The organism is Chromobacterium paludis, assembly GCF_008275125.1.
In the GTDB taxonomy this organism is placed as follows: Bacteria; Pseudomonadota; Gammaproteobacteria; order Burkholderiales; family Chromobacteriaceae; genus Chromobacterium; species Chromobacterium paludis.
Genome location: NZ_CP043473.1, coordinates 746,593 through 802,222, shown reverse-complemented (window position 1 = coordinate 802,222; position 55,630 = coordinate 746,593). Strand labels below are relative to the sequence as shown.

Sequence of the window (55,630 nt, the reverse complement as noted above, 5' to 3'; positions counted from 1 at the left end):
GCTGGCGGCCAGGATCTCGCGCGCCTGCGCCAGCGCTTCCACTTCGCCGTCCTGCAGATAGCGGTTGCGCAGCTGCTCGAACAGCTTGCCGCTCTTGCCGATTTTCTTCACCGCCGCCCGTGCCAACTCTTCGAAATTAGGCTCGCGGCCAAACATATGGTTGAAGCGGCGCGCCACCTCGCGCGTCAGTTCGATGTGCGGCACCTGGTCCTCGCCCACCGGCACCATGCCCGCCTTGTACACCAGGATGTCCGCCGCCTGCAGCAGCGGGTAGCCCAGGAAGCCGTAGGTGGTCAGGTCCTTGTGGCTCAGCTTCTCCATCTGGTCCTTGTAGGTCGGCACGCGCTCCAGCCAGCCCAGCGGCGTCACCATGGACAGCGCCAGGTGCAGCTCGGCGTGCTGCGGCACCTTGGACTGCACGAAGATGGTGGCCTTTTCCGGGTCCACGCCGGAGGCCAGCCAGTCGATCACCATTTCGTCTATGGACTTGCCGATGATGGAAACGTCGTCGAAATTGGTGGTCAGCGCATGCCAGTCGGCCACCATGAAGAAGCATTCATGATGGTGCTGCAGCTCCACCCAGTTCTTGATCACGCCGTGGTAGTGGCCAAGGTGCAGGCTGCCGGTGGGGCGCATGCCGGAAAGGATGCGGTTGGCGGACATAGGGTTGTGCTCTCGATAGGCCGCGGGAAATGAAAAACCGCCGGTCTGTCCGGCGGCCTGGCCCCGCGCAGGGTTCTAGAAAAACAATTGCAGCAGATGATACATCAACTGGTAGAACGGTTGCAGAATCCTGCCCAGCATGCCGGTGGCGATCAGCAACAGCAGTATCCACATGCCGTAGCGCTCGGTCTGGGCGTACTTCCAGGCCGTGCCCGGCGGCAGCAGGCTCTCCACGATGCGGCCGCCGTCCAGCGGCAGGATGGGCAGCAGGTTCAGCAGCATCAGCGAGATATTGATGGCGATGCCGGCCTGGCTCATCAGGGCCAGCGGCTCGCTATAGGCGTTGTCGGTATGGATCGCCAGCTTCAGCAACAACGCCCAACCGGCCATCATGGCGAAATTGGCGGCCGGCCCGGCGGCGGCCACCCAGCGGCCGTGCTCGCGCGGCTTGCGCAGCGCGCCGAAATTGACCGGCACCGGCTTGGCCCAGCCGAAGAGAAAGCCGCCCATCCACAAAGTCAGCAAGGGCAGCAGCACCGTGCCCAGCGGGTCGATGTGCTTGAGCGGGTTCAGCGTCATCCGCCCCATCATGTAGGCGGTGTTGTCGCCGAAGCGGCGCGCGGCGTAGGCGTGCGCCGCCTCATGCAGCGTGATCGCAAACAAAACCGGCAAGGCGTAAATGGCGACGCGTTGCACCATCTGGTCGAAACCCATGCTTATCCCCTCTCCAGCCGCCAGCCGCGGCTTGTTTCATCTTCGCATGCTTACATCACCGCGCCGACGATGGCCAGCACGATGGCCTGCACCAAGGGCAGCAACACCTTGCCCAGAATGCCGCTGAACATCAGCAGCAACAGAATCCAGAAGCTGTAGCGCTCCACCTTGGAAAATTCCCACGCGGCGCGCGCCGGCAACAGCGCCTGCACGATGACGCCGCCGGGCAAGGGCGGCAGCGGGATCAAGGTGAAAATCATCAGCGCCACATTGATTTTGATGCCGATCAGCGCCATCAGTTGCAAGGGTTCGCCAAAGTAAACGGTCAGGTAGCCGGAAGCCAGCACCACGCCCGCCCACAGCAGGGCCATGATCAGATTGGCCAGCGGCGTCACCACCGCCACTTTGGCCAAGGCGCTGCGCGGCTTGCGCATCGCGCCGGGATTCAATTGCAGCGACTTGGGCCAGCCGATGATGAAGCCGCCCAAGGCGACGCCGATCAACGGCATCGCGATGGAGCCTATGGGGTCGATGTGGGCCAGCGGGCTGAAAGTGCGGCGGCCGGTCATATAGGCGGTGCGGTCGCCCAGATAGTCGGCCATGAAGGCCTGGGCGCCGGCCGGGATGGTGATGGCGAACAGAATCGGCAGAATGGACACCGCCAATTGTTGAATCAAGGACAAAGACTGCATGATTTCCTAAGGATGTTGTGGATTCAAAGACCGAACGGCGCCAGCGGCCCCTTGCCTTGGCGCAGCAGCTCCACGCCATCGGTCATGTCGATGACGGTGGTAGGCTCGGTGCCGCACCAGCCGCCGTCTATCACCGCGTCCACGGCATGTTCCAGCCGCTCGCGGATTTCATAGGGATCGGACAGCGGCTCGGCGTCGCCCGGCAGCGTCAGGGTACAGGACAATATGGGTTCGCCCAGCTCTTCCAACAAGGCCAGCGCCACTTTATGGTCCGGCACGCGCAAGCCTATGGTGGCGCGCTTGGGATGCAGGGTGCGGCGCGGCACTTCGCGCGACGCCTGCAGGATGAAGGTGTAGCTGCCCGGCGTGGTGGACTTCAGCATCCGATACTGGCTGTTGTCCACCTTGGCGTAATTGGCCAGTTCGGACAGATCATGGCACACCAGCGTCATCATGCGCTGCTTCAAATCCAGGCCGCGGATGGCCAGGATGCGCTCCAGCGCCGCCTTGTCGCCCAGCATGCAGCCCAGCGCGTAGCAGGAGTCGGTGGGATAGACGATCACGCCGCCCTCGCGCAGCATCTTCACCGCCTCGCGGATCAGTCTGGCCTGCGGGTTGTCGGGATGAATCACGAAGAATTGCGCCATGTTCTTGTCCTTATTGGTTTAGGCAGGCCGGATGATGCGGGCCTCCAGTTCGCGCCAGATCGGCCGGCAGATCGGCGGCAAATCCTCGGTGTGGCCGACGTCGCGGCCACCCTCGCCCGGCGCGTGGAAATCGCTGCCGCTGCTGGCGTAAAGCCCATGCCTGTCCGCATGCAGCGCGAACTTGTGCATATCGTCCAGACTGTGGCTGCCGCTGGCCACTTCGATGCCCTGGCCGCCGGCCGCCTTGAAGTCCAGAATCAGCCGTTCTATCAGGGTGCGGCCCATGTCGTAACGGCCGGGATGCGCGATCACCGCCATGCCGCCGGCGCCGACGATCCAGCCCACCGCGTCCTCCAGGCTAGCCCACTCATGCTCGACGAAACCAGGCTTGCCCGGCGTCAGATACTTGCGGAACACCGTGCGCACGTCCTTGACCGCGCCGCTATCCACCAGGTGGCGGGCAAAATGGGTGCGACTGATCATCTCTGGATTGTCGCACCAGCGCATGGCGCCTTCGAAACAGCCCTCGATGCCGGCCGCCGCCAGCGAGTCACCCATCTGGCGCGCCCGCTCCAGCCGGCCGTCGCGTATGCGCTTCAGCCCGGCGGCCAGGGCCGCGTCGTCCGGATCGATGCCCAGGCCGACGATGTGCACGGTATGGCGGCCCCAGCTGACGGAGACCTCCACGCCATGCAAAAAATCTATGCCGTGCCGCGCAGCCGCCGCTGCCGCTTCGGCCAAGCCGGCGGTGCAGTCGTGATCGGTCAGCGCCAGCAGGCTGGGCTCGCGCAGCGCGGCGCGGTCTATCACCTCGGTCGGCGTCAACGCGCCATCGGACGTGCGGGAATGGAAGTGCAGATCAATGCCCGCCATCGCGCGCTCCTTCGATCTGCCTCGCCTGCCACAGGGCCAGCCGCGCGCGGTAGGCGCGCAGCTCTTGCTGGTAGATGTCTAAAATGCAAGGCTCGCAGCCGCTGCCGCAGCACATGTCGTCGTCCACCTCGAACGGCGGCTCCGGCATGATGTCGGCAAAATCATCCATCTCAGTCCGCCTCGACAACGATCAGAAAGCCGTCGCCGCTGACTTGCTGGCCGGCGCGGATCTTGCACGTCTTGCGCAGCTCGACCTGGCCATCGACCGACACATTGCCCTCGGCGATGAAATGCTTGGCCGCGCCGCCGGAATGGCAGACGTTGCAGGCTTTGAGCAGGTCGCACAGCGGGATGTATTCGCTGTTCAGCTTGAAGGTTTCTTTCATTTTTGCACACTCGTTCTGGACAGGCTTGTGAGCGGCCTGTGGACAAGGCCGCCAAGCCCTTATTCTGTCTGATGTTTTTTACGCCGCCCATTTTTTAGGCAGCCCTGCCGGACTATCCACCCGTCCGGCTGACAAGATTGTGGAAGCGCTGTGGACAAAGGCGGCAAGCCGCTGATTTGCCTGGCCGTTTCCGGACCGCTTATTTTTTAGGCAGGCAACAGCGGCAACAGCGCCTGCCGCGCGCGCGCCAGTCGCGCAGCGTGCGGGCCGCGCAGTTCCAGCGCGGCAACGCCCTGCCGGGCCAATTCCTGCCGATGCAAGTCCAGCAGCCAGTCCCGCTGCGTGGGATGGCTGCGCAAGGGGTCCGGCTGCCACGGGATATCGGGACAGGCCAGCAGCGTCAGGTCATAGTCCTGCGGCCGGTACAGCGCCAGCAAGCGCGCGGACGCCTGGCCATGCGCCACTTCCGCCCAAATCTTGCAGGTCAGCACCGTGGTGTCGCAGAGCAGGATGTCCGCGCCGGCCGCCGCTTCCGCCGCCAGCTGGCCGGCGGCGATGGCTTCGATATCGGCCGCGTCGGCGGTATAGGGGCGATCGGCGTAATAGGCGCGCGCATACTCTTGCACCCATGCCGCGCGCCAGCCGTCGGCGCGCAGGCTCAGCGCCAGCGCTTCCGCCAGCGTGCTCTTGCCGCTGGATTCCGGGCCGACTATCGCCACCCGGACAGGCCCGCGCCCCCTTCCTTCCCGCATCGATCATCCATCCTTGTCGGCGCTCCGGCCAAGCCCGCCATTATACCGCGTCGCCACTCGCTTACCGCGTTTTTCACAGCCGGAGGGGATAGCGCTGTGGGCCGGCTGTGGAAAATCGACACAAGTCCTTGATGCGGCGTCGCTTCCCGCCACCCGCTCATTTTTTGCGCAGGCGTGAACTTTTTCCCCACCGCCAGTGCAACGCCATGTGGACCCGTTGTGGATAATGCCGCCAAACCCATGAAGACAAAGCAAAAATGATCGACGCCTATTTTTTAGGCAAAGCCCAGGCCAGACTCGACCAAGCCCATCCCCATGTCCGGTACACAATCCTGTGCGCGGCTTGTGGACAAGCGCGGCAAGCCGCTGATTCCTCAGGCCCCGCTCAGCCGTGCTTATTTTTTAAGCAGCGCCAGGTCCTCACAGCCCTCGCCGCAGGCCGACTCGCGCTTCAGGGTTGCCCACATCGTCCGTGCAGAGCCGTGTGGACCGGCTGTGGAAAACACAGGCAAGCCCTTGAAGGGCAAGCATGAAAAAAGGCCGCTTATTTTTTAAGCGGCCTCGATACGGCAGCGAACGGATCAAACCGTCATCTCACCCCGCCACGAGCGGCCCAAAGCCTCGCGCAGCGCCTCCGGCGCCAGACCGGCAGACAACAGCACGTGCAGCTTGGCCAACGCCGCCTCCGGCGTCAGATCGCCGCCCGGCTGCGCGCCGGCGCGCGCCAGCGGCTGGCTGGCGGCATAAGCGCCCACCGCCACCGCGCCTTTCACCACCTGGGTCAGCGTCAACACCGGGCAGCCGCGCGCGCGCATCGCGGCCACGCCGTCCAGCAGCGCCGGATCGGCCGGTGCGTTGCCGCTGCCATAGCTGAGCAGGATGGCGCCGTCCAGGCCGCCGTCGCGCAGCGCCTGCCCGGCCAGCGTGCTGCCATGGCCCGGTGTCAGCATCAGCGCCGCCAGCTTCAAGTTCTCCTCCAGCCGCAGCGGCCGCCACTCGCCGTCCGGGCGCAGCCAGCGCTGTCGATGCCAATGCGCGGAGATGGCGAACTCGGCCAACGGCGCGGCATTGGGACTGTTGAAGCCGTCGAAACGCTCGGCGTCCAGCTTGCGCGCGCGGCAGCCGCGCAGCAGCAGGCGGTCAAAGGCAATGACGACCTCGGTCAAATCCGCTTGGCAGGCAGCCTCGAAAGCGTCGGCCAGATTGGCCCAGCCATCGGAACGCGGGTGCACCAGCGGCAGCTGGGCGCCGGTCAGCACCACAGGCTTGGCCAGGCCGCGCAGGGCGAAGGCCAGCACGCTGGCGGTGTAGGCCAGCGTGTCGGTGCCGTGGATCACCACGAAGCCATCGTACCGCGCATATGACGCGCTCAGCGCGTCAATGATCTGGTTCCATTGCCGCGGGGTGATGGCGGAGGAATCTATCAGTTGTTCAAACTCGACGACATCAAACTGCATACCGGGGCGTTCGAAACGCTGCAGCAGGCGCGGCAGAAGGCCGGGCACAGGGGCCAGGCCTTCCGGGGTGTGGTCCATTCCTATGGTACCGCCGGTGTAGAGCACCAGGATTCGGCTCATTGCATACTCCATCTGGCTTGATTCTGCCCGATGGTAGCGCAAGCCCCGCCCGGCGTCACAGCGACGGCAAAACGGACTCAGCGCAGCGCGTCGCTGACCGCGTGGTCTAGATTGCGCTCGGCTTCATTAATGTGATGCACGATGTCGCGCTGCAGCGAGCGCAGATAAGGATCATCCTCGCGATGGCTCGCGTCCTGGCGGGCCTTGTCCAACAGCGCCCGGGCCTGATGGAAGCGGTCTTCCGGACGCCAGTTCGCGTCGGGCGGCATGCGCGCGTCGATGTCCTTGCCGTCGTCGATGGCGGCGTCGCGCATCTTGTGCAGCGCCTTGTCGATCTGATCCACGGCATGGCGCTCGTCGTCCGCCACGCGCGGGTAGTCCGGCCGCGCCAGCAGATCGCGCGCCCGGCGCAAGTCGCTCATCGCATGCAGGTAATAAGGATGCTGCTCAGGGTGCCATGGATGCTGCTGCCAGGACCATGGATCGCCCTCGCGCCAGTTGTCGGCCAGGGCGGGCGCGCTGAACAGCGCGTTGCCGGCGGCAGCCAGCGCCAGCACGGTCAGAATGCCGCGTGTTTTCATGATGCTATCGTCTCCCAAGGCTTACATGCCGCCTTGCGCTCAGCGCAGGGCATCGTTGATGGCCTGCTGCACCGCCTGGTGGGCGGCGTCGACGTGGCGCAGTATGCGGTGCTGCAGGTCGCGCCCCCAGGGATCGTCTTCCTGATGGCTGGCGTCGTGGCGAGCGGCGGCCAGCAGATCCAGCGCCTTGTGGAAGCGGTCGGTCGGGCTCATGCGCGCGTCGGCTTGCTCGTAAGCCCAGGGATTCTTGCCGTCCTCGATGGCGGCGCGCCGCATCTCGCCCAGCGCGGCGTCGATCTCGGCCACGGCGCGGCGCTCGTCCCCGGCGATCGGCGCATAGTCGGGACGGGCCAGATACGCGCGGGCCTGGCGCAGATCACTCATCGCATGCAGGTAATAGGGATGATCGGCCGGCCGCCATTCACGCGGCACTTCCACGCGCACCGTCGCCGGCTGATAAGATGCCTGGACGCGCGGCGGCGCCACCACGCAGGCGCTGAGGCCGGACACCGCCAGCAACAGGGCCATCGCTCTCATTCCATTTTTCTTCCAATCCACGTCATGTCTCCTTGCATGCGCATAGTCTTGCGCCCTATCGGCGCCTGACTGCAAGAATCGCACCCCCGTCGCCCATTTTCAGCAGGATTTAGGTTTCCGCCTGTAAGCGTTTGTAGCCAAACCGCCGCGTCTGCATAGTATTTTTAATTAAAGATTTCTCCGCGCACTGCATATGCAAATTTTCTTGTTTCAAGCCGGCATGAGTGGAATGCTGCCCTCCACCCGCAAACCAGGCGGCCATTGCGCGGAAAAACCGCGCCGCCAGACCAATTCATTGCGCCAAGCCGCGGACGGAAACATGGCAACGCTCAGGCACATCCGCCACTGAAACCTTTTTGTCATATTAATGACGTCGATTTGTCATGATTCCCTCATACCATCGCATCAGTTTTTCGATAGATAAGGCCACTGGCCGGAAGGGGAGCAATGATGAAGAATACGCTGAGCTACATCGCCGTAGCGGGCGCGCTGGCCGTAATCGGCAACGCCGCCACCGCCGCCAATCTGAACGCGCTGGTCCAGGCCGCCAAGAAGGAAGGCGAGCTGACCGTGATCGCCCTGCCGCACGACTGGTGCGGCTACGGCAACGTGATTGCCGGCTTCAAGGCCAAATACGGCATCAAGGTGAACGAACTAAACCCGGACGCCGGCTCCGCCGACGAACTGGAGGCCATCAAGGCCAACAAGAACAACAAGGGCCCGCAGGCGCCGGACGTGATCGACGTCGGCCTGTCCTTCGGTCCGCAAGCCAAGGCCCAGGGCCTGCTGCAGCCGTACAAGGTCTCCACCTGGAAGACCATTCCTGACAACGTCAAGGACAAGGACGGCTTCTGGTACGGCGACTACTACGGCGTGCTGACCTTCCAGGTCAACCGCGACCTGATCAGCAAGGCCCCGGCCGACTGGGCAGATCTCTTGAAGCCGGAATACAAGAACGCCGTGGCCCTGGCAGGCGACCCGCGCGCCGCCAACCAGGCCATCCAGGGCGTGTTCGCCGCCGGCCTGTCCCAAGCCAAGGGCGATGTGGGCAAGTCCGCCGACGCCGGCCTGAAGTTCTTCTCGCAGCTGAACAAGAACGGCAACTTCGTGCCGGTGATCGGCAAGGCCGCCTCGCTGGCCCAGGGCACCACCCCCATCATCGTGCGCTGGGACTACAACGCGCTGGCTGACCGCGACACGCTGAAGGGCAACCCCAAGGTCGACGTGATCGTGCCGAAGTCCGGCGTGGTGGCCGGCGTCTACGCTCAGGGCATCAGCGCCTACGCGCCGCACCCGAACGCCGCCAAGCTGTGGATGGAATACCTGTTCTCCGACGAAGGCCAAGTGGCCTGGCTGAAGGGCTACTGCCACCCGATCCGCTTCAACGACCTGACCGCCAAGAAGAAGGTGCCGGCCGAGCTGTTGAGCAAGCTGCCGGATGCGTCCGCCTACAAGAAGGCCGTATTCCCGAGCATCGAGCAACAGGAAGCCTACAAGGCCGGCATCACCAAGCAATGGGATGCCGTAGTGGGCAGCAGCGTCAAGTAACACCGCTTCATTCGTCTCACGTCAGGGCCGCCGCAGGCGGCCCTTTTACCTCGCACGAGAAACCCGATGTCCGCCTCTTCCGAGTCCATGCCGACACCTTCTTCCCATGCAGCCAGCCCCAGCAGCGGCAAACACGCCGAACTGCTGTCCTGGCTGGGCGTCGCGCCGTTTTTGCTGTTTGCCCTGCTGTTCCTGCTGCTGCCCACCCTCATGCTGATGCTGGGCGCCTTCCAGGACGCGCAAGGCCATTTCACGCTGGCCAACATCATTCGCCTGTTCGACGACAATATCCTCAGCGCTTACAAGATCAGCCTTGAGATCAGCGCCGCCTCGGCCGTGCTGGGCACCGCGCTGGGCCTGCTGTTGGCGCTGGCGGCCATCCGCGGCGGCCTGCCCGCCTGGATCCGGCCGACCCTGACCACCTTCTCCGGCGTCGCGTCCAACTTCGCCGGCATCCCGCTGGCCTTCGCCTTCCTGTCCACCCTGGGTCGCATGGGCCTGGTGACCATGCTGCTGCGCAAGTATCTGGATGTCGACCTGTACGCCAGCGGCTTCTCCATCCTCAGCTTCTCCGGCCTGACCCTGACCTATCTGTACTTCCAGGTGCCGCTGATGGTGCTGATCATCGCCCCGGCCGTGGAGGGTCTGAAGGACGAATGGCGAGAAGCCTGCGAGAGCCTGGGCGGCTCCGGCTTCGCCTACTGGCGCCACATCGCGCTGCCGGTGCTGTGGCCCAGCCTGGCCGGCGCGGCGCTCTTGCTGTTCGCCAACGCCTTCGGCGCCGTGGCCACCGCCTACGCGCTGACCGGCAGCTCGCTCAATATCGTGACCATCCTCTTGTACGCGCAAATCCACGGCGACGTGCTGCATGACCAGAACCTGGGCTACGCGCTGGCGCTGGGCATGGTGCTGATCACCGGCAGCGCCAACGCCGGTTATATCTGGCTGCGCAAGCGCAGCCACCAGGAGGCCGCATGAAAACCAAAACCACATCGCGCCTGGGCGCCTGGCTCGCCATCCTGCTGGGCAGCGGCTACTTCCTGCTGCCGCTGATCGCCACTTTCGAGTTCAGCCTGAAAATGAAGCGCGAGGGCTACAGCTTCGAGGCCTACAAGGTGGTGCTGGCCGATCCCGGCTTCCAGTCCAGCTTCGGCTACTCCGCCCTGCTGGCGCTGCTGACCATCCTGGTCGGCATCGTGCTGGTCGTCCCCACCGCCTTCTGGGTGCAGCTGAAACTGCCCAGGCTGCGGCCGCTGATCGAGTTCATCACCCTGCTGCCGCTGGTGATCCCGGCCATCGTGCTGGTGTTCGGCTACCTGCGCCTGTACGGCAGCGCGGGCTGGCTGCCCTTCACCGGCAGCGAGCGCGGCACGGATCTGCTGCTGGTGTTCGGCTACGTCACCCTGGCCCTGCCCTATCTGTACCGCTCGGTGGATACCGGCCTGTCCGCCATCGACGTGCGCTCCTTGACCGAGGCGGCGCAAAGCCTGGGCAGCGGCTGGTTCGACATCCTGCGTCTGGTGATTTTCCCGAATCTGAAAACCGCCATCCTGTCCGGCGCCTTCCTGACCTTCGCCATCGTGATCGGCGAGTTCACGCTGGCCAGCCTGCTGGCCCGCCCGGCTTTCGGCCCCTATCTGCAGCTGATCGGCGCCAATCGGGCCTATGAGCCGGCCGCGCTGGCCATCATCGCCTTCCTGGTCACCTGGGCCGCGATGGGCCTGATGCAAGTAGTCAGCCGCAACCGCGCCGCCCTCGGCGCCGACGAACATTGAAACGGAATTCAACATGGCATTTCTGCAAATCGACCATCTGAACAAGCGCTTCGGCCAGCAGGCCGTGGTCCATGATTTCAATATGCAAGTGGAGGCCGGCGAATTCGTCACCTTCCTCGGCCCGTCCGGCTGCGGCAAGACCACCGTGCTGCGCATGATCGCCGGCTTCGAAACGCCCAGCGGCGGCGCCATCCGCCTGGCCGGCGACGACATCACCCACCAGTCGCCGCAAAAACGCGGCATCGGCATGGTGTTCCAGAGCTACGCGCTGTTCCCGAACATGAACGTGGTCGACAACATCGCCTTCGGCCTGAAAATGCAGAAGCGCAGCGCCGACGACATCCGCCGCAAGGTGGGAGAGGTCATCGCGCTGGTGGAGCTGAACGGCCGCGAGAAGCACTTCCCGCACCAGTTGTCCGGCGGCCAGCGCCAGCGCGTGGCCCTGGCCCGCGCCCTGGTGGTGGAGCCGTGCCTCTTGCTGCTGGACGAGCCCTTGTCCGCGCTGGACGCGCGCATCCGCAAGAACCTGCGCGAGCAGATCCGCGACATCCAGCGCCGCCTGGGCCTGACCACGGTCTTCGTCACCCACGACCAGGAAGAGGCGCTGACCCTGTCAGACCGCATCTTCGTGATGAACCAGGGCAAGGTGGAGCAGGAGGGCGCGGCCGAGATCATCTACACCCAGCCGGCCACCGAGTTCGTCGCCCGCTTCATGGGCAACTACAATCTGCTGACGGCGCAGCAAAGCCACGCGCTGCTGGGCATGGAGATCCAGGGCCATCTGGCCATCCGGCCGGAATCGGTGCAGCTGCTGAACCATGACGACCATGCCGACGGCTCCCTGCCGGCGGTGATCCGCCAGCACCAGCTGCTGGGCAATGTGGTCCGCTACCAGGTGGAGGCGCACGGCGCCACGCTGCAAGTGGACAGGCTGAACCGCAACGCGGCCGACCTGCTGAGCAGCGGCACGCAAGTGCGCCTGAAGATCGCGCGCGACGATCTGCGCGAAGTGCGCTGATCCGCGCTCACTCGAAACGGTCGAACGGCTCCGCCTCCGGCGGGGCCGTTTCGTTTTCGTCGGCCGACGGCCCCTGCTGAAAGTACTGCATCTGCCGGCGCAGGCTGTCGGCGCGCATCGCCACCTCCTGCGCCGCCGCCGACAGCTCCTCGCTGGCCGCGGCATTGCCTTGCGATAGCTGATTGAGCCGCTGCATGGCCTGGTTGATATTGCCCACGCGCTGCGCCTGCAGCGTCGCCTCGCTGGAAATTCCGCGCACCAGCTCCAGGGTCTTGCGGCTGGAGTCGACGATGTCGCTGAGCTGCTGGCCCGCGCTCTCGGCCAGCTGCACGCTGCTGATGGCCACCTGGCCTATTTCCTGCGCCGCGGCCTGGCTGCGCCGCGCCAGCTTGCGCACCTCGTCCGCCACCACGGCGAAGCCTTTGCCGTGCTCGCCCGCCCGTGCCGCCTCGATGGCCGCGTTGAGCGCCAAAAGATTGGTCTGGTAGGCGATGTCGTCGATGATGTCGGTGCGCTTGGCGATCTGGTGCATGGCCGCTATCGTCTGCTGCACCACGCGGTTGCCCTCGGCCGCCTGTCCGCTGGCGGTGTCGGCCATCACGCCGGCATGGTTGGCGTCGCCCGCCATGCTCACCATGCAGCCGGCGATATCGTCCACCGCGCTGGTGGTGTCCTCCACGTCGGCCGAGGCGCGCGCCGCGCCCTGCGACAGGCCTTGCGAAGCCGAATTCAATTCCGTCGACGCATTGGCCACCGCGTCGGCGTCCTCCTTCACCTGCATGATCACGCCGGAGAGCTTGTCTCCCATCTGGCGGATATGGGAAGCCAGGCTGTGCGTATCGCCCGCGCGCAGCGGCAGGTAAAAGTCCAGCCTGCCCGCCGACAGCTCGCGCATGCCCTGCGCCACCTCGTCCGGCTCGGCCCCCAGCGTGCGGATCAGGTCGCGTCCCGCCATCAGCGCCAGCGACACCGGCAGCAGCAGCAACAGCAAGCCCAGCAGCACCAGATAGCCGTTCAGCCGCGCGGAAGCCGCCTGCTCCGCCACCAGGCGGCGTATCTCGCCCAGAATGGTCTGTTGCACCTCCAGCAAGGCGTCCACCCGCATGCTTGACACCTGGAACCATTCGTCCGGCCGCTCGCTCTGCATGGCGCCGGCGCCGCGCGCCAGCACCGCGTCGCGCGCCAGCTCAAAAGCGCGCGAGCGCGCCATCGCGCCGTTGAGCAGCGCCTCGTCGCCGCCGTACTGCCGGTACTGCGACCGGCACAGCGCCTCCTGCGACACCGCGCCGCTGACCTGACGGAAATTGGTGATGGTGAAGCTGCCCACGGTCAATACCCCGGCAATCAGGCCGCGCGCGCGGCCGGTATATTCCTTCTGGCAATTCACCGCCGACCATTGCAGCACCAGCGCCTGCACGCGCTGCGTGTGCGCATGGAACAGCGCGACGATGCTGGACAGGCTTTCTATCATGGCGGAATAGCGGCGGAACGAGGGGTCGGGCGAGACATGGCGGGCATCAATGTCGCGCCGCAACTCGACCAGCGCGGCCTTCTGCGGCAGATTTCCGTCCAGATAGGCGCGCAGATCGTCGGACATGTCGGTCCGGGATTGAGCGGCCAGCCGCGCCAGCGCGTCATCGGCCGCCGACCGCGCCTGATTCAGCTGCGGCGGCAAGGCTTGCTGGTGCAGGCTCAGATAGCCATAGCTGAGGCCGCGCTCGATTTGCAGTTGATGGATCAGCTCGCCCGCCAGCGCGATATTGTCCGTCAGGGTCTGATCCCCCTCCAGCTCGCGCAGCAACTGCCGCTGATGCCAGACATAGCCGACCGCCACCACCAGCAGCGCCAGCACCAGGGGCGCGATCAACAGCACCAGCTTGTGGGCGATCCGCAACCTAGCCCGCATAGCCATCCCCTCACGCATCAGAACAATTCACTATAGAAGGGCGGCAGACCAAGCGTAGGCAATTGTACTTACCACCTGATCCCGCCTTGCGCGTCCTTGCCTTGCCGCTGCGACTGTCCGTGTCTACGCGGCGGGGCGTGAGACGCGGCTCATCGCCAGCCCCGGCCTTACCGGTCTGCCGCCGCCTGCCAGCTTGCCAAGACCTGCAAATCCTCTGCCCGGTCGATATCCAGCAACACGCCGGGATCATCCAGCGCCAGCCGCACCGCCTGGCCCCAGTCCACTGCGTCTCGCGCGCCGGCGTCGCCGCTCAGGTCCAGCAGGCCGGCCAGACAGGATGACGGAAGGCCGCGCGGATGCCCGGCCCGGCCGTCATGGCAGGGCAGCACCGGCTTGTTTTGCCACAGGGCGGCCGCTACCTGGCTGACCGTGTGCGGCCGCACCGCCGGCATGTCGCCCAGGCCCAGCACGATGCCGCGGCAATCCGCCAGCGTCAGCGCCCAGGCCGCGCCGCAGGCCAGAGAATGGCCCATGCCGGCGCGGTTCAGCGCGCAGGGCAGCGGCTGCAAGCCGTATCGGACGCACAGCGCCAGGCCGAAGGCGTCGTCCGGCGGCAATACCAGCGCCACGGCGTCCAGCTGGCCGACGAAGGCCGACAGGCTGGCCTCCAGCAGGCTGCGGCCGTCAGGCAGCCGCGCCTGGCGCTTGTCCGAGCCGAAGCGGCTGCCGCCGCCGGCCGCCAGCACCACGCCGGCTATCATGTCGGGCAGGCCGCCTGCGCGGCCTCCGCGCGCAGCAAGGCGCTGCGGCAGGCCACCAGTTCGGCAGCGATGGAAACGGCGATCTCCGCCGGCGTGCGCGAGCCTATCGCCAGCCCCACCGGGCCATGCAGCCGCGCCAGCTGCGCCGGCGTCAGGCCAAAGTGTTGGCCCAGCCTCGCCTTGCGCTTCAGCGTGGTGGCGGCGGAGCCCAGCGCGCCCACATACAGGCAAGGCAGCTTCAGCGCCTCCATCAGCGCCAGGTCGTCCAGCTTGGGGTCGTGCGTCACCGCCACCACTGCGGCCCGCGCGTCGCAGCCGAAGGCCAGCACCAGATCGTCCGGCATCTCCGCCGACAACGTCGCGCCTGGCAGGTCCCAACCCTGGCGGTATTCCTCGCGCGGCTCGCACACCGTCACCGCGTAATCCAGCGTCAGCGCGATCTGCGCCAGGTAGCGGCCGAGCTCCGAGCCGCCGATGATCAGCAACCGCCAGCGCGGCCCAAGCAAGACGCTGAAGCCGTCCGCGTCCTCGGCGAACTCGCCGGCCGGGCCATCTTCGGACAAGCGGGACCCGCCGTCGCGGTAGCGCACATGCCGCCACAGCGCGCGCCGCTCGCGCAGCGCTTGCAACAGGATGGCCAGTTGGACGGGGTCGGGCCGCGCCTCCACCGCCACGCGCAGGCTGTTGCCGCAGGGCAGCCGGTAGCGCTGCCGCTCCTCCACGCTCAGGCCGAAGCTGCGCAGCCGCGCCGCGCCGTCATCGTCGAAAAAACCGCCGCCGGCGATCTCGCGCCGCAAGTCATCCTCCACGCAGCCGCCGGATACCGAGCCGAAAATCGCGCCGTCGTCGCGGATCAGCGCCATGGCGCCCGGCGGCCGGGGGCTGGCGCCGTAAGTGCCCAGCACCGTCAGCAAGGCGGCGCGGCGGCCGCCTTCCAGCCAGGCCACCGCCTGGCTCAGCACTTCCTCGTCGTTGCCGCGCATCGCCGCCTCACACCGCGACATAGCCCTGCCGGCTCAGCGGCAGCTCGCGCAGCCGCTTGCCGCTGGCGGCGTGGATGGCGTTGGCCAGGGCCGGCGCCACCGGCGGCACGGCCGGCTCGCCGGTGCCGCCGGGCGCTTCGTCGCTGGCGAGGATGGACACCTCCACCTTGGGCGCCTGGTATAGGCGCACGATGGGATAGCCGTCGAAGTTCTTCTGCTCGACCTCGCCGTCCTTGAAGGTGATCTCCCCGGACAAGGCCGCCGACAGGCCGAACATGATGGCGCCCTGCATCTGCGCCGCCACCTGGTCAGGATTGACCACCACGCCGCAATCCACCGCGCACCACACCTGCTCCACCTTCAGCTCCTTGCCCTTGACCGCCACCTGCACCACCTGGGCGATGTGGGAGCCGAAGGAGCTGTGCACCGCCACGCCCAAACCATGGCCCTTGGGCAGCTTGCGCCCCCAGCCGGCCATGCGCGCCGCCTCGCGCAGCACGGCCTGCTCGCGCGGGGCGTTGTCCAGCAAGGCCAGCCGATACGCCACCGGGTCTCGCCTGGCCAGCCGCGCCAGCTCGTCGATGAAGCTTTCCTTGGCGAAAGCGCTGTGCGAATGGCCCACCGAACGCCACCACAGCACCGGCAAGGCGCTTTGCGGCGTGTGCAGGTCCAGCTGGACGGCCGGCAGCGCGTAAGGCATGTCGGCCGTGCCCTCCACCGACACCGCGTCTATGCCGTTCTTGATCATCATCGGTGCGAACGGCGTGCCGGCAATGATGGACTGGCCGACGCCGGTCTGCAGCCAGGCCACCGGCTTGCCGTCCTTGCCTATGCCGCCGCGCACCCGGTCCAGCCACATCGGCCGGTAATAGGCGCCGGCCAGATCGTCGTCCCGCGTCCATACCAGCTTGATCGGCGCGCCCTGGCCATGATGCCTGGCCACTTCCATCGCCTCCTTCAGCCAGTCCGCGCCCGTAGGCACCGCGCGCCGGCCGAAGCCGCCGCCCAGGAAGGTGGTGTGCAGCGACACCTGCTCCGGCTTCAGCCCCGCCATCGCCGCCGCCGTGCCGGCGTCTATGGTTTGCGACTGGGTGCCGCTCCAGATTTCGCAGCTGCCGGGCTTGAGCCAGACCACGCAATTGAGCGGCTCCATCGGCGCGTGCGCCAGATACGGCACCTCGTACCAGGCTTCCAGCTTCTTGGCGGCATGGCCCAGCGCCGCCGCCGCGTCGCCCTCGCTGCGGTAGGCCTGGCCCGGCTGGGCGGCGGCCGCGCGGTAGTCCGCGCGCAGCTTGGCCGAATCCAGGCCGGCGTTCGGCCCGCGCTCCCACTCGACCTCCAGCAAGTCGCGCGCCTTCTTGGCCGGCCAGAAGCCGTCGGCCAGCACCGCCACGCCGTTGCTGACGGCGAACACGTCCTTGACGCCGGGCACGGCCTTGGCCGCTTCGGCGTTGAAGCCCTTGGGCTTGCCGCCATAGCCGCCGGGGCAGCGCTTGACCAGCGCGGTCAGCATGCCGGGCAGGCGCACATCCAGGGAAAACTGCGCGCGGCCGTCCAGCTTCTCCGGCCCGTCCAGCCGGTGCACGCGCGTGCCCAGCAGCCGCCAGCGATGGCGCGGCGTCAGCGCCACCGCATCCGGCACCGGCAGCTTGGCGGCGGCCTCGGTCAGCTCGCCGTAGCCCAGGCTGGCGGCGTTGGCCTGGTTGAACACGCGGCCGTTCTCGGCGCGGCATTGCGACGCCGGCACGCCCCAGCGCTGCGCGGCGGCGGATATCAGCATGTCGCGCGCGGCGGCGCCTATCTTGCGGTACTGGTCATAGCTGGACAGCGTGCTGGTGCTGCCCCCGGTGATCTGGATATGGAAGGCGGTATGGACATAGACGGGCGCCGCCGGCGCCGACACCACTTTGACCCGACCCCACTCGCAGGCCAGCTCCTCGGCGATCAGCATGGCCAGCGAGGTGTAGATGCCCTGCCCCATCTCGGATTTATTGCTGACGATGGTGACGCCGCCGTCGCGCTCGATGCGCACGAAGGCGTTGGGCGAAGGAATGGCGGACTTGGCCTCCGCCGCCTCGGCGCGCCGCCCGCCCTCGCTCAACACGAAGCCCAGGCACAAGGCGCCGCCCATCGCGCCGCCGGCCTTGAGGAAGGCGCGGCGGGACATTCCGCTTGCGGTAGTCATGGCCGGTCTCCTAGAGCAGCTTGGCCGCGGCGTGGATGGCCGCGCGGATGCGCACATAGGTGCCGCAGCGGCACAGATTGCCGCTCATGGCCTGGTCTATGTCCTGGTCTGAGGGATGCGGGTTGGCGCTGAGCAGGGCCGTGGCCGCCAGCACCTGCCCGCTCTGGCAGTAGCCGCACTGCACCACGTCCAGCGCCTGCCAGGCCTGTTTGACCGCGCGTCCCACCTTGTCGTCATTGCCTTCCACCGTGGTGATGGCGTCGTCCGCCGCCAGCGTGGAAATCGGCGTCACGCAGGCGCGTATCGGCTGGCCGTTCTTCAGCACGGTACAGACGCCGCACAATGCCGCGCCGCAGCCGAACTTGGTGCCGGTCAGGCCCAGCTCGTCGCGCAGCGCCCACAAGATGGGCGTGTCCGGGCTGGAGTTCAGCGCCACGGGCTTGCCGTTGATGGAAACCTTCATGCCTTGCCTCCCGTTCCGAAAAACGCGGGACGGCAAGCCGATGCCAGCCGCCGTCCGAATGAAAAACGGCGCCGCGCGGGAAACCCGCCGCGGCGCCGCTGCCATCACTATAGAAGGCAGGGAGCGGGAGGCAAGACGCGCTAGTTGGCCCCGCCGCGCGCCAGGCAACGCTGGTAGCGGCCATCCACCCGGCGGGCGAACCACTCCGTGGTGAGCTTGTGGGTGAACTTGGGGCTGACCAGCACGATCTGCGGAATGATCTCGCGCGGCGCCTTGGGTCCGGCCAGCGCGTATACCTTTTGATACAGCGGCGTTTGAGCGAAGCCGGACAGCTTTTCCAGCTTCAGGTCGCGCAGCATCTCGGCGTCGCTCATGCCCAGGCGGCCGCCGATGGACTGCAGCGCGCGCTGGGTGTCGCTGACTTCGCCGGACAGGTCGCGGTTCATCTTGTTGTTGTACAGCATGATGTCGCCATCCAGCGCCAGCTTGCGGCCGGACAGGCGCGACACCGCCAGCTGGAAGGCCGCGTTGCGGCTGGCGTAGCGGCCGGCGTTGAAGTCGGCGAAGCGGTACACCATGTCGTGGTACGGCGCCGGATATTGCAGCAGGATGGCGGTGCCGAAATAAACGCTGCCGCGCAGGGTGAACACCTCGTCGCGCAGATTGGTGTAGCTATACGGGTATGGCCAAGCGCGGACGTGGGTCTCGGCGAAAGCCACGCTGACCTGCATCGGCCCGCCGTCGCGTATCGGGTTCTTGTGCTCGAAGATGGTCTGGCCGAACGGCAGCTCGCGCACCATGTCCTCGTACAGCGCGTTCATCTCGCGCTTGGTGCGCAGGGCGTCCACGCGTTGCTTGAAGGTGCGGCCGTCGGGCGATTTCTTGCTCATCGCCGCGTCCACCACGAATTGCGGAATCAGATACTTTTGGCGGCGCTGCTCGATCTCGCCCCAGACGATCTTGGACAGATTAGGCACCACCGGGTCCGGGCTGAAGCCAGACTCCTGCTCCGCCACCGCCAGCACGGCGCAGAAATACTGCGGCGTGTACGGAATCTTCAGATGGCTGAACGCGCCCATGATGTTGTCGCGCCAACCCTTGCGGTCCGGGATGCCTGGCGGCAACAGACGCTCCAGCAGCGCCCTGCCCTCGCTCTCGGCGATCACGGCCGGCGGCTGCACTGGCTTGGCCACCGGACGCGGCGGAATGGGCGCGGCTACCGGCGCGGAGGCCGGCGGCGCGGGCGGCGTTTCCGCGGCGGGGGCCGAGGCCGGCTCGACGGGCGCGGCGACGGGAGCGGAAGCAATGGGGGCTTGGGGCGGCGTGGCGCAGGCGGCAAGCAGCAGACTGCCGGCCAACAGGGTCAGACGGGCTTTCAACGGCATCTCGCAAACAGGCAAAAACCAGAGTGTAGCCCAGAGCGCGGGCTCAGGGCATGCCCGCCGTCAACGCAGCGGGAATTTCTGGAAGCTGCCGTCCTGCTGCATGGCGTCGATAGCCAAGTTGAGCCTGGCCAGGATGTCGTCCTCAGTCTGCCGGTTGCAGGCGAAGGCGACGTCGCTGCGTTCCACCACCAGGGCCACCCGCGGCTTGGGCAGCGCCAGCCGCTCGACCGCCGACTCCAGGCCGACGTCCAGCATGGCCAACAGGTCCAGCCGTCCCAGCTGCAGCTTGCGCAGTCCGGTCGGGTAATCGGTGCTTTCATCCAGCGCAAAACCCAGTTGCTTCATTCTGAATGCCACCATGCTGCCGCGCATGGCGCCCACTCGCAGTTTCCGGGCCTGCGCCAGGTCCTGCCAATGCCGGTCATCGTCATGCCGGGCCACCAGCACAATCTGGATGGGCAGGATGGATTGGCTCCACTTGAACATGGGACGCAAGTCCGGCAGCTGCGCGACGGGCATGCAGGTGTCTGCCTCCTCCTGCACCATCAGCATGGCGCGCGCCTGAGGGTAGAACTCGAAATGGAATGGGATGCCGGCGCGGCGCGATATTTCGCGCATCAGCGCGATGGCGTCGCCTTTCGACCCCTCGTCGCCCGGCGCCGGCTCCATGACGCCGGGCACCGGCACCAGCAGCATGCGCAACGCCTGCGCCGAGCAAGGCAGCGCCAGCATGCCCAGCAGCAACGCCCCCATTCGTGTCATGCCCTCTCCCGGCGCATCGGCCAGCTTTCACGATAGCAAAACGGGAGGCTGCTGCCTCCCGTCTGGTCCATCCGGCGCGCCCTTAGAAGCCGCCTACCAGAATCCAGCCTATCAAGGCCGGCGCCAGCGCCATGCAGAAGCCGCGCAGCGCCGTCATCGCGCGCGGCGGGCAGACCGCGGCCAGCTCATCGCGCACCGCCGGCCAGGCCTTCCAGCCCACGAACAACGCCAGCAGCAGTTCGCCCAGCGGCATCAGCAGCTTGGAGGTGACGAAGTCCAGCAAATCAAAGAAGTTCATGCCGAACAGCTGAAAATCGCCCCACACGCCCAGAGACAGCGAGGCCGGAATCCCCAGCAGGAATGTGGCGGCCGCCATGCCGCAGGCGGCCGTGCGGCGCGACAGGCCCAGCTCGTCGATGGCGAAGCTGGTCACCACCTCCAGCAGCGAAACCGAAGACGTCAGCGCGGCCAACAGCAGCAGGCAGAAGAACATCACGGCAAACAGCTGGCCCAGCGGCAGGTGAGCGAACACCGCCGGCATGGTGATGAAGGTGAGGCCGGGGCCGGCGGACGGGTCGAAACCGAAGGCGAACACCGCCGGCAGCACCATCAGACCGGCCAGGAAGCAGGTGGCCACCGTCAGTACGATCACCCACAAGGCCGAGCCGACCAGATTGGAGTCACGGCCAACATAAGAACCGTAAGTGATCATGATGCCCAGGCCCAAGGACAAGGAAAAGAAGGCCAGACCCAGCGCGTCCATCAGCATGGCGCCGCTGAGCTTGGAAAAGTCCGGCGCCACGAAATAAGCCAGGCCGTCCAGCGCGCCCGGCAGGGTCAGCCCGCGCGCGATCAACAGCAGCATCAGCGCGAACAAGGCCGGCATCAGGAATTTGGACAAGGCCTCAATGCCTTTTTGCACGCCGCCCGCCACCACGGCCAGCGTCAGCAAGGCAAACACGCCGTGGTACAGCAGCGGCAGGGACGGATGGCTGATGAAGCCGCCGAAGATGGCGCCCAGCGCCTTTGCGTCCGAGGTGAGTATGCTGCCGTCCAGCGACTTGCCGATGTAGGCGATGGTCCAGCCGCCCACCACGCTGTAAAAGGACAGAATCAAGAAACACACCAGCACGCCCATATAGCCGATGATGGGCCAGAAGCCGCCGGCCAGCTTGCGGAAAGCGCCCACCGCGCCGGCGTTGGCGGCCCGTCCCAAGGCCATTTCCGACAGCATCAGCGCCAGACCCAGGGTCAGGCAGATGCCCAGGTAGACGAATAGAAACGCGCCGCCGCCATTGGTGGCGGCCACATAAGGGAACTTCCAGATGGCGCCCAGCCCGATGGCCGAGCCGGCCGCGGCCAGGATGAAACCGAGGCGGGAGCCCCATTGAGATCGAGTCATAGCTAGTCTTCTTTGTCGTATTGATCTTGTTGAAGGTGCAAGGCCGCGCCGGCCCGGTACTGCGCAAACGCGGCAGCCGTCCGCGCCAGGCAAACGGCAGGGGCTTCACGGCGGCCAGCAGCTGCCGCAAAGGGGATGGACACTCGCCGCGCCGGCAGCGGCTGATGAAGCCGTCAGCCGGGGAGCAACCACGCGGCTCTGGCAGAGGGAGCCGCCGGGTGGGCGGCGCAACCGCCGCGCCGGGGGTGGTGGCGCGAAGCGGTCCTCGCAAGGGATCCAGGATACAAAATGTAACAATGATTGCGAATGCTAGCTACTGTTTAAATTCCGGCTCCGCAGATTACCCACGCAGCATGCCCTTGAGCGCGGCAACAGCGCATTGGCCAGTGAAATCATCCCGACCAGGGAATACACTAAGTAGAAGAACGTAGTGCGCGACGGCAGCGCCCGGTGCGCCGCTGCGACAAGTGTCTTTGTCAGCGACGGGGGTGACTGTCATGACCGCTTTGCAGACATTGCAGCCCTTGATAGACACGGTGCAGGGCTGCCTGGTGTTGTCCAGTCCGGACGATGGCCGCATCATGTCCGCCAACCAGCTGGCCAGCATCCTGCTGGCGTGCCCGCACGACGAGCTGATGGACCGCTCGATGTACGACTTCCTGCCCCACGAGGCCGACGCCGCCGCCATTCGCCAGGACCTGGCCACACACAGCATGATCTACAACCGCGGCATGCAGCTGCGCACCGTCAACGGCCGTCATTTCGACGTGCAGCTGTCGGTGCGGCGAGTCAAGCTGAACGACGACCCCATGCTGGTGTTCAGCTTCTCCGACCGCACCGAGGCCAAGGTGATGGGCCAGCTGCTGGATTTCGAACGGCAACTGGTGCAGCGCTCGCTGAACATCGTCAAAACGCTGAAAGAAGAAGGCAGCCAGAACGAAGACGAGGACAGGCTGACCGGCGTGGCCGGCATGCACCGGCTGATGTCCGCAGCCCACGCCGAAACCGGGCGCGTGCTGCGCTACGGCGGCGCGCTGTCCATCCTGGCGCTGACCCTGGTCAACGCGCCGGACATGGTGCCCAAGGAAGACGACGGCTCTGCCTACAACCACCTGCTGCGCCTGTCCGCCAGCCTATGTCAGCAAAGCATACGCGACAGCGACCTGGTGGCGCGTCGCGGCGACAACGCCTTCCTCATCTTGCTGCCCAGCACCGACATGGCCGGCGCCAGCGAACTGGCCCGCCGGCTGATCACTTCGCTGCGCCAACTGACTTTTCTCTATCAGGGAAGCGAGCACCAGGCCGAAGCCTGCGTCGGCCTCAGCACCCTGCGCCCAGACGAGACCGGCCCCAAGGCCATGCTGGAGCGGCTGGAAATCGCGCTATTCAAGGCGCGCGAAGGCGGCGCCAACTACGTGGTCCGGCTGCCCTGACGCCAGCGCGCGGCCCGACGCATGCAAAACGCCGATGAGAGCCATCGGCGTTGGTGTTTGGCGCCAGGCGCAGCGCGACATGACCGCCTACGGCAGCTTGGACTAGGCGCCCAATCCGGCATCGAGATAGGCGTGCAGCTGCGCCAGCTTGCCTGGGCGGTCCAACAGGTGGCACCCGCCTGCCAGTCTGCCGCCATCACCAGGCAGCGGCGCCGGCGGCGCGGACTCTCCCATCAAGCCAGCCGGTCCAGCAGCTTCTGATGGATGCCGTTGAAGCCGCCGTTGCTCATCACCAGCACATGGTCGCCCGGCCGGGCTTCGGCCGCGATGGCGTCGACCAGCGCGTCAAAGTCCGTGAAGGTTTGCGCCTTGCCGCCCATGGGTTCCAGCGCCTCGGCCGGGTTCCAGTTGAGACCGGCAGCCGAGCAGAACACCTGGTCGGCCAATGCCAGCGAGCCGGGCAGCGCGTCCTTCATGGTGCCCAGCTTCATGGTGTTGGAGCGCGGCTCCAGCACCGCCAGGATGCGCGCCGATCCCACTTTGCGGCGCAGGCCCTCCAGGGTAGTGGCGATGGCCGTCGGGTGGTGGGCGAAGTCGTCGTAGACGGTGACGCCGTTCGCCACGCCCTTCACTTCCATGCGGCGCTTGACGTTGGCGAAGCGGGACAGCGCGTCTATCGCATCCTTCACCGCCACGCCGGCGTGGCGGGCGGCGGCGATGGCGGCCACGGCGTTCAGCCGGTTGTGCTCGCCCATCAGGCTCCAGTGCACGGTGCCTTGCGGCTTGCCTTCCAGCAACACGTCGAAGCCGCCGTCCTCGTGCAGCGCGCCCAGCTGCCAGCCCGCGTCCGCGCCGAAACGCTCCACCGGCGTCCAGCAGCCGCGCGCCAGCACGCGGTCCAGATTGGCTTCGCGGCCGTTGCTGACGATGCGGCCGTTGCCGGGAATGGTGCGCACCAGATGATGGAACTGGGTTTCGATGGCGGCCAGGTCGGCGAAGATGTCGGCGTGGTCGAATTCCAGATTATTGAGAATGGCGGTGCGCGGCCGGTAGTGGACGAATTTGGAGCGCTTGTCGAAGAAGGCGGTGTCGTATTCGTCGGCCTCGATCACGAAGAAGGGGCTGTCGCTGGCCGGGTCCAGCGCCGGTTTGCCCGGCAGCCGCGCCGACACGCCGAAATTCTCTGGAATGCCGCCGATCAAAAAGCCCGGCGCCAGGCCGGCGTCTTCCAGTATCCACGCCAACATCGAGCTGGTGGTGGTCTTGCCGTGGGTCCCGGCCACCGCCAGCACCCATTTATCGCGCAGCACGTTCTCCGCCAGCCACTGCGGGCCGGAAATATACGGCAGGCCGCGGTTGAGGATTTCCTCCATCAAGGGCTTGCCGCGCGTCACCACGTTGCCGATCACGTACACGTCCGGATTCAGCGCCGTCTGCTCCGCGCCGAAGCCCTGGGTCAGCGCGATGCCCATCGCCTCCAGCTGGGTGCTCATCGGCGGATAGACGTTGGCGTCGCAGCCGGTCACCTTGTGGCCGGCCTGTTTGGCGATGGCGGCGATGCCGCCCATGAAGGTACCGCAAATACCCAGGATGTGGATGTGCATATCGGTTCAACGCAGCTGAAAACAACGAAACCGCAAGGATACCGGAAAGCCGGCCGCCCGGCGACGCCGCGGGGCGGCGGCCTCAGGCCCGCGCATGACGGGAATCGCCGCGTCGCGCCGGACGCAACCGTCCACTCTTGCGCCAGGACAAGGTTGCCGCGAGCAGGCGCCCGCTAAACTGTTCGCATCCTAACCAAGCCCCCCGCCCATGCTTGTCGAACTGACCCTGGTGCTGTCGCTGTTGCAACAGATGTGCGTCTATCTGGTGATCGCCTATCTGCTGTCCAAGACGCCGCTATTCATCCCGCTGACCCAGGTCACGCTGCAGCTGCCGCACAAGCTGGTCTGCTACCTGGTGTTCTCGATGTTTTGCATCATGGGCACCTATTTCGGGCTCCACATCCAGGACTCCATCGCCAATACCCGCGCCATCGGCGCGGTGCTGGGCGGCATGCTGGGCGGCCCCTGGGTAGGGCTGGCGGTGGGCTTCACCGGCGGCCTGCACCGCTATTCGCTGGGCGGCATCACCGCCGGCGCCTGCATGGTGTCGACGATGATGGAGGGCTTGCTGGGCGGCCTGGTCCACCTGTGGCTGGTGCGGCGCGGCCAGCGCGCGCGGCTGTTCGACCCGCTGGCGGTGGCGGCGGTGGCCTGCGCCGCCGAGGTGGGCCAGATGCTGATCCTGCTGGCGCTGGTGCGCCCCTTCCACGCGGCGCAGCAGCTGGTGGCCAGCATCGCGCTGCCGATGATGGTGGCCAACACGCTGGGCGCGGCGATGTTCATGCGCATCCTGCTGGACCGCCGGGTGCTGGCGGAAAAATACTCCACCGCCTTCTCCGGCAAGGCGCTGCAGATCGCCGCCCGCGCCGAAGGCGTGCTGCGCCAGGGCTTCGATCCGGAAAACAGCCTGACGGTGGCGCGCATCCTGTACGAGGAGCTGGGCGTGGGCGCGGTGGCCATCACCGACCGCGAGCGGCTGCTGGCCTTCATCGGCATCGGATCGGACCACCACCTGCCCGGCACGCCCATCACCTCGCCGCATACCCACCGCGCGATCGAGCGCAACGAGGTGGTCTACGCCGACGGCAACGAAACGCCGTACCGCTGCTCCATCCACCCCGGCTGCCGGCTGGCGTCCTCGCTGGTGATTCCGCTGCGCGGCGAGGACGCACGCGTGATCGGCACCATCAAGCTGTACGAGCCGCGCAACAAGCTGTTTTCCCGCATCAACCTGACGCTGGGCCAGGGCATCGCGCGGCTGCTGTCCAGCCAGATTCTGCAAGGCCAGTACGACAGACAAAAGCAGCTGCTGGCGCAAACCGAGATCAAGCTGCTGCACGCCCAGGTGAATCCGCACTTTCTGTTCAACGCGCTGAACACGCTGTCGGCGGTGATCCGGCGCGATCCCGAACACGCCCGCCAGCTGGTGCAATACCTGTCCACTTTCTTCCGCAAGAACCTGAAACGCTCCAGCGAAGTGGCGACGCTGGAGGAAGAAATCGAACACGTCAGCGCCTATCTGCGCATCGAGGAGGCCCGCTTCGCCGGCCGGCTGGACGTGGAGATCGCGCTGGACGAGGCCGCGCGCCAGGTGCGGCTGCCGGCGTTCTCGCTGCAGCCCATCGTCGAGAACGCGATCAAGCACGGCACCTCGCAGCTGCTGGAAAGCGGCCGCATCCGCATCGGCGCGCGATGCCGCGACGGCGCGCTGCAGGTGACGGTGGAGGACAACGCCGGCCTCTACGCGCCATCCGGCCCCGGCGACGGACTGGGCATGTCGCTGGTGGACCGCCGCATCCGCGCCCGCCACGGCGAAGACTACGGCGTGTCGGTGCAATGCGAGCCCGAGTCCTACACCCGCGTCACGCTCAGCGTGCCCTGCCCCGCCAATGGAGAACCTTCATGCTGAAAACCCTGCTGGTGGACGACGAGCCGCTGGCCCGCGACGAATTGCGCCAGCAACTGGCCAGCCACGCCGGCTTCGACATCGTCGGCGAATGCGGCAACGCCATCGAAGCCATTTCCTTCATCCACCGCCAGCAACCGGACGTGGTGTTCCTGGACATCCAGATGCCGCGCGTCAGCGGCCTGGAAATGCTGGCCATGCTGGACCCTGACAAGATGCCGCGCGTGGTGTTCGTCACCGCCTTCGACGACTACGCCATCCAGGCCTTCGAGGAACACGCCTTCGACTACCTGCTCAAGCCGGTGGACCCGCAGCGCCTGGCCAAAACGCTGGAGCGGCTGCGCCGCGACGCTTCGCCGCAGCCGCTGCCCGCCCAGGCGCTGGCCCCGCTGGAAGTGGTGCCCTGCCACGGCGTCAACCGCATCGCGCTGCTGCCGCTGGCCGAGGTGGAGTTCGTCTCCTCGCGCGTCAGCGGCGTATTCGTGCAGGCCAGCGATGGGCGCGAGCACTTCACCGAGCTGACGCTGCGCACCTTCGAAGAACGCAGCGGCCTGTTCCGCTGCCATCGCCAGCACCTGGTCAATCTGCGCGCCATCCGCGAAATCCGCCTCGGCGACAACGGCGCGGCCGATATCGTGACCCTGGGCGGCCGCAGCCTGCCGGTCAGCCGGCGCTTCCTCAAGCCACTGAAAGAGGCGCTGGGGATTCCCGCCTGAACGGCGCCGCCGCCGCTCGCCCCCGCTTTCCCGCCGCTCGCGCCGCCAGGCTGCCGCTGGCGCAGCCGGCGCGCCAGCCCTCCTCTTTAAAGGCGTAAGGTGAAGCCACGATTTCACCGGAGCCATCATCATGGATCACGCATTGACTTTTGTGATCGGCAGCCTGTGTGTCCTTGCGATCTGCTACCGCCTGTACGGGGTGTTCTTCACGCGCAAGGTGCTGGGCGTCGACGACAGCGCTGTCACCCCTTCTCATGAATTGAAAGACGGCAAGGACTACGTGCCCACCAGCAAGTGGGTGGCCTTCGGCGGCCACTTCGCCGCCATCGCCGCCGCAGGCCCCTTGGTGGGCCCGGTGCTGGCCGCCCAGTACGGCTACCTGCCCAGCATGGTCTGGCTGCTGATAGGCTGTGTGGTCGGCGGCGCGGTGCACGACACCGTGGTGCTGTTCGCCTCGATGAAACACCACGGCAAGTCGCTGTCGGAAGTGGCCAAGGCCGAGCTCGGCCCGCTGGCCGGCTGGTGTACCGGCCTGGCCATGCTGTTCATCATCACCATCACCATGGCCGGCCTGTCCATGGTGGTGGTGCATGCGCTGGAACGCAACCCGTGGGGCGCCTTCGCCGTGTTCATGACCATCCCCATCGCCATAGCCGTGGGCCTGTGGGAGCGCGTGACCGGCAGCATGAAGAACGCCAGCTACGTCGGCATCGCCGCCATCATGGCCTGCGTGTTCGCCGGCCCCTACATCCAGCACACCGCGCTGGGCGAATGGCTGTCGCTGAAGGCGTCCACCGTGTCGCTGCTGCTGCCCATCTACGCCTTCTTCGCCACCACGCTGCCGGTGTGGATGCTGCTGACCCCGCGCGCCTGCCTGTCCAGCTTCATGAAGATCGGCGTGTTCGGCCTCTTGGTGGTCGGCGTGGTGTTCATCAACCCGCAGATCCAGTTCCCGGCCGTGACCCAGTTCATCCACGGCGGCGGCCCGGTGCTGTCCGGCCCGGTATGGCCCTTCATCTCCATCACCATCGCCTGCGGCGCGATCTCCGGCTTCCACGCCTTCATCGGCTCCGGCACCACGCCCAAACAGATCGACAAGTGGAGCGACATCCTGCCGGTGGGCTTCGGCGCCATGCTGGCCGAATGCGTGGTGGGCGTGATGGCCTTGATCGCCGCCACCGCCTTGCATCCGGCGGACTACTTCGCCATCAACTCCGCGCCGGCCGTGTTCCACACCCTGGGCATGGACGTGGTGAATCTGCCCAAGCTGTCCGAGGAAATCGGCCTGGACCTGTACGGCCGCACCGGCGGCGCGGTGACCCTGGCGGTGGGCATGGCGGACATCTTCACCCGCATCCCGTGGTTCAGCCATCTGGCGTCCTACTTCTTCCAGTTCATGGTGATGTTCGAGGCCGTGTTCATCCTCACCGCCATCGACTCCGGCACCCGCGTCGCCCGTTACCTGATCCAGGACTTCGTCGGCGATCTGTGGGCACCGCTGAAACGCACCGATTGGATGCCCGGCGCCATCGGCGCGTCCATCATAGCCTGCGCGATGTGGGGCTATCTGCTGAACTCCGGCGACATCAACTCGGTGTGGGCGCTGTTCGGCGTGTCCAACCAGTTGATGGCCTCCATCGGCCTGATCATCGGCGCCACCATCATCCTGCGGCTATCGCACAATCGCAGCTACATGCTGACCTGCCTGGTGCCGCTGGCCTACCTGTACGTCACCGTCAACTACGCCGGCTACTGGATGGTCAAAAACGTGTACCTGAACCCGGCCGCCAAGGGCTACAACCTGTTCAACGCCGGCATCTCCATCGTGATGCTGGCCCTGGGCCTGGTGATCCTGATCTCCGCCTGCCGCCGCTGGATGGCGCTATTGAGCCGCCCGACGCCGCAAGCCGCGCTGAAGCCGGCCGCGTCAGAAGCCTGACCCCCGCGCCAGACGCAAAAAAGCCCATCGCATGCGCGATGGGCTTTTTTTTGCGGCGAACGCTGCCGACCTCAGAAGTGGAAAAACACCAGGGTCATCAATACGAAGCAAGGCAGCAGAATGGCGCCGGACCACAGCATATAGCCGAAGAAGCCCGGCATCTTGACATGGCGGTGCTCGGCGATGGCCTTGACCATGAAGTTGGGCGCGTTGCCGATATAGGTCATCGCCCCCATGAACACCGCGCCCATGGAGATGGCGAGCAAGGTGCTGGCCAGCGGGCCCATCAGCTGAACCGCGTTGCCGTCGGCCAGATTGAAAAACACCAGATAGGTCGGCGCATTGTCCAGGAAGCTGGACAGGATGCCGGTCATCCAGAAATACATGCCGTCCAGCGGCTTGCCGTCCGGACCGGACACGGCCTGCACCAGGCCGGCCAGCGCGCCATGCTCGCCGGCGCGCAGGATGGCGATCACCGGGGCGATGGTGAGGAAGATGCCGGCGAACAGCTTGCCCACTTCCAGGATGGGCAGCCAGTTGAACTCGTTGCCGGCGCGCACTTGCTTGGGCGTGATCCACAGCGAGGCGAAGGCCAGCAGGATCAGGATGGCGTCGCGCAGCAGGTTTTGCAGCTCCAGATGGGCGCCGGGCAGATGGATCTCGATGCCCGGCTTCCATAGGCCGGACATCAGCACCGCGCCCACCACGCCGGCCAGCAGCCAGAAATTGCGTTTGCCGTACAATTTGAGCGGCTTATCATGGCTGCGGTCCACCGGCTTCAGCGTGCCCTCCTGCGCTTCCTTGGCGTACAGGTGGCGGTCCAGGAAGTAGAAAATGGCCAGCAGCATGGCGGACAGCAGCGCCACCGGGGCCAGCATGTGCTGGAAGGTCCAGCCGAAGGTCACGCCCTTGAGGAAGCCCAGGAACAGCGGCGGATCGCCCAGCGGGGTCAGGCCGCCGCCGACATTGGCCACCAGGAAGATGAAGAACACCACCACGTGCACATTGCGCTGGCGGCCTTCGTTGGCCTTCAACAGCGGACGGATCAGCAGCATGGCCGCGCCGGTGGTGCCCATGATGGACGCCAGCAGCGTGCCTATCGCCAGGATGCCGGTATTCAGCTTGGGCGAGCCATGCAGCGAGCCCCACACCAGAATGCCGCCGGACACGGTGTACAGCGCGAACAGCAGCGCGATGAAGGGGATGTATTCAGTGAACAGCGCGTGCAGCACCAATTCGCCGGTCTGGCCCAGGCCGAAAGCGGCGGCGAAAGGCAGCAGGAACAGCGCGGTCCAGCCCGCGGTGATCTTGCCGAAATGATGGTGCCAGATGCCTGGCGCCAGAATAGGGAACAAAGCGATGGACAGCAGGATGCCGGCGAACGGCGCGGCCCAGCCCAGGCTCAGCGTGGCACCGTCCATGTCCGCAGCCTGGGCGACGGCGGGTAACAGCATGGCGCCCGCCAGAGTCAGCAGTTTGTTTTTCATCAGTCCTTCCCGCGGGCAAAGCCCGTAAATAAAAACGCAGCGCGAGGCTGCCAGAACATTCCCGGTTGTGATGCCAGGCACAGGCCGGGTCCGGGCGCCGGCCTGCGCGCGTCCTGCCAGACGCGCCGGGGCTTAGCGGCTGCCCTTCTGGATGAACTCGATCTTGTAGCCGTCCGGGTCCTCGATGAAGGCGATCACCGTGGTGCCGTGCTTCATCGGGCCGGCTTCGCGCGTGACCTTGCCGCCCTTGGCGCGCGCCATGTCGCAGGCGGCGTAGGCGTCGTCCACTTCGATGGCGATGTGGCCGTAGCCGCTGCCCAGCTCGTAGGATTCGGTATCCCAGTTATGGGTCAGCTCCAGCACGGTGTGATCGGCCTCGTCGCCGTAGCCGACGAAGGCCAGCGTGAAACGGCCTTCCGGAAAATCGGAACGGCGCAACAGCTTCATGCCGAGCACTTCTTGATAGAACGACAGGGAGCGCTCAAGGTTCCCCACGCGCAACATGGTATGCAGCATTCTCATTGCAAAATCCTCGATAATCAGCCAAAAGCAAACAACCCGCCGCCGTTTTGGCGCAGCCAGCGGCGAGCCTCGCGCCAGCCCGGATAGAGACGCGCGGTCTCCGCCCAGAAAGCCGGCGAATGATTCATGTGTTCGAGATGGGCCAGCTCATGGGCCACGACGTAATCGACCACGGCCAGCGGCGCCTGGACCAACCGCCAGTTCAAGCGGATGCCGCCGTCGGCGCCGCAGCTGCCCCAACGCGTGCGCGCCGACGACAATTGCAAACGGCTGGGCTTGCGCCGGCAATGCGCCGCCAGCAGGGAGAGGCGGCTGGGCAACAGTATCGACGCCTCGCGTTTCAGGAATTGGGCCAGCACGGCCTTCAGGCTGTCGGCGTCGCCTTCGGCCACGCCGGACACCAGCAGGATATTTCCTTCGCGCTTGACCGTCTTGCGCGCGCCGCCCATCAAGCGCAAGTCCAGCGCCTCGCCCAGCAGGGTCAGCCGGCTCAGGTCTTCACCCTGCGCCAACTGGCCGCGCTGGCGCAGCACGTGGCCGACGATCCAGTCGTGGCGCTGCCGCAGCACCTGATGCAGCCGCTCCTGGCTGACGCCGGGCGCGGCGATCAACTCCACCACGCCGTCGCGCACACGTATGCCTATGCTCTGCCGCGCGCGGCGCGTCAGCAGCACCGGCACGTCGCCGTCAGGCAGCGGCAGTCTGTGCCAGACGTTGGCGTTTTTCATCGGGATCCGCAAATGGGCCCACGCCGCCGATCTCTCGCTGGCGCGCTTCGATCCAGGCCTCGGCCTCGGCCATCATGGCCTCCGGTCCGACATCGTCCGCCGGGCGGATGGCGGGGCCGACCACCACGGTGATCTCGCCCGGGTATTTCAGGAAGGCGTTGCGCGGCCAGAATTCGCCGGCATTGTGCGCCACCGGCACCATGGGCATGTCGAACTGCTTGGCCATGCGCGCGGCGCCCAGCTTGTACTTGCCAACGCGGCCGGGCTTGGTGCGCGTGCCTTCCGGGAACACGGTGATCCAGAAGCCGTGGCGCTTGCGCTCCAGCCCCTGCTCCAGCAGGCGCTGGTTGGCGCGCGAACGGTCCGAGCGGTTGATCATGATGGGGTTCATCAGCACCAGACCCCAGCCGAACAGCGGAATCCAGGCCAGCTCGCGCTTGGCCACGTAGACCTGCCACGGGAAAATCTTCTGCAGCGACAGCGTCTCCCAGCCGGACTGATGCTTGGAGCAGATCACCGACGGCTCGGTCGGGATGTTGTGAGCGCCCAGCACCTTGTACTTGAGCCCGATCACGTTCTCCAGCATCCACAGCAGGGTCAGCGCCCAGCTGACGCCGAAGACATGGCGCGTCCGGCGCGGCAGCGGCGCGGCCAACAGCAGGCAACAGAAGAAAAGCGGCGTGATGACGATGAGCACCAGCCAGTACAGCAGGTTGCGTATCCACAGACTGATCATGCTTGCGGTTCTTATCTCAGTGATGGTTGATCAGATGCTCGGCGGCGTCGTACAGGTCGTCGAACACCAGCGTGCTCTCCGGCAGCTCGCCCTTGGCCAGCGTCTTGGCGCCCTTGCCCGTTTTCACCAGAATCGGCAGGCCGCCGACGGCGGCGATGGCCTGCAGGTCGCGCAGGCTGTCGCCGATCAAGGGCAGGCCCTCCAGCTTGACGTTGAAGCGTTCCGCGATCTCCAGCACCATGCCCGGCAGCGGCTTGCGGCAGTCGCAGCCATGGTCGGGACCATGCGGACAGAACACCACGGCGTCGATGCGGCCGCCGGCCTGGCCGACCAGACGGTGCATCTTCTCATGCATCGCGTTCAGCGCGTGCATGTCAAACAGGCCGCGGGCGATGCCTGACTGGTTGGTGGCCACCACCACGCGCCAGCCGGACTGGGTCAGGTTGGCGATCGCTTCCAGGCTGTGCTCAATCGGCGCCCATTCCGCGCTGTTCTTGACGAAATCGTCGCGGTCTTCGTTGATCACGCCGTCTCGGTCTAGGATGACGAGTTTCACGCTTTCTCCAATGAGTCAGGCGGAAGCCCTGCAGGGGCGTTCCGCCGTTTGAATTCTCGCCGATGGAAAGCTTGGCGGAACGCCCGGCCCCTGGCCGGGCTTCCGCCCCACTCTCACTCTGCCAGCAGCGAGATATCGGCCACGCGGTTGAACAACGCGGCCAGGCTGGCCAGCAGCGCGATGCGGTTGGCGCGCACCTTGGCGTCCTCGGCCATCACCATCACGCCGTCGAAGAACGCGTCCACCGGCGCGCGCAGCGAGGCCAGCTGGGTCAGCGCGCCGGCAAAGTCGTGCGCGGCGAACTTGGCTTCCACCGCCGGGGCCAGTTCCTGCACCGCGGCGTACAAGGCCTGTTCGGCGGCTTCCTGCAGCAGCGCGGCGTCCACCGCGCCCACTTCGCCCTCGGCCTTCTTCAGTATGTTGTTGACGCGCTTGTTGGCGGCAGCCAATGCGGCCGCTTCCGGCAGCGCCTTGAAGCCGGCCACGGCGGCCAGCACGGCGCGCACTTCGTGGATGCGGCTGGGCGCCAGGGCCAGCACGGCGTCGATCTCGTCGCCCTTGTAGTCGGCGGCCAGGAAGTTCTTCAGGCGATCCATCATGAAGCCGAACACTTCGTCGGCGACATTGGCGGACAGCTTGCCGGCCGGGAAGGCCTCGGCCACGATGGCCAACAGCTGCTTCAGGTCCAGGTCCGCTTCCAGCGCCATCCGCACCACGCCCAGCGCGGCGCGGCGCAAGGCGAACGGGTCCTTGTCGCCGGTCGGAACCAGGCCTATGCCCCAGATGCCGACGATGGTTTCCAGCTTGTCGGCCAAGGCCACGGCAGTGGCGATCTTGCCTTGCGGCAAGGTATCGCCGGCGAAACGCGGGTGGTAGTGGCCCTCGACGGCGGCGGCTACTTCGGCGTGCTCGCCGTCGTGCTGGGCGTAGTACATGCCCATGATGCCCTGCAGCTCCGGGAATTCGCCGACCATGTCGGTCACCAGATCGGCCTTGGCCAGATAGGCGGCGCGGGCGGCCAGCGCGGCGTCGGCGCCCAGCTCATGCGCGATGGCGCCGGCGATGCTTTGCAGCCGCTCCACGCGCTCCAGCTGCGAGCCTATCTTGTTGTGGTACACCACATTGGCCAGGCGCGGCAGGCGGCTGTCCAGGCGGTGCTTCTTGTCCTGCTCGAAGAAGAACTTGGCGTCGGACAGGCGGGCGCGCAAGACGCGCTCGTTGCCGCCCACCACGAAGGACGGGTCTTGCGGCGCGATATTGGACACCAAGAGGAAGCGGTTCATCAGCTTGCCGTTGCCGTCCAGCAGCGGGAAGTACTTCTGGTTTTGCTGCATGGTCAGGATCAGGCACTCTTGCGGCACTTGCAGGAACTCGGCCTCGAAGCCAGCCTCCAGCACCACCGGCCATTCCACCAGCGCGGTCACTTCGTCGAACAGCGCGTCCGGCGCGGCGATGGTGGCGCCGAGCTTGGCGGCGGCCTCGGCCAGCTTGTGGCCGATCAGCTCGCGGCGGGCGGCGAAGCTGGCGATGACTTTGCCTTCCTCATGCAGCGCGCGGGCATAAGCGTCGGCGTTGGCGATGCTCACCTCGCCCTGCGACAGGAAGCGGTGGCCGCGGGTGACCTGGCGGCTTTGCAGGCCCAGCACCTCGCCGGCGACGACCTGCTCGCCGTGCAGCATGACCAGGCCATGCACCGGACGGACGAATTGCACGTCGGAATCGCCCCAGCGCATCAGCTTGGGCGCCGGCAGCTTCTTCAGCGCCAGGGCCACCACGTCGGCCAGCACGGCGCTCAGCGCCTCGCCGGTTTTGGTGCTGGAATAGGCGTACACGTCCTGCTTGCCGTTGTTGACGATGGACAGCGCGGACACCTCCACGCCGCAGGAGCGGGCGAAGCCGGCCAGGGCCGGCGTCGGCTGGCCATCCTTCATGCCGGCGGCAACGGCCGGGCCCTGGCGGGTGATGTGCTGATCCGGCTGCACGGCCAGCACGCCGGGCAGCTGCAGCGCCAGCCGGCGCGGCGACGCGTACACCACGGCCTCGGCATCGGCGGCGGCGAACTGCATCTTTTTCAGTTCTTCGGTGATGGTCTGGGCGAAGCTAGCGGCCAGACGCGGCAGGGCCTTGGGCGGCAGCTCCTCGGTCAGGAGTTCGATCAGCAGGGTCGCGTTCATTGTCTTCGATTTCAATTATTGGGAGGCGTTTCCGGCCGCGTCGCAGATCACCTTCATCATGGCGTGGGCGACCGAATCCTCGTTCACCGGCTGCCACTTCCAGGCATAGCGCGGCACCGGGAACATCGTGGAAAACAGGTGCTTGTTGTTCCGGTCGAAATACTCGGAACCGACAAACACGTACTGGTATTGCTTGCAATCGGCGTAGCCGGTGGTGCGGCGGATGGAGAAGTGCAGACGGTAGGCCTTTTCATAGCGCTGCGCGGCAAAGCGTTCCTGGTTGATGAAATGCACCAGACCATCCTTGCCCAGCCACAGCGAGTTGCCGTCTATGGCCAGCTGCAGCTGGCTGCCGTCCTGGTACACCACCCAGTCGGCGGGCTGTTCAGCCCAAGCCGGCAGACTGGCCAGCAACAGCATCGCAGCAAAGGCTCTCATCTTTCACTCCTCATCGCTCAGGCCAGGCATGCCAACCTTAACAGCATAGGCGACAGCCCGCCCCCGCCTCAGCCCTTGCGGCACATCGGGAAGCCCAGCGCCTCGCGCGCGTCGTAATACGCCTGCGCCACGCCGCGCGACAGATTGCGGATGCGGCCGATGTAGGCGGCGCGCTCGGTCACGGAGATGGAGCCGCGCGCGTCCAGCAGGTTGAAGGTGTGGCCTGCCTTCAGGATCATTTCATACGCCGGCAGCGGCAGGCTGGCATCCAGCAGCTTCTTCGCTTCCGCCTCGTAATCGTTGAACTGGCGGAACAGTAGCTCGACATTGCTGTGCTCGAAGGCGTACTTGGACTGCTCCACTTCGTTCTGATAGAACACATTGCCGTAGGTGACCGGCTGGCCGTCCGGCAGGTGGGTCCAGATCAGGTCGTAGACGTTTTCCACGCCCTGCAGATACATGGCCAGACGCTCCAGGCCATAGGTGATCTCGCCCAGCACCGGCTTGCAATCGAGGCCGCCCACTTGCTGGAAGTAGGTGAATTGCGTCACTTCCATGCCGTTCAGCCACACTTCCCATCCCAAGCCCCAGGCGCCCAGCGTCGGGTTTTCCCAGTCGTCCTCGACAAAACGAATATCCTGCACCGTCGGGTCCAGGCCCAGTTCCTGCAGCGAGCCGAGGTACAGCTCCTGGATATTGGACGGCGACGGCTTCAGCACCACCTGGAACTGGTGGTGCTGAAACAGGCGGTTGGGGTTCTCGCCGTAGCGGCCGTCCTTGGGGCGGCGGCTGGGCTGCACGTAAGCGGCGTTCCAGGGCTCAGGCCCCAGCGCGCGCAGGAAGGTGGCGGTGTGCGAGGTGCCCGCGCCCACCTCCGTGTCGTACGGCTGCAAGAGCGCGCAGCCCTGGCGGTTCCAGTAGTGCTGGAGCGTGAGGATGATTTCCTGGAAGGTAAGCATATATAAAGGCGTCGATCGAAAATGGACAAATAAAGGACGATTCTACCGTCTGCCGCCGCTCACGCAAAGCCGGGCTGTCCGACGCCGCCCAAGCGGTCCGCCAGACGCCGGCCCTTGCGCAGGCAGTCGGCCAGCGAAACGCCGTCCAGCCAGTTGGCGCAGACATGCACGCCCTGCCCCGCCAGCGGCTGCGCCATGCGTCTGACCCGGCTCTGCAAGGCCGTGCCCTGCGGCAAGGCGCTGGTCCAGCGCGTGACGCGCTGCGACAAAGGCCTGGCCCGCAGGCCGAAGCGCTCCAACATCTCGCGATTCAGCCTGGCCAGCAGCTCCTCATCGCTCAGCGCCAGCAATTCCGGATGGCGGCGGCCGCCGATGAAGCTGGTCAACAGCCGGGTGCCGTCCGGACAGACATGCGGGTAGCTGGTGCTGACGCTCAGATGGCCCAGGGTCAGCATGCCCTCCGTTTCCGGGTGCAGCGCGCCGCCGCCTTCCAGCGGCCATTCCAGCGCGTCCGCCTCCAATAACGTGCTGACCACGGCCAGCGGCGCATAGGGAATGCGGCGGCAGGCGTCGGCCAGCGCGGGCGCTAGCGGATGCAGCAGCGCGGCGGCCTGGCTGGCCGGCAAGGCCAGCACCACTTGTTCCGCATGCTCCCAGCCCGCCATCGTGCGCAGCCGCCAACCCGCGCCATCGCGCCGCAGGGCCGTCACTGGGCAATTCAGCCGCACGTCGAGCTCCGCCGCCAGGCGCAGCGGCAATTGCTGCAAGCCGCCCTGCAGCGTGCAGACGCGGCGCCGCCCCATGCGCTTGCGCATGCGCAGCAGCCCACCCAGAAAGGGCCCGCGGCATTGCGCCGCCTCGGCCAGTTCCGGCAAGGCTTCTTCCAGCCGCAGCTCCCTGGGGTCCCCGGCGAACACGCCGCCCACCATGGGTTCCATCACTTTGGACAAGACCTCCCGCCCAAAGCGCGAATCGCAAAAGGTGGCGACGCTGTCCAGGCCAGCGCTGTCCACGCCCGGTCGCAGCATGCCGCCCAATACCTTCCATTTGCTGCGCCAGCTGAGCAGGTCGCCTCCCAGCAGCTGCAGCGGGCCATCCGGCAGCCGATGGTAGCAGCCGTCCAGCAAAACGTGGCGGGCCGACCCGGCCCGGCTGGGCCATATCGGCCGCAAATCCAGCCTCGCCAGCCATTGCAGCAGCTCCTCATCGGCCAGCAGCGTGTGCGGCCCCTCTTCGCGCAAGGCCTCGTCGCGCTCGGTCAACACCTTGCCGCCCACCCGCTCATCCGCCTCATACACCCGCACCGCCGCCCCCTGCTGCTGCAGCCACCAGGCGCAAGACAAGCCGGACACGCCGGCGCCAATTACCGCAATCATGATCCCTCTCCCGCAAAACAATTCGTCAGCAAGAATTATCCGTGGCCCATCGCCGCGCCAGTTGATAGTCATCAACAGGCAAGCGTAATAAAACGAAACAACCCGTTTCTGATTCGAACAATTCGGTGAATCGCGACCTTGCCGCGGCTCCCAGCCCGCCTTGCCGCCACCCCAGACATGACGTCGCCCACCCTGCGCCGCGGGCTTCATTCCTGATGAAAAAGGAAAAAAGGAAAACCCGCCCGCCCAGGCTGGCATGGCTCGGCCATTGCGCGAGCGGACGCGCGACTCCCCGGCGGAACGGCGCACGGCTCAGGGCGACGGACTATACCGAGAACAAGACGGAAACCGGAAACCGCCCATGCCCCGCCCCTTGCTGCTGAAAACCAGGCTGACCCTGCTCGCGCTGACCGCGCTCGCCGTGCTGTTGCTGCTCACGCTGGCCGGCCTGGGCCAACTGACCGCCACAGACCGCGCCATCGAACGACAACTGGGCCAAGTCGTTGTCCAAAGCAGGCTCAACCGCGCCTTGCAGTCGGCCAATCTGCACTTCAAGATCCAGGTGCAAAACTGGAAGGACGTGCTGCTGCGCGGCAACGACAGCGCCGACTACGCCGCCTACCTGAACCTGTTCCGCCAGGAAGACCAGACCGTGGATGCACAACTGGACCAGGCCGCGGCCGCCTTGCGCGATATGGGCCTATCCACGGCCGACATCGACGCGCTGCGCGCCGAGCACGGCCGGCTGGACGAACGCTACCGCGCCGCGCTGGCCAGCTTCCATCAAGAAGACAAGCTGTCCGGCCAGCAAGTGGACCATCAGGTCCGCGGCATGGACCGCGCCATGACCGATCAATTGCTGCGGCAAAGCGCGGCGGTGCAAGACGGCTTCGAGCAGCTGCTGCAAAACCAGATCGCCGCCACGCGGGCGCATTCGCAGCAGGCTTTGTGGCTCTTTCTCGCCATCGCGATCGTCGGCGCCGCGCTGATGACGGCTGCCATTGCCCGCATCGGCGCGGGCATCATCCGCCAGGTGGGCGGCGAGCCGGCCGCGGTGGCGGAGATCGCCCAACGCGTGGCCAACGGCGACCTGACCGTCCGCGCCAAGCTGCGCCCAGGCGACGCCGACAGCGTGCTGGCGGCGATGGAGCAAATGGTGGAAAGGCTGACCGGCGTGATAGAGGCGCTGCGACTGAACGCCGAGCAGCTCAACGTCACGTCCTCCGAGGTGGCGGCGTCGGCGCAGACGCTGAGCCAAAGCGCCTCGCAGCAAGCCAGCAGCCTGGAACAGACCAGCGCTTCCGTGGAGCAGATCACGGCGACGGTGGCGCAAAACTCGGACAACGCCCACATCACCGACGCCACGGCCGGCGAATCCGCCGTTTGCGCCGATCACGGCAGCCAGGCCGTCAGCCGCACCGTGGCGGCGATACGCGACATCGCGGGCAGAATCAGCGTGATCGACGACATCGCCTACCAGACCAATCTCTTGGCGCTGAATGCCGCGATCGAAGCCGCCCACGCCGGCAAGCAGGGGCTGGGCTTCACCGTGGTGGCGGCCCAGGTGCGCAAACTGGCGGAAGACAGCCAGAGCGCGGCCCGCGAGATAGGCCGGCTGGCCGCCGACACCGTGGACATGGCGGAACAGGCGGGTTCGGCGCTGGGGCAACTGGTGCCGGCCATCCGCAAGACAGCCGATTTGGTGCAGGAGATTGCCCACGCCTCCCAGGAGCAAAACGCGGGCTTGCAGCAGATCAATATCGCCGTCAGCCAGCTTTCCATGGCCACGCAACTGAGCGCCTCCACCTCGGAACAGCTCTCGGCCGCCTCGGACCAGTTGAACGCGCAGGCCGACCACCTGCGCAAGATGATGGCCTTCTTCCGCACCGCGCCCTCTCCTTAGCCGCAAAAAAGGCCTCCGCGCGCGGAGGCCTTGTTCCTTGCCAGCCCGGGCCGGCTCAGCGCCAGTCCAGGATCACCTTGCCGCTCTGGCCGGACAGCATGGCGGCGAAGCCTTGCTCGAAGTCGTCCACCTTGAAGTGGTGGGTGATGATGGGGCGGATGTCCAGGCCGGACTGGATCAGGGCCACCATCTTGTACCAGGTCTCGAACATCTCGCGTCCGTAGATGCCCTTGATTTCCAGGCCCTTGAAAATCACCTGGTTCCAGTCGATGGCGGTATTGGACGGCGGGATGCCCAGCAGGGCCACCTTGCCGCCGTGGTTCATCGTTTCCAGCATCTGGCGGAAGGCCTGCGGGTTGCCGGACATTTCCAGGCCGACGTCGAAGCCTTCGGTCATGTGCAGCTCCTGCATCACCGCCTTCAGGTCTTCCTTGGCGACGTTGACGGCGCGGGTGGCGCCCATCTTCTTCGCCAGCTCCAGCCGGTAGTCGTTGACGTCGGTGATGACCACGTGGCGCGCGCCGACATGCTTGGCGATGGCCACGGCCATGATGCCGATCGGGCCGGCACCGGTGATCAATACGTCCTCGCCCACCAGGTTGAAGCTCAGGGCGGTGTGCACGGCATTGCCGAACGGGTCGAAGATGGAAGCCAGGTCGTCGGAGATGTCATCCGGAATCGGGAAGGCATTGAAGGCCGGAATCACCAGGTATTCGGCGAACGCGCCCTCGCGGTTGACCCCCACGCCGGTGGTGTTGCGGCACAGGTGGCGGCGGCCGGCGCGGCAGTTGCGGCAGTGGCCGCAGGTGATGTGGCCTTCGCCGGACACGCGCTGGCCGATCTGGAAGCCCTGCACTTCCGAACCCATGCCGGCGACGACGCCGACGTATTCATGGCCGACATGCATCGGCACCGGGATGGTCTTCTGCGACCACTCGTCCCAGTTCCAGATATGGATGTCGGTGCCGCAGATCGCGGTCTTGACGATCTTGATCAGCAGATCGTTATGGCCGACTTCCGGCTGCGGAACGTCGGTCATGGTCAGGCCGGGAGCGGCCTGCAACTTGGCTAGTGCTTTCATGGGGAAACCTCATACCGAGAGAACCGCTAGTGATTTCCGCCACGGAGCCCACGAAACGACACGAAAAAGAGGTGCTCCATTTCAGGACATCTGATCTGGATGCTTTTCGTGTCATTCATGTTTTCCGTGGCTCAAACCGCATTTCTTTCGGCTAAATAATTTAAATCACGCCCAGCTCGCGGCCCACCTTGATGAAGGCGGCCACGGCTTTCTTCACCTGCTCCTCGCTGTGCGCGGCGGACATCTGGGTGCGGATGCGCGCCTTGCCCTTGGGCACCACCGGGTAGGAGAAGCCGATCACGTACACGCCTTCGGCCAGCAGCTTGGCCGCCATTTCCCCGGCCAGGCGCGCGTCGCCCAGCATCACCGGGATGATCGGGTGCTCGCCCGGCACCAGGGTGAAGCCGGCGGCGGACATTTCCCGGCGGAACAGCTCGGCATTGCGGCGCACCTTGGCGCGCAGCTCGGCGCCTTCGCCGCTCTTCAGGATGTCCAGCACTTCCACGCTGGCGGCGGCGATGGCCGGGGCCAGCGTATTGGAGAACAGATAAGGACGCGAACGCTGGCGCAGCAGGTCCACAATGGGCTGATGCGCGGCGACGTAGCCGCCGGACGCGCCGCCCAGCGCCTTGCCCAGCGTGCCGGTGTAGATGTCGACGCGGTCGGACACGCCGCAATATTCCGGCGTGCCGGCGCCGGTTGCGCCGATGAAGCCCACCGCGTGCGAATCATCCACCATCACCAGCGCGTCGTGGCGTTCGGCCAGATCGCAGATGCCCTTCAGGTCGGCGATGATGCCGTCCATCGAGAACACGCCGTCGGTGACGATCAGCTTGAAGCGGGCGCCGGCGGCTTCGGCGGCCACCAGCTGCGCCTCCAGATCGGCCATGTCGTTGTTCTTGTAGCGGAAGCGCTTGGCCTTGGACAGGCGCACGCCGTCGATGATGGACGCGTGGTTCAGCTCGTCCGAGATCACCGCGTCCTCTTCGGACAGCAGGGTTTCGAATACGCCGCCGTTGGCGTCGAAACAGCTGGAATACAGGATGGTGTCGTCGGCGCCGAGGAAACCGGAGATCGATTTTTCCAGCTGCTTGTGGACAGACTGGGTGCCGCAGATGAAACGCACCGAGGCGCAGCCGTAGCCATACTGGTCCATGCCGGCCTTGGCCGCCAGCACCAGCCGCTTGTCGTCAGCCAGGCCCAGGTAGTTGTTGGCGCAGAAGTTCAGCACATGCTCGCCGCCGGCCAGCGCGATGTCGGCGCTTTGCGGCGTGGCGATCACGCGCTCCGGTTTCTCGAAACCATCGGCCTTGATCTGGGCCAGCGTGGCCTGCAGATGGGCCAGGTAAGTGTGATTCATGACTATCCTTTGCATGGATCGAGCGCGGCATGGCAGGCCGAACCCGAAAACACCGCGCTCCGCCCCTGGCGGCGCGCCACGAAAACTGTAGCCATTCTAGCCCAGCGCCAAGACGGCAAGCAGTGACAGTTGTCAGTGTTTTGGCGGATCTCTGTCACCGTCTTGCAACTTTCGCTCCGCCGCCTCGCCATCGTCGTCCCAGGCCAAGGGCTGCACGCCCGGCGGCAACGGAATGGGGGGCTCGCGCCGTGACAGCCGGGACAGGATGCCCACGACGGTGGCCACCGGCGCCGCGATCACCGCCAGCCAAAACCAGGTAGCGTGCAATACATCCATATATAGCCTCCCACAGCAAAACGCCCCCGCCGCAAATGGGCAAGGGGCGCGGCTCAACGCTTCATTTTATCTCACCGCTGGCGCAGCAGGCGCGCGGCGTCCATCGCGAAATAAGTGAGGATGCCGTCGGCGCCGGCGCGCTTGAACGCCAGCAGGCTTTCCATCATGCACTTCTCTTCATTGAGCCAGCCATTCTGGAAGGCCGCCTTCAGCATGGCGTATTCGCCGGACACCTGATAAGCGAAGGTCGGCACGCGGAAGGTGTCCTTGACGCGGCGGATCACGTCCAGGTACGGCATGCCCGGCTTGATCATCACCATGTCGGCGCCCTCTTCCAGGTCTTGCGCCACTTCCTGGATGGCCTCTTCGATATTGGCCGGGTCCATCTGGTAGCTGTTCTTGTCGGCCTTGCCCAGATTGGCGGACGAGCCCAGCGCGTCGCGGAAGGGGCCATAGAAGCCGGACGAATACTTGGCGGAGTAAGCCAGAATCTTGGTGTGGATAAAGCCCTCTTCTTCGAACGCCTCGCGGATGGCGCCGATGCGGCCGTCCATCATGTCAGACGGGCCGAACACGTCGACGCCGGCCTCGGCATGGCACAGGCCCTGCTTGATCAGGATTTCCGTCGTTTCATCGTTCAGCACATAGCCGCTGGCGTCGATCACGCCATCCTGGCCGTGGATGGTGTAAGGATCCAGCGCGCCGTCGGTCATCACGCCCAGCGCCGGGAAGCGCTTCTTCAGTTCCCGCACCACGCGCGGCACCAGGCCTTCCGGGTTATAGGCCTCGCTGCCCTCGTTATCCTTGCCAGACGTGATCACCGGAAACAGCGACAGCATGGGTATGCCCAGCGCCAACGCCTCTTCCGCCACATACAGCAGCTTGTCCAGCGTCAGACGCGGCGCGCCCGGCATGGATGGCACATCCACCACCTGGCCACTGCCCTCCATCACGAACACCGGATAGATCAGGTCATTGGCAGTCAGCACGTTCTCGCGCATCAGGCGGCGGCTGAACTCATCCTTGCGCATGCGGCGCATGCGGGTGGCGGGAAAATAACGATTGGCAAAAATCATGACAACTACCCCCAGGAAAAGACATCGTCAATTGTACGCCCTTTCCCGGCAGACAGACAGGGCGCGCCCCGCTAGCGCCGCATGACATCAATGATCTTTGCTCATGATTAAATTTCCATCATCACACAAGCATGAATGCAGGCCGCAACCGGGCAAGCACTTCACTCATGCTGGCAAAAAAGTAACAGGTTTTTACAAGATTCCCACGTGATGCAAAAAATTATAAAGTCATAAATTAAGAATTTCATAATTCACAATGAAAATTGCGCAAGATAGGTCAATGATTTTACTAAAATTGCTTTCAAACTATCCATTAACATATAAAAATATTAATGTCATAATTTCAGGATGTTAATTTATATTGATTGACAGCCCAAACCCGTCCAACCGAAACTGAATCCCCCAAGACGGCGGAATACAAAAATTCACCGCCGAACTGCGGCCTCCCGGTCGCTTTCAAACAAAGGGCATTAGAGAAACATGAAGAAAACTATTATCTTTGCCGCCATTGCGGCAGCCATTCCCGCACTCGCTCAAGCTGACGTCAATATCTACGGTTCGCTGCGCGCCGGCGTGTCCGTGACCAAGAACAGCGCCAACAACGACAGCTCCACCTTCGGCGTGGACGACTTCGGCAGCCGCATCGGCTTCAAGGGCAGCGAAGACCTGGGCAACGGCCTGAAGACCATCTGGCAAGTGGAAACCGGCTTCGCCATGGACGGCGCAGCAGGCAGCGGCACCGCCTCCGGCACCTTCGCCAACCGTCAGAGCTTCGTCGGCGTCGACGGCGGCTTCGGCAAGGTGCGCGTAGGCTACCTGGACGACGTGCTGGCCGACACCGAGGCCACCGATAATCTGTACGGCCCGCGCCGCGACGGCATGGGCACCAACTTCCCGCTGTACGAAGGCACCGACCTGTTCTCCTACGGCGACTCCCGCTTCAAGAACAGCGTTCGCTACGACTCCCCGACCTGGAACGGCCTCAACCTGACGCTGCAATACGGCGCGGGCGAAAGCCAGGCCGCCGGCCAGAAGAAACAAGGCGATGGCTATGGCCTGCGTCTGGCCTACCAAAACGCCGGCTTCTTCGGCGCCTTCGCCAACGCCACCAAGCTCAACACCGGCGGCAGCAGCAACAGCTCCACCAACCGCCTGGAAGGCGGCTACAGCGCCAACAATCTATACCTGGCCGCCAGCTACCAGTGGCTGACCACCTATGGCGACGCTTACGCCCAGAACTCCGATGGCACCTCCGCGCTGGCCGGCATCGCCAAATTCCCGACCATCGCCCATACCGGCGTCAATAAGGTGGAAAACGCCACCTGGGCCCTGAACGCCGCTTACACCATCGGCAACTTCAAGCCTTCCGTGGTTTACTCCAAGCGCGGCGACGCCAAGGTAGACGGCGTGCGCTACAGCCTGGGCGGCAGCCAATGGGCCGCTGCGCTGGACTACACCATGAGCAAGCACACCCTGGTGCAAGTGGGCTATGGCGAGCGCAAGGACAGCAAGGACGCGCAAACCATCAACGGCCTCTCCCAAGAGAAGTCGACCCTGGCCTGGGCCATGGTCAAGCACAACTTCTAAGCGAAGTCGTCCCGGTTTGGAATGTGCAGACAGCCGCCCGCTTGGGCGGCTGTTTTGCTTGATACGAGGTCAGTGCCGATGCTGGGCATGGCCTGCAACACCTTCCCATCGCTCAAACCCCTCCTTGTCAGCCGCCGCAGCCAAACGCGCGGACATGAAAAAAGCCAGCCCGGCATGGGCTGGCTTGGCGCGGGGAAGTGCCTCGCTTATTCGAAGAAATCGCGCAGTTTGTCCATGAAGGACTTGGAACGCGGGTTATGCGTGGCCACGTCGCCTTGGCTGATCGCCTCGAACTCGCGCAGCAGCTCTTTCTGGCGCTCGGTCAGCTTGACCGGCGTTTCCACGATCACATGGCAGTGCAGATCGCCGTATTCGGCGCCGCGCACGGCCTTGACGCCCTTGCCGCGCAAGCGGTACACGCGTCCGCTCTGCGTTTCGGGCGAAATCTTGACCTTGGCCATGCCGTCCAAAGTCGGGATTTCCACCTCGCCGCCCAGCGCCGCGGTGGCGAAGGAGATCGGCATTTCGCAATGCAGGTCCATGCCGTCGCGCTGGAACACAGCGTGCTGCTTGATGTGGGTCACCACGTACAAGTCGCCCGACGGACCGCCGTTCTGCCCCGGTTCGCCCTCGCCGCCCAGGCGGATGCGGTCGCCCTCGTCCACGCCGGCCGGAATCTTCACGTTCAGCGTCTTGGTGGTCTTCTTCTGGCCGGCGCCGTGGCAGCTCACGCACGGATCGGTGATCTGCTTGCCGCTGCCGTGGCAGGTGGGGCAGGTCTGCTGGATGGAGAAGAAGCCCTGGCTCATGCGGACCTGGCCGTGGCCGCCGCAGGTGGAGCAGGTCTTGGGCTGAGTGCCCGGCTTGGCGCCGCTGCCGTTGCAAACGGAGCAGGATTCGTGCGACGGGATGCGGATTTGCTTTTCGCAGCCGCGCGCCGCCTCTTCCAGCGTGATTTCCATGTTGTAGCGCAGGTCCGCGCCACGGTAGACATTGGAACGACTGCCGCCGCGCTGGCCGCCGCCGAAGATGTCGCTGAAGATGTCGGCGAAATCGCCGAAGCCGCCAAAGCCCTGGCCGCCGCCGGCGCCGGCCTGCGGGTCGACGCCGGCATGGCCGAACTGGTCATACGCGCTGCGCTTCTGGCTGTCGGACAGGATCTCGTAGGCTTCCTTGACCTCCTTGAACTTGTCCTCGGCTTCCTTGCTGTCCGGATTGCGGTCCGGGTGGTATTTCATCGCCAGCTTGCGATAGGCCTTCTTGATGTCGTCGTCGGACGCATCGCGATTGACGCCCAGCACATCGTAGAAATCTTTTTTCGACATTGTCATTCGCTCTCCGATCAACCGGAACCGCTCCGGCCGATCTGTCGTCTTGATACGGCAAAGGCACAGAGGCCGGCGGAGACGGCTCCCCCATTCCCTGTGCCCCAATCAGTGAAGACTAACGCTTACTTCTTGTCTTTCACTTCTTCGAACTCGGCGTCCACCACATTGCCGTCGTCCTTCTTGTCGCCAGCGGCGGCTTGAGCGCCTTCCGCGCCGCCTTCCGCCTGAGCGGCCTGGGCGTACATGATCTCGCCCAGCTTCTGGCTGGCCTTGGCCAGTTCTTCGGCGCGGGCTTCGATGGCTTCCTTGTCGTCGCCCTTCACCACTTCTTCAGCGGCCTTGATGGCGTCTTCGATCTTGGCCTTTTCGTCGGCGCCGATCTTGTCGCCATGCTCGGACAGAGACTTCTTGATGCTGTGGATCAGGCCTTCGGCGTGGTTGCGCGCGGTCACCAGTTCGTGCAGCTTCTTGTCTTCCTCAGCATTGGCTTCGGCGTCCTTCACCATGCGCTCGATCTCGGCTTCAGACAGGCCGGAGGAGGCTTGGATGGTGATGTTGGCCTGCTTGCCGGAAGCCTTGTCCTTGGCGGACACGTGCAGAATGCCGTTGGCGTCGATGTTGAATTCCACTTCGATCTGCGGAATGCCGCGCGGCGCCGGCGGAATGTCGCCCAGATTGAACTGGCCCAGCGACTTGTTGGCGGCCGCCTTCTCACGTTCGCCCTGCAGCACGTGGATGGTCACCGCGGTCTGGTTGTCGTCGGCGGTGGAGAAGGTTTGCGACGCCTTGGTCGGGATGGTGGTGTTCTTCTGGATCAGCTTGGTCATCACGCCGCCCAGGGTTTCGATGCCCAGCGACAGCGGGGTCACGTCCAGCAGCAGCACGTCCTTACGGTCGCCAGACAGCACGGAGCCCTGGATGGCGGCGCCGACGGCCACGGCTTCATCCGGGTTCACATCCTTGCGCGGCTCCTTGCCGAAGAACTCCTTCACCGCGTCCTGCACCTTGGGCATGCGAGTTTGGCCGCCGACCAGGATCACGTCGGTGATGTCGGACAGCGACACGCCGGCGTCCTTCAGGGCGACACGGCACGGCTCGATGGAGCGGGTGATCAGGTCGTCCACCAGGCTTTCGAACTTGGCGCGGGTGATCTTCATCGCCAAGTGCTTGGGACCGGTGGCGTCCATGGTGATGTAGGGCAGGTTCACTTCGGTCTGGGTGGCGCTGGACAGCTCGATCTTGGCCTTTTCAGCGGCTTCCTTCAGACGTTGCAGCGCCATCACGTCCTTCTTCAGGTCGACGCCTTGTTCTTTCTTGAACTCGGTGACGATGTAGTCGATCAGGCGTTGGTCGAAGTCTTCGCCGCCCAGGAAGGTGTCGCCGTTGGTCGACAGCACTTCGAACTGGTGCTCGCCGTCCACGTCGGCGATTTCAATGATGGACACGTCGAAGGTGCCGCCGCCCAGGTCGTATACCGCGATCTTGCGGTCGCCTTCCTGCTTGGCCAGGCCGAAGGCCAGCGCGGCCGCGGTCGGTTCGTTGATGATGCGCTTCACTTCCAGGCCGGCGATGCGGCCGGCGTCCTTGGTGGCTTGGCGCTGGCTGTCGTTGAAGTAGGCCGGCACGGTGATCACGGCTTCGGTCACTTCTTCGCCCAGGTAGTCTTCGGCGGCCTTCTTCATCTTGCGCAGCACTTCGGCGGAGATTTGCGGCGGAGCCAGTTCTTGGTCGCGCACCTTGACCCAGGCGTCGCCGTTCTTGGCCTTCAGGATTTCAAAAGGCATCAGGTCGATGTCCTTCTGTACTTCCTTGTCTTCGAAGCGGCGGCCGATCAGGCGCTTGGCGGCGTAAATCGTGTTCTTCGGGTTGGTCACGGCCTGGCGCTTGGCCGGCGCGCCCACCAGGATTTCGCCGTCTTCGACGTAGGCGATGATGGACGGGGTGGTGCGGTTGCCTTCGGCGTTTTCGATGACTTTCGGGTTGCCGCCTTCTACCACTGCCACGCAGGAGTTGGTGGTGCCCAGGTCGATACCGATGATTTTACCCATGATCTATTCCTTTTCTCTGATTCGTTCCGGCTTAGGCTGTATGCAATAGCCTTGGCCTGTTGTCTCAATAAATATTGGCTATGCCGATCTTTTCAAGAGCCTGTCGGCGGCCTTTTTTATTCTTTGGCCTTGGCCACCACCACCATGGCCGGACGCAGCACGCGGTCGGCCAGCAGATAACCCTTCTGCATCACGCGGACCACGGTGTTCGGCTCGGCATCGGAGGCTTCGGCGCTCATGGCCTGATGCTGGTGCGGGTCCAGCTTGTCGCCGGCCTTGGGCGCGATGTCCTTGATCTGCGCCTTTTCGAAGGCGGACACCAGCTGCTTCAGCGTCATGTCCACGCCCATCTTCAAGGTGTCGATCTGGCCGCTCTGGTCCAGCAGCGCCATTTCCAGGTAATCCTTGACCGTCACCAGCTCGGCCGCGAATTTGCCGATCGCATATTTATGCGCGGCCGCCACTTCGTCCTGGGCGCGGCGACGCTGGTTCTCCAGCTCGGCGCGGGCGCGCAGCAGGGTGTCGTTCAATTCGGCGATTTCGGCTTCCAGCCCGGCGATATGCTGCTCAGGCGTCTGCTCCAGCTCGGTATGCGCCGCGCTGGCGGTATCGGTCATTTCGTTTTCGACGGCTTCCGCCGCTTGGTTCTGGTTCTCTTGCATGACGTTTCCTCGGAATTGCACCGGCTAAATGGATTTCCAGACCCAAGGTAGGGCCTTTCGCGAGGATTTCAAGCCCCGCCGCACCATCACTTCACTTAAAGACAATCATGCCGCATGCGCATATTCCAACCCTCGTTTTTTCGCATTGGCAACAATTCCGCACATGATGGATTCGTTTAAATAGCCATCTTGTTAGCTTATGAAAACACGGGATTTTTTTGTTGCTGCAGCGCACACAATGCGATTTTTTTGTGCATATAATGGCCCACATCAAGCAGCAAACCGCCTCGACGCGACACGCTTTGCGCCGAGGGCGGACTGAATAAATCGGGCCAACCCGGCCCGGTTTCGATAAAAATCCGGCACACCGGATACGACTTGATCGCTATGAGGACGCCGGCTCCGCCCGGCGAGCAGAGAAACGCTTCGAGAAGGGTTACACAACATGACGACTCGCGAACAACGCATTGCAGCCATCCAAAAAGACTGGGACGAAAACCCGCGCTGGAAAGGCATCAAGCGTGGCTACACCGCCGCCGATGTCGAGCGCCTGCGCGGCTCGCTGCAGGTTGAACATACTCTGGCCCGCAACGGCGCCGAAAAGCTGTGGAATCTGGTCAACAACGAGCCTTACATCAACTGCTTGGGCGCGCTGACCGGCGGCCAAGCGATGCAGCAAGTCAAGGCCGGCGTCAAAGCCATTTATCTGTCCGGCTGGCAAGTGGCCGCCGACAACAACGAATACTCGGCCATGTATCCGGACCAGTCGCTGTATCCGGTGGATTCCGTGCCCAAGGTGGTGGAGCGCATCAACAACGCCTTCACCCGCGCCGATGAAATCCAACACGCCAAGGGCGTGGAGGCCGGCGACAAGGGCTATGTGGACTATTTCGCCCCCATCGTGGCCGACGCGGAAGCCGGCTTCGGCGGCGTGCTGAACGCCTACGAGCTGATGAAGTCCATGATCCGCGCCGGCGCCGCCGGCGTGCACTTCGAAGACCAGCTCGCTTCGGTCAAGAAATGCGGCCACATGGGCGGCAAAGTGTTGGTGCCGACCCAGGAAGCCATCCAGAAGCTGATCGCCGCCCGCCTGGCGGCCGACGTCTACGGCGTGCCCACCCTGGTGATCGCCCGCACCGACGCCGAAGCGGCAGACCTGTTGACCAGCGACGTGGATGCCAACGACCAGCCCTTCCTGACCGGCGAGCGCACCGCCGAAGGCTTCTACAAGACCAAGAAGGGTCTGGAGCAAGCCATCAGCCGCGCCGTGGCCTATGCCGACTACGCCGATCTGGTATGGTGCGAAACCGGCACGCCGGACCTGGAATTCGCCCGCAAATTCGCGGAAGCCGTGCACGCCAAGTACCCGGGCAAGCTGCTGGCCTACAACTGCTCGCCGTCCTTCAACTGGAGAAAGAACCTGGACGATGCCACCATCGCCAAGTTCCAGCGCGAACTGGGCGCCATGGGCTACAAATACCAGTTCATCACCCTGGCCGGCATCCACAGCATGTGGTTCAACATGTACGACCTGGCGCAAGACTACGTGGCGCGCGGCATGTCCGCCTATGTTGAGAAGGTGCAGGAGCCCGAGTTCGCCGCCCGCGACCGCGGTTACACCTTCGTGTCCCACCAGCAGGAAGTGGGCACCGGCTACTTCGACGACGTGACCACCGTGATCCAGGGCGGCGCCTCCAGCGTCACCGCGCTGACCGGCTCCACCGAGGAAGAACAATTCCACTAAAACCGTCACAAACGGCACACAAAACCGGCGAAAACGCCGGTTTTTTTACGCCTTCGAAAATGATAAAGTCATATTTCTGCAATGCAGAATACTCAAAACAAAGATCGCGACACCTTGGAGATTCGTAAATGAAAAAAATACTGGCTGGCAGCCTGATCGTCATGAGCAGCCTGTGCTTCACCGGCTGCACATCCATGCGCGTCATCGCGGACAACCAGCAAGCCCTATCCAGCCTGGCCTCATCGCAGCCAAGCCAGTTGAAGATAGGGGACAAAATCAATATCAAGACCACGGATGGCAAGGAATATGTCTTGGCGCTCGGCGCCCTAGATCAACATGGTCTGGAAGGCACACTCGTCAATACTGACCAAACCGCCAAACTAGCGTGGCAAGATATCAGTTCGATACAAAGAAAAGAGATCGACGGCGCAAAAACCGTAGGCCTGGCGCTATTGCTTGTTGGATTAACCGTTGGCATAGTCGCAGGGTTCAAGAGCTTGGTAAACAGCATGTACCCCCACTGAAACCATCGAAGAATCGCTAGCAAAACCCAACAGAGCGCCTGATCAAGCGCTCCGACGCCAACATCACGCAAATAGAATGACGAGAATGCGCAACGCTGGGGTACTGGTTTGATTAGCGGCTCGACAAACTCACATAGGTTAGCGTGTAGCCGCGATGCGGGCAAAGCCCCGCGCCACTGGCGTGGCGGCAACTGCGGCAATGGCAGTGCGTCACACGGTAAGGCATGCCGCGCAAGCGGTAGCGCACCGCGCCATACAGGTTCGACGACGTGACCACCGTGATCCAGGGCGGCGCCTCCAGCGTCACCGCGCTGACCGGCTCCACCGAAGAAGAACAATTCCACTAAAACCGTCACAAACGGCACACAAAACCGGCGAAAACGCCGGTTTTTTTACGCCTTCAATAATGATAAAGTCATATTTATGCAATGCAGAATACTCAAAACAAAGATCGTGACACCTTGGAGATTCGTAAATGAGAAAAATACTGGCTGGCAGCCTGATCGTCATGAGCAGCCTATGCTTCACTGGCTGCACATCCATGCGCGTCATCGCGGACAACCAGCAAGCCATCAGCAGCCTGGGCGCGCCCGAGCAAAAGCAACTCAAGGCCGGCGACAAGGTCAACGTCAAAACCAATGATGGCAAGCAATACGTTCTCACCTTGAGCGCTGTCGACCAGCAGGGACTGGAAGGCAAGCTTGAGGACGGCAATCAAAACATGCGGCTGCCCTGGCAGGCCATCAATGAAATCCAGCTCAGCGAGGTAGACGGCTGGAAAACGGCGGGCTTGGTCGCCCTCATCGCCGGCATCGTCATCGGCATGGCCTCTGCCTTCACCCACTCCGTGGCGGATCAAGGCTCCCACATATATGATGGTGTCGCGGCCGCAGGCCATTAAACACCATGCCGCATTCCATGCCTCGGAGACCCTGATGAACCTTGCCACCACCGATCTTTGCGACGAATTCGAAAATGAAGTTCACGTTTTGGATCCAATTTTCCAATCCTTCGGCGGCCACGGCCGCTTCCACGGCCAGGTCGTCACCCTGAAGCTGTTCGAGGACAACAGCCTGGTGCGGCAGACGCTGGGCGAGGACGGTCATGGCAAGGTGCTGGTGGTGGACGGCGGCGGCTCACGCCGCTGCGCGCTCTTGGGCGATCAACTGGGCGAGCTGGCGGTGAAAAACGGCTGGGCCGGGCTGGTGATTGATGGCTGCGTGCGCGACAGCGCGGCGCTGGCCACGCTGCCGCTGGGCGTCAAGGCGCTGGCCACGCATCCGCGCAAGTCGGTGAAACGGGACTGCGGCCAGAAAAATATCGCCGTGCGCATCGCCGGCTGCGTCATCGAACCCGGCCAATGGCTATACGCCGATGAGGACGGCGTGATCGTCAGCGCGCGCGCACTGGCCTAGTTGCCGCTACGCTGATGCACCGGCAGCGCGCCCTGCGCGCTGGCGGTGCCCCACTCCAGCCTTTGCTCCCACCAGGTGTGATGTTCCGGCACCAGCGCCTCCGGCGTGTCCAGCGAGGCCGCGGTGATGTCGATCTCTTCCGGGTCGGACTCGTGAAAATAGGTTAGCGTGGAACCGCAATGCGGGCAGAAACCCCGCGATACCGCCGCCGACGAATGGTACTGCACCGGCTTTTCCCCGCGCCACTCCAGCTCATGCACCCGCACGGTGAACCAGGTGACGAAGGCCGCGCCGCTGGCGCGGCGGCAACTGCGGCAATGGCAGTGCGTCACATGGTAAGGCATGCCGCGCAAGCGGTAGCGCACCGCGCCGCACAGGCAACCGCCGCTCAGTCCCATCGCCATGCCGCTCTCCTCCCGGTTCCGCCACCGCCATCGCGGCTAGCCTTCTTTCACTATGCCCCAGCCATGCTGCAAGCGCAAAAAAAACGCGCCGCCCGAAAGTACGGGAGGCGCGTCCGTCGTTTGCTTGCGTCACACAGTCGTCAAAAAAGCTCGGACTGGAATTCGCGCGCGGCATGCGCAGCCAGGTTGAACATCTCCGTAGCCTTGATTTCATCATGCGGCAGGCCCAGGTCTCCGGACTGGTAGGCCATGGCCAGCGTCTGCAGCGCCGCCGGCATTTCCAACTTGGCCGCGCGCTCATACCACTCGCGCGCGCGCCGGGCATCCGCCTTGACGCCGGCACCCTCTTGGTAAGCGATGCCCAGCTGGAACATGGCTTCGGCGCTGCCGCCCGCCGCCGCTTGCTCAAACCAATGCTTGGCCGATGCCAGGTCGCCCGCTTCCTTGGCGCGCAAGCCCAGCACGCAGGATGCGCCGGGGTGCTTGCGCTCCGCCGCCACATTCAGCCAGTGGCTAGACTGGGCGGCACTGGCCGCAACGCCGATACCCTTGGCATACAGCCTGGCCAACTGGAAAGCGGCCGTGCCGCTTCCCCATTCCGCCGCATGGCGGTACCAGGGAACGGCAGCCGCCCAGCCCTTGGCCGTATTGGGCGAGGCGTACGCTTCGGCCAGCGCCAGCGCGGCCGCCGGGTCCTGTCGCTGCGCCCACTCGGTCAGCTTCGCCCACGCCGCGGCATCGCTTGCGTAGACAGCTTGCTGCTTCGTCTCGTCCAGCTGCGCCTGGCTGGGCCGGCCGGCGCAAGCGCCGAGCAGCAGGCAAAGCCCGGTCAGCGCGATCCATTGTTTATTACGCATGATTGGCTCGACGGAGGGCGGCGCCAACCACCCCCCCTGTAGATTTACTGACTCAGATCCACGAGGTAGTCGCCGGTGCCGTCGCCCTTGTCGGTGCCGCCGCTCAGGCCTTTGAGACCCGCAGACTGCGCCAGCGGCAACTGATTGGCGATGCTCTTGAAGCGCACCGGCGCCGCCGTGCTGACCTTGACGAAGCTCCACGGACGGGTCGAACCATACTGAGCCTGGCTCAAATTGCCGTTGGCTTTGATGTAGGCGATCAACACGTCGCGGTTGGCATCAGGCGCCTGAATGATGGTCTTGGTGCCGTCTATGCCCGGGAAATTGCCGCCGCCGCTGGCGCGGTAGTTATTGGTGGCCACCACGAACTGCTGCGTGGGGTCCACCGCCGCGCCGTTATATGTCAGGTTGACGATGCGGCTGCCAACCGGCTTGGTGACGTCGATCTGGTACTGCACGCCGTACATCACGTCGAAGTTGAACACCTGGAAGTTGGGGTTCAGCAGATCCTGCGTCGCGCTGGATGCCGGGTCTATGGTGTTGAACATCTCGGCCGAGCGTTCCAGCCAGTTCTTCAGGTCCGCGCCCGTCACCTTCACTGCCTGCACCGTGTTCGGGTACAAGTACAGGTCGGCGGCGTTGTTGATGGCGATGGCGCCCTTCTGCACGTCGGTGTAGTCGCTGGCGCCATTGCGGCCGGCCTTGAACGGCGCGGAGACCGACAGCACCGGCAGGGAGGCGTATTGCGGCAGATTGGCTTGGATGTATTTCTTGACGTAGTCCTGCTGCGCCATATTGACGATCTGCACCGCGCTGACATCGCCCAGCAGGGCGAAGTAGGTGTTCATGCGGAAGTCAGTGCTGCCTATCGGCGTCTTCACATAATCAATCGTGCCCTGATGCTCGGCAGCCACCAGCTGGCCCACCTTGGGATCGGCCGCCACATAAGTGCCGTCCGCGTTCTTGATCGAGCGCGTTTCCACCGAGCTCTTGTCGTTCTGCACCACCCACTTGCCGCCGCTGAACTTCAGCGTCAGATGGATCAGGCCCAGGCGATTACCCCAGTTGCCGCCCATCACGGTCGGCACGCCGTTGACCAGGCCCTTGGTATTGTCCACGCC

The 55,630-nt window shown here is 65.0% G+C and carries 54 protein-coding genes (2 of these 54 running past the window's edge); 14 read left to right on the top strand and 40 right to left on the bottom strand.

The annotated features are described in order from the left end of the window. The 11 genes from FYK34_RS03635 to FYK34_RS03585 form a co-directional block, all read right to left on the bottom strand. Positions 1-663: the 5' portion of a tryptophan--tRNA ligase gene (locus FYK34_RS03635; RefSeq protein ID WP_149295101.1), read on the bottom strand. The gene continues 534 nt to the left of window position 1, outside the view; only the first 663 of its 1,197 coding nucleotides appear in the window; it begins with the start codon at positions 661-663; the stop codon falls past the left edge of the window. 75 nt (positions 664-738) lie between these two features. Next, the gene (locus tag FYK34_RS03630; protein ID WP_149295100.1) at positions 739-1,377 is read right to left on the bottom strand and encodes a site-2 protease family protein; all 639 of its coding nucleotides are present in this window, start codon (positions 1,375-1,377) and stop codon (positions 739-741) included. Between the two features lie 50 nt (positions 1,378-1,427). Further along, a complete protein-coding gene (locus FYK34_RS03625) occupies positions 1,428-2,069 on the bottom strand; it encodes a site-2 protease family protein (RefSeq protein WP_149295099.1) in 642 nt (213 codons plus the stop codon). 23 nt (positions 2,070-2,092) lie between these two features. Continuing rightward, the gene (locus FYK34_RS03620) at positions 2,093-2,716 is read right to left on the bottom strand and encodes an L-threonylcarbamoyladenylate synthase (protein WP_149295098.1); all 624 of its coding nucleotides are present in this window, start codon (positions 2,714-2,716) and stop codon (positions 2,093-2,095) included. Positions 2,717-2,734: 18 nt separating this feature from the next. Next, positions 2,735-3,589: a 3',5'-nucleoside bisphosphate phosphatase gene (locus FYK34_RS03615; protein ID WP_149295097.1), complete on the bottom strand. Its 855-nt coding sequence runs from the start codon at positions 3,587-3,589 to the stop codon at positions 2,735-2,737. Next, positions 3,576-3,758 (bottom strand): oxidoreductase-like domain-containing protein, encoded by a 183-nt coding sequence (locus FYK34_RS03610; protein ID WP_149295096.1) that lies wholly within the window; start codon positions 3,756-3,758, stop codon positions 3,576-3,578. The genes FYK34_RS03615 and FYK34_RS03610 overlap by 14 nt, the downstream gene beginning before the upstream one ends. Before the next feature lies 1 nt (position 3,759). Further along, positions 3,760-3,975, bottom strand: a complete 216-nt coding sequence (locus FYK34_RS03605; protein WP_149295095.1) for an RNA-binding S4 domain-containing protein — start codon at positions 3,973-3,975, stop codon at positions 3,760-3,762. Between the two features lie 206 nt (positions 3,976-4,181). Then, the gene (locus tag FYK34_RS03600; RefSeq protein ID WP_231137364.1) at positions 4,182-4,694 is read right to left on the bottom strand and encodes an AAA family ATPase; all 513 of its coding nucleotides are present in this window, start codon (positions 4,692-4,694) and stop codon (positions 4,182-4,184) included. 614 nt (positions 4,695-5,308) lie between these two features. Then, positions 5,309-6,304 (bottom strand): asparaginase, encoded by a 996-nt coding sequence (locus tag FYK34_RS03595; protein ID WP_149295093.1) that lies wholly within the window; start codon positions 6,302-6,304, stop codon positions 5,309-5,311. 77 nt (positions 6,305-6,381) lie between these two features. Next, positions 6,382-6,885, bottom strand: a complete 504-nt coding sequence (locus FYK34_RS03590; protein WP_149295092.1) for a hypothetical protein — start codon at positions 6,883-6,885, stop codon at positions 6,382-6,384. Positions 6,886-6,924: 39 nt separating this feature from the next. Continuing rightward, the gene (locus FYK34_RS03585) at positions 6,925-7,422 is read right to left on the bottom strand and encodes a hypothetical protein (protein ID WP_149295091.1); all 498 of its coding nucleotides are present in this window, start codon (positions 7,420-7,422) and stop codon (positions 6,925-6,927) included. A gap of 447 nt (positions 7,423-7,869) precedes the next feature. On the opposite strand from FYK34_RS03585, the gene FYK34_RS03580 reads away from it, so the two are divergent. From FYK34_RS03580 to FYK34_RS03565, 4 genes are all read left to right on the top strand, one after another. After that, positions 7,870-8,970, top strand: coding sequence for an ABC transporter substrate-binding protein (locus FYK34_RS03580; protein WP_149295090.1), 1,101 nt, complete (start codon positions 7,870-7,872; stop codon positions 8,968-8,970). A gap of 66 nt (positions 8,971-9,036) precedes the next feature. After that, positions 9,037-9,948 carry an ABC transporter permease gene (locus tag FYK34_RS03575; RefSeq protein ID WP_149295089.1) on the top strand — a complete coding sequence of 304 codons (912 nt, stop codon included), beginning with the start codon at positions 9,037-9,039 and terminating at the stop codon, positions 9,946-9,948. Then, a complete protein-coding gene (locus tag FYK34_RS03570; RefSeq protein WP_149295088.1) occupies positions 9,945-10,745 on the top strand; it encodes an ABC transporter permease in 801 nt (266 codons plus the stop codon). The genes FYK34_RS03575 and FYK34_RS03570 overlap by 4 nt, the downstream gene beginning before the upstream one ends. A gap of 13 nt (positions 10,746-10,758) precedes the next feature. Continuing rightward, positions 10,759-11,763, top strand: coding sequence for an ABC transporter ATP-binding protein (locus FYK34_RS03565; RefSeq protein ID WP_149295087.1), 1,005 nt, complete (start codon positions 10,759-10,761; stop codon positions 11,761-11,763). A 7-nt stretch (positions 11,764-11,770) separates the two neighbouring features. Here the strand turns inward: FYK34_RS03565 and FYK34_RS03560 are convergent, their stop codons facing one another. The 8 genes from FYK34_RS03560 to FYK34_RS03525 all read right to left on the bottom strand — a co-directional run bounded on the left by FYK34_RS03560 (position 11,771) and on the right by FYK34_RS03525 (position 21,610). Next, the gene (locus FYK34_RS03560) at positions 11,771-13,669 is read right to left on the bottom strand and encodes a methyl-accepting chemotaxis protein (protein ID WP_149295086.1); all 1,899 of its coding nucleotides are present in this window, start codon (positions 13,667-13,669) and stop codon (positions 11,771-11,773) included. A gap of 167 nt (positions 13,670-13,836) precedes the next feature. Next, positions 13,837-14,430: a nucleotidyltransferase family protein gene (locus FYK34_RS03555; RefSeq protein ID WP_149295085.1), complete on the bottom strand. Its 594-nt coding sequence runs from the start codon at positions 14,428-14,430 to the stop codon at positions 13,837-13,839. Further along, entirely contained in the window at positions 14,427-15,413 is a 987-nt protein-coding gene (locus FYK34_RS03550; RefSeq protein ID WP_149295084.1) for an XdhC family protein, read from the bottom strand. The genes FYK34_RS03555 and FYK34_RS03550 overlap by 4 nt, the downstream gene beginning before the upstream one ends. 7 nt (positions 15,414-15,420) lie before the next feature. After that, entirely contained in the window at positions 15,421-17,598 is a 2,178-nt protein-coding gene (locus FYK34_RS03545) for a xanthine dehydrogenase family protein molybdopterin-binding subunit (protein ID WP_149295083.1), read from the bottom strand. A 10-nt stretch (positions 17,599-17,608) separates the two neighbouring features. Beyond that, positions 17,609-18,061, bottom strand: coding sequence for a (2Fe-2S)-binding protein (locus FYK34_RS03540; RefSeq protein ID WP_149295082.1), 453 nt, complete (start codon positions 18,059-18,061; stop codon positions 17,609-17,611). Positions 18,062-18,201: 140 nt separating this feature from the next. Beyond that, positions 18,202-19,446, bottom strand: a complete 1,245-nt coding sequence (locus FYK34_RS03535) for a DUF1615 domain-containing protein (protein ID WP_149295081.1) — start codon at positions 19,444-19,446, stop codon at positions 18,202-18,204. A 60-nt stretch (positions 19,447-19,506) separates the two neighbouring features. Further along, entirely contained in the window at positions 19,507-20,208 is a 702-nt protein-coding gene (locus FYK34_RS03530) for a substrate-binding periplasmic protein (protein WP_149295080.1), read from the bottom strand. 82 nt (positions 20,209-20,290) lie between these two features. After that, positions 20,291-21,610: a sodium-dependent transporter gene (locus tag FYK34_RS03525; RefSeq protein ID WP_149295079.1), complete on the bottom strand. Its 1,320-nt coding sequence runs from the start codon at positions 21,608-21,610 to the stop codon at positions 20,291-20,293. A 497-nt stretch (positions 21,611-22,107) separates the two neighbouring features. Between FYK34_RS03525 and FYK34_RS03520 the strand changes: the two genes are divergently transcribed. Further along, positions 22,108-23,043: a sensor domain-containing diguanylate cyclase gene (locus FYK34_RS03520; RefSeq protein ID WP_149295078.1), complete on the top strand. Its 936-nt coding sequence runs from the start codon at positions 22,108-22,110 to the stop codon at positions 23,041-23,043. 233 nt (positions 23,044-23,276) lie between these two features. Here FYK34_RS03520 and mpl read toward each other — a convergent pair whose 3' ends face one another. Further along, on the bottom strand, positions 23,277-24,647 hold the full coding sequence (gene mpl / locus FYK34_RS03515; protein ID WP_149295077.1) for a UDP-N-acetylmuramate:L-alanyl-gamma-D-glutamyl-meso-diaminopimelate ligase: 1,371 nt from the start codon (positions 24,645-24,647) through the stop codon (positions 23,277-23,279). 208 nt (positions 24,648-24,855) lie between these two features. Here mpl and FYK34_RS03510 point away from each other — a divergent pair, with 208 nt between their 5' ends. From FYK34_RS03510 to FYK34_RS03500, 3 genes are all read left to right on the top strand, one after another. Beyond that, positions 24,856-26,556 (top strand): sensor histidine kinase, encoded by a 1,701-nt coding sequence (locus tag FYK34_RS03510; RefSeq protein ID WP_149295076.1) that lies wholly within the window; start codon positions 24,856-24,858, stop codon positions 26,554-26,556. Then, a complete protein-coding gene (btsR, locus tag FYK34_RS03505; RefSeq protein ID WP_149295075.1) occupies positions 26,550-27,269 on the top strand; it encodes a two-component system response regulator BtsR in 720 nt (239 codons plus the stop codon). Before FYK34_RS03510 ends, btsR begins: the two co-directional genes overlap by 7 nt. 130 nt (positions 27,270-27,399) lie before the next feature. Beyond that, positions 27,400-29,208, top strand: coding sequence for a carbon starvation CstA family protein (locus FYK34_RS03500; protein WP_149295074.1), 1,809 nt, complete (start codon positions 27,400-27,402; stop codon positions 29,206-29,208). 71 nt (positions 29,209-29,279) lie between these two features. Here FYK34_RS03500 and FYK34_RS03495 read toward each other — a convergent pair whose 3' ends face one another. From FYK34_RS03495 to hemG, 9 genes are all read right to left on the bottom strand, one after another. Then, complete coding sequence (locus tag FYK34_RS03495) at positions 29,280-30,695, bottom strand: sodium:proton antiporter (RefSeq protein ID WP_149295073.1); 1,416 nt, start codon at positions 30,693-30,695, stop codon at positions 29,280-29,282. A 132-nt stretch (positions 30,696-30,827) separates the two neighbouring features. Continuing rightward, positions 30,828-31,217: a lactoylglutathione lyase gene (gene gloA, locus FYK34_RS03490; protein ID WP_103904065.1), complete on the bottom strand. Its 390-nt coding sequence runs from the start codon at positions 31,215-31,217 to the stop codon at positions 30,828-30,830. A gap of 17 nt (positions 31,218-31,234) precedes the next feature. Continuing rightward, on the bottom strand, positions 31,235-31,945 hold the full coding sequence (locus tag FYK34_RS03485; protein WP_149295072.1) for a M48 family metallopeptidase: 711 nt from the start codon (positions 31,943-31,945) through the stop codon (positions 31,235-31,237). After that, positions 31,905-32,681, bottom strand: a complete 777-nt coding sequence (locus tag FYK34_RS03480; RefSeq protein ID WP_149295071.1) for a lysophospholipid acyltransferase family protein — start codon at positions 32,679-32,681, stop codon at positions 31,905-31,907. The genes FYK34_RS03485 and FYK34_RS03480 overlap by 41 nt, the downstream gene beginning before the upstream one ends. A gap of 16 nt (positions 32,682-32,697) precedes the next feature. Continuing rightward, a complete protein-coding gene (gmhB, locus tag FYK34_RS03475) occupies positions 32,698-33,237 on the bottom strand; it encodes a D-glycero-beta-D-manno-heptose 1,7-bisphosphate 7-phosphatase (protein ID WP_149295070.1) in 540 nt (179 codons plus the stop codon). A 113-nt stretch (positions 33,238-33,350) separates the two neighbouring features. Continuing rightward, on the bottom strand, positions 33,351-35,411 hold the full coding sequence (glyS, locus tag FYK34_RS03470) for a glycine--tRNA ligase subunit beta (protein WP_149295069.1): 2,061 nt from the start codon (positions 35,409-35,411) through the stop codon (positions 33,351-33,353). A 15-nt stretch (positions 35,412-35,426) separates the two neighbouring features. Next, a complete protein-coding gene (locus FYK34_RS03465; protein WP_149295068.1) occupies positions 35,427-35,849 on the bottom strand; it encodes a surface-adhesin E family protein in 423 nt (140 codons plus the stop codon). 68 nt (positions 35,850-35,917) lie between these two features. Next, entirely contained in the window at positions 35,918-36,808 is an 891-nt protein-coding gene (glyQ, locus tag FYK34_RS03460; RefSeq protein WP_149295067.1) for a glycine--tRNA ligase subunit alpha, read from the bottom strand. Between the two features lie 59 nt (positions 36,809-36,867). Then, positions 36,868-38,184 carry a protoporphyrinogen oxidase gene (hemG, locus tag FYK34_RS03455; protein WP_168209635.1) on the bottom strand — a complete coding sequence of 439 codons (1,317 nt, stop codon included), beginning with the start codon at positions 38,182-38,184 and terminating at the stop codon, positions 36,868-36,870. A gap of 361 nt (positions 38,185-38,545) precedes the next feature. Here hemG and FYK34_RS20800 point away from each other — a divergent pair, with 361 nt between their 5' ends. Then, complete coding sequence (locus FYK34_RS20800) at positions 38,546-40,087, top strand: methyl-accepting chemotaxis protein (RefSeq protein WP_231137363.1); 1,542 nt, start codon at positions 38,546-38,548, stop codon at positions 40,085-40,087. 55 nt (positions 40,088-40,142) lie between these two features. On the opposite strand, the gene tdh is transcribed toward FYK34_RS20800, so the two are convergent. The 4 genes from tdh to hemB all read right to left on the bottom strand — a co-directional run bounded on the left by tdh (position 40,143) and on the right by hemB (position 43,940). Beyond that, a complete protein-coding gene (tdh, locus tag FYK34_RS03445) occupies positions 40,143-41,168 on the bottom strand; it encodes an L-threonine 3-dehydrogenase (RefSeq protein ID WP_149295065.1) in 1,026 nt (341 codons plus the stop codon). A 160-nt stretch (positions 41,169-41,328) separates the two neighbouring features. After that, on the bottom strand, positions 41,329-42,528 hold the full coding sequence (locus FYK34_RS03440) for a glycine C-acetyltransferase (protein WP_149295064.1): 1,200 nt from the start codon (positions 42,526-42,528) through the stop codon (positions 41,329-41,331). A 132-nt stretch (positions 42,529-42,660) separates the two neighbouring features. After that, on the bottom strand, positions 42,661-42,864 hold the full coding sequence (locus tag FYK34_RS03435; protein WP_149295063.1) for a hypothetical protein: 204 nt from the start codon (positions 42,862-42,864) through the stop codon (positions 42,661-42,663). Between the two features lie 71 nt (positions 42,865-42,935). Continuing rightward, a complete protein-coding gene (gene hemB, locus FYK34_RS03430; protein ID WP_149295062.1) occupies positions 42,936-43,940 on the bottom strand; it encodes a porphobilinogen synthase in 1,005 nt (334 codons plus the stop codon). A 480-nt stretch (positions 43,941-44,420) separates the two neighbouring features. On the opposite strand from hemB, the gene FYK34_RS03425 reads away from it, so the two are divergent. Next, entirely contained in the window at positions 44,421-45,527 is a 1,107-nt protein-coding gene (locus FYK34_RS03425; RefSeq protein WP_149295061.1) for a porin, read from the top strand. A gap of 206 nt (positions 45,528-45,733) precedes the next feature. Here FYK34_RS03425 and dnaJ read toward each other — a convergent pair whose 3' ends face one another. From dnaJ to grpE, 3 genes are all read right to left on the bottom strand, one after another. Next, positions 45,734-46,852, bottom strand: a complete 1,119-nt coding sequence (gene dnaJ / locus FYK34_RS03420; protein ID WP_149295060.1) for a molecular chaperone DnaJ — start codon at positions 46,850-46,852, stop codon at positions 45,734-45,736. Positions 46,853-46,977: 125 nt separating this feature from the next. Beyond that, positions 46,978-48,903, bottom strand: coding sequence for a molecular chaperone DnaK (dnaK, locus tag FYK34_RS03415; protein WP_149295059.1), 1,926 nt, complete (start codon positions 48,901-48,903; stop codon positions 46,978-46,980). A 116-nt stretch (positions 48,904-49,019) separates the two neighbouring features. Next, entirely contained in the window at positions 49,020-49,565 is a 546-nt protein-coding gene (grpE, locus tag FYK34_RS03410; RefSeq protein ID WP_149295058.1) for a nucleotide exchange factor GrpE, read from the bottom strand. Positions 49,566-50,010: 445 nt separating this feature from the next. Here grpE and aceA point away from each other — a divergent pair, with 445 nt between their 5' ends. Together aceA and FYK34_RS03400 are read left to right on the top strand one after the other, a co-directional pair. Beyond that, entirely contained in the window at positions 50,011-51,309 is a 1,299-nt protein-coding gene (aceA, locus tag FYK34_RS03405; protein ID WP_149295057.1) for an isocitrate lyase, read from the top strand. Positions 51,310-51,437: 128 nt separating this feature from the next. Continuing rightward, positions 51,438-51,833 carry a hypothetical protein gene (locus FYK34_RS03400; protein WP_149295056.1) on the top strand — a complete coding sequence of 132 codons (396 nt, stop codon included), beginning with the start codon at positions 51,438-51,440 and terminating at the stop codon, positions 51,831-51,833. 112 nt (positions 51,834-51,945) lie between these two features. Here FYK34_RS03400 and FYK34_RS21225 read toward each other — a convergent pair whose 3' ends face one another. After that, on the bottom strand, positions 51,946-52,080 hold the full coding sequence (locus tag FYK34_RS21225) for a GFA family protein (RefSeq protein WP_456236750.1): 135 nt from the start codon (positions 52,078-52,080) through the stop codon (positions 51,946-51,948). 228 nt (positions 52,081-52,308) lie between these two features. On the opposite strand from FYK34_RS21225, the gene FYK34_RS03390 reads away from it, so the two are divergent. Next, positions 52,309-52,734 (top strand): hypothetical protein, encoded by a 426-nt coding sequence (locus FYK34_RS03390; protein ID WP_149295055.1) that lies wholly within the window; start codon positions 52,309-52,311, stop codon positions 52,732-52,734. Between the two features lie 34 nt (positions 52,735-52,768). Next, positions 52,769-53,248 carry a ribonuclease E activity regulator RraA gene (gene rraA / locus FYK34_RS03385; RefSeq protein WP_149295054.1) on the top strand — a complete coding sequence of 160 codons (480 nt, stop codon included), beginning with the start codon at positions 52,769-52,771 and terminating at the stop codon, positions 53,246-53,248. Here the strand turns inward: rraA and FYK34_RS03380 are convergent. The 3 genes from FYK34_RS03380 to FYK34_RS03370 all read right to left on the bottom strand — a co-directional run. Next, positions 53,245-53,652: a GFA family protein gene (locus tag FYK34_RS03380; protein WP_231137362.1), complete on the bottom strand. Its 408-nt coding sequence runs from the start codon at positions 53,650-53,652 to the stop codon at positions 53,245-53,247. The two genes, rraA and FYK34_RS03380, sit on opposite strands and share 4 nt — an antisense overlap. A 140-nt stretch (positions 53,653-53,792) precedes the next feature. Then, the gene (locus tag FYK34_RS03375) at positions 53,793-54,509 is read right to left on the bottom strand and encodes a tetratricopeptide repeat protein (protein ID WP_149295053.1); all 717 of its coding nucleotides are present in this window, start codon (positions 54,507-54,509) and stop codon (positions 53,793-53,795) included. Between the two features lie 44 nt (positions 54,510-54,553). Further along, positions 54,554-55,630 carry the 3' portion of a bifunctional 2',3'-cyclic-nucleotide 2'-phosphodiesterase/3'-nucleotidase gene (locus FYK34_RS03370; protein ID WP_149295052.1) on the bottom strand. Its footprint extends 918 nt past the window's final position, so only the last 1,077 of its 1,995 coding nucleotides appear in the window; the start codon falls outside the window, past its right edge — the gene reads right to left on this strand; it ends in the stop codon at positions 54,554-54,556.

Excerpts from the sequence above, each read along its gene's own strand:
- FYK34_RS03555 (WP_149295085.1), bottom strand. The coding sequence starts at position 14,430 with ATGATAGCCGGCGTGGTGCTGGCGGCCGGCGGCGGCAGCCGCTTCGGC.
- FYK34_RS03375 (WP_149295053.1), bottom strand. The coding sequence starts at position 54,509 with ATGCGTAATAAACAATGGATCGCGCTGACCGGGCTTTGCCTGCTGCTC.
- FYK34_RS03630 (WP_149295100.1), bottom strand. The coding sequence starts at position 1,377 with ATGGGTTTCGACCAGATGGTGCAACGCGTCGCCATTTACGCCTTGCCG.
- FYK34_RS03610 (WP_149295096.1), bottom strand. The coding sequence starts at position 3,758 with ATGGATGATTTTGCCGACATCATGCCGGAGCCGCCGTTCGAGGTGGAC.
- aceA (WP_149295057.1), top strand. The coding sequence starts at position 50,011 with ATGACGACTCGCGAACAACGCATTGCAGCCATCCAAAAAGACTGGGAC.
- FYK34_RS03435 (WP_149295063.1), bottom strand. The coding sequence starts at position 42,864 with ATGGATGTATTGCACGCTACCTGGTTTTGGCTGGCGGTGATCGCGGCG.
- FYK34_RS03380 (WP_231137362.1), bottom strand. The coding sequence starts at position 53,652 with ATGGCGATGGGACTGAGCGGCGGTTGCCTGTGCGGCGCGGTGCGCTAC.
- hemB (WP_149295062.1), bottom strand. The coding sequence starts at position 43,940 with ATGATTTTTGCCAATCGTTATTTTCCCGCCACCCGCATGCGCCGCATG.
- FYK34_RS03465 (WP_149295068.1), bottom strand. The coding sequence starts at position 35,849 with ATGAGAGCCTTTGCTGCGATGCTGTTGCTGGCCAGTCTGCCGGCTTGG.
- FYK34_RS03620 (WP_149295098.1), bottom strand. The coding sequence starts at position 2,716 with ATGGCGCAATTCTTCGTGATTCATCCCGACAACCCGCAGGCCAGACTG.
- FYK34_RS03625 (WP_149295099.1), bottom strand. The coding sequence starts at position 2,069 with ATGCAGTCTTTGTCCTTGATTCAACAATTGGCGGTGTCCATTCTGCCG.
- FYK34_RS03520 (WP_149295078.1), top strand. The coding sequence starts at position 22,108 with ATGACCGCTTTGCAGACATTGCAGCCCTTGATAGACACGGTGCAGGGC.
- FYK34_RS03485 (WP_149295072.1), bottom strand. The coding sequence starts at position 31,945 with ATGAAAAACGCCAACGTCTGGCACAGACTGCCGCTGCCTGACGGCGAC.
- FYK34_RS03535 (WP_149295081.1), bottom strand. The coding sequence starts at position 19,446 with ATGCCGTTGAAAGCCCGTCTGACCCTGTTGGCCGGCAGTCTGCTGCTT.
- mpl (WP_149295077.1), bottom strand. The coding sequence starts at position 24,647 with ATGCACATCCACATCCTGGGTATTTGCGGTACCTTCATGGGCGGCATC.
- FYK34_RS03390 (WP_149295055.1), top strand. The coding sequence starts at position 52,309 with ATGAGAAAAATACTGGCTGGCAGCCTGATCGTCATGAGCAGCCTATGC.
- FYK34_RS03525 (WP_149295079.1), bottom strand. The coding sequence starts at position 21,610 with ATGACTCGATCTCAATGGGGCTCCCGCCTCGGTTTCATCCTGGCCGCG.
- FYK34_RS03425 (WP_149295061.1), top strand. The coding sequence starts at position 44,421 with ATGAAGAAAACTATTATCTTTGCCGCCATTGCGGCAGCCATTCCCGCA.
- FYK34_RS03400 (WP_149295056.1), top strand. The coding sequence starts at position 51,438 with ATGAAAAAAATACTGGCTGGCAGCCTGATCGTCATGAGCAGCCTGTGC.
- FYK34_RS03575 (WP_149295089.1), top strand. The coding sequence starts at position 9,037 with ATGTCCGCCTCTTCCGAGTCCATGCCGACACCTTCTTCCCATGCAGCC.
- FYK34_RS03605 (WP_149295095.1), bottom strand. The coding sequence starts at position 3,975 with ATGAAAGAAACCTTCAAGCTGAACAGCGAATACATCCCGCTGTGCGAC.
- FYK34_RS03495 (WP_149295073.1), bottom strand. The coding sequence starts at position 30,695 with ATGAAAAACAAACTGCTGACTCTGGCGGGCGCCATGCTGTTACCCGCC.
- glyQ (WP_149295067.1), bottom strand. The coding sequence starts at position 36,808 with ATGCTTACCTTCCAGGAAATCATCCTCACGCTCCAGCACTACTGGAAC.
- FYK34_RS03500 (WP_149295074.1), top strand. The coding sequence starts at position 27,400 with ATGGATCACGCATTGACTTTTGTGATCGGCAGCCTGTGTGTCCTTGCG.
- FYK34_RS03565 (WP_149295087.1), top strand. The coding sequence starts at position 10,759 with ATGGCATTTCTGCAAATCGACCATCTGAACAAGCGCTTCGGCCAGCAG.
- FYK34_RS03530 (WP_149295080.1), bottom strand. The coding sequence starts at position 20,208 with ATGACACGAATGGGGGCGTTGCTGCTGGGCATGCTGGCGCTGCCTTGC.
- FYK34_RS03480 (WP_149295071.1), bottom strand. The coding sequence starts at position 32,681 with ATGATCAGTCTGTGGATACGCAACCTGCTGTACTGGCTGGTGCTCATC.
- FYK34_RS03440 (WP_149295064.1), bottom strand. The coding sequence starts at position 42,528 with ATGAATCACACTTACCTGGCCCATCTGCAGGCCACGCTGGCCCAGATC.
- FYK34_RS03590 (WP_149295092.1), bottom strand. The coding sequence starts at position 6,885 with ATGAAAACACGCGGCATTCTGACCGTGCTGGCGCTGGCTGCCGCCGGC.
- FYK34_RS20800 (WP_231137363.1), top strand. The coding sequence starts at position 38,546 with ATGCCCCGCCCCTTGCTGCTGAAAACCAGGCTGACCCTGCTCGCGCTG.
- dnaK (WP_149295059.1), bottom strand. The coding sequence starts at position 48,903 with ATGGGTAAAATCATCGGTATCGACCTGGGCACCACCAACTCCTGCGTG.
- grpE (WP_149295058.1), bottom strand. The coding sequence starts at position 49,565 with ATGCAAGAGAACCAGAACCAAGCGGCGGAAGCCGTCGAAAACGAAATG.
- dnaJ (WP_149295060.1), bottom strand. The coding sequence starts at position 46,852 with ATGTCGAAAAAAGATTTCTACGATGTGCTGGGCGTCAATCGCGATGCG.
- FYK34_RS03580 (WP_149295090.1), top strand. The coding sequence starts at position 7,870 with ATGATGAAGAATACGCTGAGCTACATCGCCGTAGCGGGCGCGCTGGCC.
- FYK34_RS03545 (WP_149295083.1), bottom strand. The coding sequence starts at position 17,598 with ATGACTACCGCAAGCGGAATGTCCCGCCGCGCCTTCCTCAAGGCCGGC.
- rraA (WP_149295054.1), top strand. The coding sequence starts at position 52,769 with ATGAACCTTGCCACCACCGATCTTTGCGACGAATTCGAAAATGAAGTT.
- FYK34_RS03540 (WP_149295082.1), bottom strand. The coding sequence starts at position 18,061 with ATGAAGGTTTCCATCAACGGCAAGCCCGTGGCGCTGAACTCCAGCCCG.
- hemG (WP_168209635.1), bottom strand. The coding sequence starts at position 38,184 with ATGATTGCGGTAATTGGCGCCGGCGTGTCCGGCTTGTCTTGCGCCTGG.
- FYK34_RS03585 (WP_149295091.1), bottom strand. The coding sequence starts at position 7,422 with ATGAGAGCGATGGCCCTGTTGCTGGCGGTGTCCGGCCTCAGCGCCTGC.
- gloA (WP_103904065.1), bottom strand. The coding sequence starts at position 31,217 with ATGAGAATGCTGCATACCATGTTGCGCGTGGGGAACCTTGAGCGCTCC.
- FYK34_RS03550 (WP_149295084.1), bottom strand. The coding sequence starts at position 15,413 with ATGCGCGGCAACGACGAGGAAGTGCTGAGCCAGGCGGTGGCCTGGCTG.
- glyS (WP_149295069.1), bottom strand. The coding sequence starts at position 35,411 with ATGAACGCGACCCTGCTGATCGAACTCCTGACCGAGGAGCTGCCGCCC.
- FYK34_RS03510 (WP_149295076.1), top strand. The coding sequence starts at position 24,856 with ATGCTTGTCGAACTGACCCTGGTGCTGTCGCTGTTGCAACAGATGTGC.
- tdh (WP_149295065.1), bottom strand. The coding sequence starts at position 41,168 with ATGAAAGCACTAGCCAAGTTGCAGGCCGCTCCCGGCCTGACCATGACC.
- FYK34_RS03595 (WP_149295093.1), bottom strand. The coding sequence starts at position 6,304 with ATGAGCCGAATCCTGGTGCTCTACACCGGCGGTACCATAGGAATGGAC.
- FYK34_RS03615 (WP_149295097.1), bottom strand. The coding sequence starts at position 3,589 with ATGGCGGGCATTGATCTGCACTTCCATTCCCGCACGTCCGATGGCGCG.
- btsR (WP_149295075.1), top strand. The coding sequence starts at position 26,550 with ATGCTGAAAACCCTGCTGGTGGACGACGAGCCGCTGGCCCGCGACGAA.
- FYK34_RS03570 (WP_149295088.1), top strand. The coding sequence starts at position 9,945 with ATGAAAACCAAAACCACATCGCGCCTGGGCGCCTGGCTCGCCATCCTG.
- FYK34_RS03560 (WP_149295086.1), bottom strand. The coding sequence starts at position 13,669 with ATGCGGGCTAGGTTGCGGATCGCCCACAAGCTGGTGCTGTTGATCGCG.